The 40,648-nt window shown below is 36.6% G+C and carries 37 protein-coding genes and 3 tRNA genes; 15 read left to right on the top strand and 25 right to left on the bottom strand.

Annotation, left to right across the window (positions count from 1 at the left end; genetic code table 11):
* Nucleotides 1-244: 244 nt before the first annotated feature.
* Nucleotides 245-1,093, top strand: a complete 849-nt coding sequence (gene panC, locus PMI13_RS08720; protein WP_007842798.1) for a pantoate--beta-alanine ligase — start codon at nt 245-247, stop codon at nt 1,091-1,093.
* Nucleotides 1,094-1,190: 97 nt separating this feature from the next.
* On the opposite strand, the gene PMI13_RS08715 is transcribed toward panC, so the two are convergent.
* The 3 genes from PMI13_RS08715 to PMI13_RS08705 all read right to left on the bottom strand — a co-directional run bounded on the left by PMI13_RS08715 (nt 1,191) and on the right by PMI13_RS08705 (nt 1,535).
* Nucleotides 1,191-1,263, bottom strand: a tRNA-Lys gene (locus PMI13_RS08715).
* An 81-nt stretch (nt 1,264-1,344) separates the two neighbouring features.
* Nucleotides 1,345-1,427: transfer RNA gene (locus PMI13_RS08710), tRNA-Leu, on the bottom strand.
* 35 nt (nt 1,428-1,462) lie between these two features.
* Nucleotides 1,463-1,535 (bottom strand) — tRNA-Lys (locus PMI13_RS08705).
* A 116-nt stretch (nt 1,536-1,651) separates the two neighbouring features.
* On the opposite strand from PMI13_RS08705, the gene PMI13_RS08700 reads away from it, so the two are divergent.
* A complete protein-coding gene (locus PMI13_RS08700; protein ID WP_007842797.1) occupies nt 1,652-2,167 on the top strand; it encodes a shikimate kinase in 516 nt (171 codons plus the stop codon).
* Here PMI13_RS08700 and PMI13_RS08695 read toward each other — a convergent pair.
* Nucleotides 2,162-2,611 carry an RNA-binding S4 domain-containing protein gene (locus tag PMI13_RS08695; protein ID WP_007842796.1) on the bottom strand — a complete coding sequence of 150 codons (450 nt, stop codon included), beginning with the start codon at nt 2,609-2,611 and terminating at the stop codon, nt 2,162-2,164. The two genes, PMI13_RS08700 and PMI13_RS08695, sit on opposite strands and share 6 nt — an antisense overlap.
* A gap of 55 nt (nt 2,612-2,666) precedes the next feature.
* Here PMI13_RS08695 and PMI13_RS08690 point away from each other — a divergent pair, with 55 nt between their 5' ends.
* Nucleotides 2,667-3,413 (top strand): hypothetical protein, encoded by a 747-nt coding sequence (locus PMI13_RS08690; protein ID WP_007842795.1) that lies wholly within the window; start codon nt 2,667-2,669, stop codon nt 3,411-3,413.
* Between the two features lie 49 nt (nt 3,414-3,462).
* Here PMI13_RS08690 and PMI13_RS08685 read toward each other — a convergent pair whose 3' ends face one another.
* The 5 genes from PMI13_RS08685 to PMI13_RS08665 all read right to left on the bottom strand — a co-directional run bounded on the left by PMI13_RS08685 (nt 3,463) and on the right by PMI13_RS08665 (nt 10,201).
* A complete protein-coding gene (locus PMI13_RS08685) occupies nt 3,463-4,980 on the bottom strand; it encodes an FMN-binding glutamate synthase family protein (RefSeq protein WP_007842794.1) in 1,518 nt (505 codons plus the stop codon).
* Between the two features lie 52 nt (nt 4,981-5,032).
* Nucleotides 5,033-6,379, bottom strand: coding sequence for a tRNA (N(6)-L-threonylcarbamoyladenosine(37)-C(2))-methylthiotransferase MtaB (mtaB, locus tag PMI13_RS08680; protein WP_007842793.1), 1,347 nt, complete (start codon nt 6,377-6,379; stop codon nt 5,033-5,035).
* Between the two features lie 65 nt (nt 6,380-6,444).
* Nucleotides 6,445-7,035: a DUF1572 family protein gene (locus PMI13_RS08675; protein WP_007842792.1), complete on the bottom strand. Its 591-nt coding sequence runs from the start codon at nt 7,033-7,035 to the stop codon at nt 6,445-6,447.
* Between the two features lie 131 nt (nt 7,036-7,166).
* Nucleotides 7,167-9,248, bottom strand: coding sequence for a T9SS C-terminal target domain-containing protein (locus PMI13_RS08670; protein WP_007842791.1), 2,082 nt, complete (start codon nt 9,246-9,248; stop codon nt 7,167-7,169).
* Between the two features lie 155 nt (nt 9,249-9,403).
* Complete coding sequence (locus PMI13_RS08665) at nt 9,404-10,201, bottom strand: hypothetical protein (protein WP_007842790.1); 798 nt, start codon at nt 10,199-10,201, stop codon at nt 9,404-9,406.
* Nucleotides 10,202-10,401: 200 nt separating this feature from the next.
* Between PMI13_RS08665 and glgP the strand changes: the two genes are divergently transcribed.
* Nucleotides 10,402-12,060 (top strand): alpha-glucan family phosphorylase, encoded by a 1,659-nt coding sequence (glgP, locus tag PMI13_RS08660; RefSeq protein WP_007842789.1) that lies wholly within the window; start codon nt 10,402-10,404, stop codon nt 12,058-12,060.
* Nucleotides 12,061-12,150: 90 nt separating this feature from the next.
* On the opposite strand, the gene PMI13_RS08655 is transcribed toward glgP, so the two are convergent.
* Nucleotides 12,151-12,336, bottom strand: a complete 186-nt coding sequence (locus PMI13_RS08655; protein WP_007842788.1) for a DUF6496 domain-containing protein — start codon at nt 12,334-12,336, stop codon at nt 12,151-12,153.
* 11 nt (nt 12,337-12,347) lie between these two features.
* Complete coding sequence (locus tag PMI13_RS08650; protein ID WP_007842787.1) at nt 12,348-12,821, bottom strand: hypothetical protein; 474 nt, start codon at nt 12,819-12,821, stop codon at nt 12,348-12,350.
* A 122-nt stretch (nt 12,822-12,943) separates the two neighbouring features.
* On the opposite strand from PMI13_RS08650, the gene PMI13_RS08645 reads away from it, so the two are divergent.
* Nucleotides 12,944-15,073, top strand: coding sequence for a S9 family peptidase (locus tag PMI13_RS08645; RefSeq protein ID WP_007842783.1), 2,130 nt, complete (start codon nt 12,944-12,946; stop codon nt 15,071-15,073).
* A gap of 58 nt (nt 15,074-15,131) precedes the next feature.
* On the opposite strand, the gene PMI13_RS08640 is transcribed toward PMI13_RS08645, so the two are convergent.
* Together PMI13_RS08640 and PMI13_RS08635 are read right to left on the bottom strand one after the other, a co-directional pair.
* Nucleotides 15,132-15,437, bottom strand: coding sequence for a type II toxin-antitoxin system RelE/ParE family toxin (locus PMI13_RS08640; protein WP_007842781.1), 306 nt, complete (start codon nt 15,435-15,437; stop codon nt 15,132-15,134).
* Complete coding sequence (locus tag PMI13_RS08635; RefSeq protein ID WP_007842780.1) at nt 15,424-15,669, bottom strand: hypothetical protein; 246 nt, start codon at nt 15,667-15,669, stop codon at nt 15,424-15,426. Before PMI13_RS08635 ends, PMI13_RS08640 begins: the two co-directional genes overlap by 14 nt.
* A gap of 84 nt (nt 15,670-15,753) precedes the next feature.
* On the opposite strand from PMI13_RS08635, the gene PMI13_RS08630 reads away from it, so the two are divergent.
* The 6 genes from PMI13_RS08630 to recG all read left to right on the top strand — a co-directional run bounded on the left by PMI13_RS08630 (nt 15,754) and on the right by recG (nt 24,060).
* Nucleotides 15,754-17,409 carry a peptide MFS transporter gene (locus tag PMI13_RS08630; protein WP_007842779.1) on the top strand — a complete coding sequence of 552 codons (1,656 nt, stop codon included), beginning with the start codon at nt 15,754-15,756 and terminating at the stop codon, nt 17,407-17,409.
* Between the two features lie 135 nt (nt 17,410-17,544).
* Entirely contained in the window at nt 17,545-19,299 is a 1,755-nt protein-coding gene (locus PMI13_RS08625) for a peptide MFS transporter (protein WP_007842778.1), read from the top strand.
* Nucleotides 19,300-19,360: 61 nt separating this feature from the next.
* Nucleotides 19,361-19,696, top strand: a complete 336-nt coding sequence (locus PMI13_RS08620; protein WP_007842777.1) for a DUF1016 N-terminal domain-containing protein — start codon at nt 19,361-19,363, stop codon at nt 19,694-19,696.
* A 32-nt stretch (nt 19,697-19,728) separates the two neighbouring features.
* Nucleotides 19,729-21,240, top strand: a complete 1,512-nt coding sequence (locus PMI13_RS08615) for a peptide MFS transporter (RefSeq protein ID WP_007842776.1) — start codon at nt 19,729-19,731, stop codon at nt 21,238-21,240.
* Between the two features lie 44 nt (nt 21,241-21,284).
* Nucleotides 21,285-21,818, top strand: coding sequence for a thioredoxin family protein (locus PMI13_RS08610; RefSeq protein WP_007842775.1), 534 nt, complete (start codon nt 21,285-21,287; stop codon nt 21,816-21,818).
* A 157-nt stretch (nt 21,819-21,975) separates the two neighbouring features.
* Nucleotides 21,976-24,060: an ATP-dependent DNA helicase RecG gene (gene recG / locus PMI13_RS08605; protein ID WP_007842771.1), complete on the top strand. Its 2,085-nt coding sequence runs from the start codon at nt 21,976-21,978 to the stop codon at nt 24,058-24,060.
* Between the two features lie 606 nt (nt 24,061-24,666).
* Here recG and PMI13_RS08600 read toward each other — a convergent pair.
* The 4 genes from PMI13_RS08600 to dapA all read right to left on the bottom strand — a co-directional run bounded on the left by PMI13_RS08600 (nt 24,667) and on the right by dapA (nt 27,470).
* Complete coding sequence (locus PMI13_RS08600; protein WP_007842769.1) at nt 24,667-25,113, bottom strand: response regulator; 447 nt, start codon at nt 25,111-25,113, stop codon at nt 24,667-24,669.
* Complete coding sequence (locus tag PMI13_RS08595) at nt 25,106-25,687, bottom strand: helix-turn-helix domain-containing protein (protein WP_034670567.1); 582 nt, start codon at nt 25,685-25,687, stop codon at nt 25,106-25,108. The genes PMI13_RS08600 and PMI13_RS08595 overlap by 8 nt, the downstream gene beginning before the upstream one ends.
* 295 nt (nt 25,688-25,982) lie before the next feature.
* Nucleotides 25,983-26,486, bottom strand: a complete 504-nt coding sequence (locus PMI13_RS08590; RefSeq protein ID WP_007842766.1) for a GNAT family N-acetyltransferase — start codon at nt 26,484-26,486, stop codon at nt 25,983-25,985.
* A gap of 111 nt (nt 26,487-26,597) precedes the next feature.
* Complete coding sequence (gene dapA, locus PMI13_RS08585) at nt 26,598-27,470, bottom strand: 4-hydroxy-tetrahydrodipicolinate synthase (protein ID WP_007842765.1); 873 nt, start codon at nt 27,468-27,470, stop codon at nt 26,598-26,600.
* A gap of 193 nt (nt 27,471-27,663) precedes the next feature.
* Between dapA and PMI13_RS08580 the strand changes: the two genes are divergently transcribed.
* From PMI13_RS08580 to recO, 4 genes are read left to right on the top strand one after another with little or no spacing between them, the layout of a single operon-like run.
* Nucleotides 27,664-28,419 (top strand): 5'-nucleotidase C-terminal domain-containing protein, encoded by a 756-nt coding sequence (locus PMI13_RS08580; protein WP_007842764.1) that lies wholly within the window; start codon nt 27,664-27,666, stop codon nt 28,417-28,419.
* Nucleotides 28,419-29,369, top strand: a complete 951-nt coding sequence (locus PMI13_RS08575; RefSeq protein WP_007842762.1) for a bifunctional metallophosphatase/5'-nucleotidase — start codon at nt 28,419-28,421, stop codon at nt 29,367-29,369. Before PMI13_RS08580 ends, PMI13_RS08575 begins: the two co-directional genes overlap by 1 nt.
* A gap of 1 nt (nt 29,370) precedes the next feature.
* Nucleotides 29,371-31,638 carry a type IX secretion system anionic LPS delivery protein PorZ gene (gene porZ, locus PMI13_RS08570; RefSeq protein ID WP_007842760.1) on the top strand — a complete coding sequence of 756 codons (2,268 nt, stop codon included), beginning with the start codon at nt 29,371-29,373 and terminating at the stop codon, nt 31,636-31,638.
* The gene (recO, locus tag PMI13_RS08565) at nt 31,638-32,324 is read left to right on the top strand and encodes a DNA repair protein RecO (RefSeq protein WP_007842758.1); all 687 of its coding nucleotides are present in this window, start codon (nt 31,638-31,640) and stop codon (nt 32,322-32,324) included. The genes porZ and recO overlap by 1 nt, the downstream gene beginning before the upstream one ends.
* A 30-nt stretch (nt 32,325-32,354) precedes the next feature.
* On the opposite strand, the gene PMI13_RS08560 is transcribed toward recO, so the two are convergent.
* From PMI13_RS08560 to PMI13_RS08525, 8 genes are all read right to left on the bottom strand, one after another.
* Nucleotides 32,355-35,036 (bottom strand): MGH1-like glycoside hydrolase domain-containing protein, encoded by a 2,682-nt coding sequence (locus tag PMI13_RS08560; RefSeq protein ID WP_007842757.1) that lies wholly within the window; start codon nt 35,034-35,036, stop codon nt 32,355-32,357.
* A 243-nt stretch (nt 35,037-35,279) separates the two neighbouring features.
* Nucleotides 35,280-36,089, bottom strand: coding sequence for a glucose 1-dehydrogenase (locus PMI13_RS08555; protein ID WP_007842756.1), 810 nt, complete (start codon nt 36,087-36,089; stop codon nt 35,280-35,282).
* A gap of 74 nt (nt 36,090-36,163) precedes the next feature.
* Complete coding sequence (locus PMI13_RS08550; protein ID WP_007842754.1) at nt 36,164-36,637, bottom strand: GNAT family N-acetyltransferase; 474 nt, start codon at nt 36,635-36,637, stop codon at nt 36,164-36,166.
* A gap of 55 nt (nt 36,638-36,692) precedes the next feature.
* Nucleotides 36,693-37,253: a DUF1684 domain-containing protein gene (locus tag PMI13_RS08545; RefSeq protein WP_238536295.1), complete on the bottom strand. Its 561-nt coding sequence runs from the start codon at nt 37,251-37,253 to the stop codon at nt 36,693-36,695.
* A 101-nt stretch (nt 37,254-37,354) separates the two neighbouring features.
* Nucleotides 37,355-38,227, bottom strand: a complete 873-nt coding sequence (locus PMI13_RS08540; RefSeq protein WP_007842749.1) for an AadS family aminoglycoside 6-adenylyltransferase — start codon at nt 38,225-38,227, stop codon at nt 37,355-37,357.
* Nucleotides 38,227-38,628: a hypothetical protein gene (locus tag PMI13_RS08535; protein WP_007842748.1), complete on the bottom strand. Its 402-nt coding sequence runs from the start codon at nt 38,626-38,628 to the stop codon at nt 38,227-38,229. Before PMI13_RS08535 ends, PMI13_RS08540 begins: the two co-directional genes overlap by 1 nt.
* Nucleotides 38,629-39,442: 814 nt before the next feature.
* Nucleotides 39,443-39,883, bottom strand: coding sequence for a hypothetical protein (locus tag PMI13_RS08530; RefSeq protein WP_007842745.1), 441 nt, complete (start codon nt 39,881-39,883; stop codon nt 39,443-39,445).
* A 119-nt stretch (nt 39,884-40,002) separates the two neighbouring features.
* Nucleotides 40,003-40,512, bottom strand: a complete 510-nt coding sequence (locus PMI13_RS08525) for a hypothetical protein (protein ID WP_007842743.1) — start codon at nt 40,510-40,512, stop codon at nt 40,003-40,005.
* Between the last annotated feature and the right edge of the window lie 136 nt (nt 40,513-40,648).

Here is a 40,648-nt window from a genome sequence, read left to right as displayed (position 1 = left end):
ACTGCAGCCATATTAGTGTCTTCTTGATATGGATACATCTCTGTAGTAATGTACAGTATTTTTTGATTCGGCATAAACTTCTATCTAATTTTTATAAAAATGCTTTAATGTGCAAAATTACAAAAAAACATCCAACATTATTTTAATTAACATTTTTTTACGATAATTCCCATTTTCAAAATATCAAAACCACAGCTTATTATATGATATTTTTAGTATTTTTGAATTACTATTAAATTCAACTATGGAAGTTTTAAAAAATAAAAAAACACTTCAGGATTTCATTGAAAGACAGAAAGAAATGGGTAAAAAAATAGGATTTGCCCCTACCATGGGAGCTCTGCATAACGGGCATCTTTCACTGTATGAAGCTGCCAGAAATGAAAATGATCTTGTTATTTCTTCAATTTTTGTTAATCCTACTCAATTCAATAATGCAGAAGATCTGGAAAAATATCCCCGAGACATCAACAGGGACCTTCTTATTTTAGAAAATTCCGGTTTGGTAGATGCTGTTTATATCCCGGAAGTGGCAGATATATATCCTGAAAAGACAGAAAGCCAGCATTATGATTTTGACGGTTTGGAAAATGAAATGGAGGGCAAATCAAGACCCGGCCATTTTGATGGTGTAGGAACTGTAGTAGAAGAGCTTTTCCGGCAGGTACAACCTGACAATGCTTATTTTGGAGAAAAAGACTATCAGCAATTGGCCATTATCAAAAAAATGGTTGAAAAGAAAAAGCTTCCTGTAAAAATATCAGGTGTTTCTATCTACAGGGCAAAAAATGGACTGGCCTTAAGCTCAAGAAACCAAAGGCTTCATGAAGACAGAAGAGAAGCGTCAAAAATCATTTTTGAGACGCTGAGAAAAGTTAAAGACTGGTTTAGGGTAATTACGGTTCCCGAGATCAAGGAAAGAGTTACAGATATTTTTGATCATCAGCAGGGAATGAAACTTGAATATTTCCTTATTGCTGATGAAAATACATTAAAAGAAACCGATTTTTTTTATAAGGATAAATCTTACAGAGCCTTTATTGTAGTTGTGGTAGATGGTGTAAGGTTAATTGACAATATGCATCTGGATTAGCCGGATACATAAAAAATCAAAGGCTTCCTGACGGAAGCCTTTGAACACCAAATCACAAAATATTAATATGAAAAAAATTTACTTTTCAGTAAACTTGTGACCCGGCTGGGATTCGAACCCAGGACCCATACATTAAAAGTGTATTGCTCTACCAGCTGAGCTACCGAGTCGGCCACATTTTTGAGCTATAAATATAAAATATTATTTTTATATTTATATTATGATCAAAAATATTATTTTTTCTTTTGCAGTGCCTGCGACTGGACTCGAACCAGCACATCCTTAGGAAACCACCCCCTCAAGATGGCGTGTCTACCAATTTCACCACGCAGGCAAAAAAATTACATAATTTTGTAATATTTTTGCTAGTGACCCGGCTGGGATTCGAACCCAGGACCCATACATTAAAAGTGTATTGCTCTACCAGCTGAGCTACCGAGTCGGCCACTTATTTCAAACAAATTTCATTTAAATAATGTCCCTTGTTTTAAGTGGTGCAAAGATATAGCTTTTTTTTATTTCTCAAAACTTTTTCGCAAATTTGTTTAAAAAAAATTCATGATAATTTCACTGGTCGGATACATGGGAAGTGGCAAAACACACGTTTCCAAAATTTTAAGCGAAAAAATAAATTTTAAACTAATTGACCTCGATAAAGAGATTTCGAGAAGAAATAAATTAACCATTCCCGAGATCTTCGAGAAAAAGGGCGAAATTTACTTTAGAAAGCTTGAAAGAGAAATTTTAGAAGAGATACTGGCCACCCAGGAAAATCTTATTTTAAGCCTTGGTGGGGGGACTCCGGTTTACTATAACAATATGGAAATTATTAATCATAATTCCAAAAGCGTGTTTTTAAGAGCTTCAGTGGCTACATTATCAGAAAGGCTTTCAAAACAGAAAGAAAAAAGGCCTTTAATAGCCAATGTTCCTGATGAAAACCTCCCTGAGTTTATTGCCAAGCATTTATTCGAAAGAAATGAATTTTACAGCAAAGCACAGTTTATTGTAAGCACAGACTCCAGAGAACCTGAAGATATTGTCAATGAAATTATTGAAAAATTATATTTATAGATCTTTTTCAGTTTCATTTTCCTCATCATCATCGGTTTCACCAAAAAAATCATCCCAATCTGTAAAATCTGCTGTAATGTCATTTCCTACATAATCATCCATGTCTCTTCTGTCTTTTTTGGTAGGCCTTCCTTCACCTCTGTTTCTGTAATAGTCCTGAGACATTTTACGTAGTTTGAGTAATTCGTACTGCTCCTTGTCGGTAATATCTCTTATGTGCAGAGGAACTAATTTAGCTCCAATCCTGCTTTTAGGAATCTGAATCACTTTAATCTTATAGTCAATCTGATTTTTACGGATCTTGATTTCATCCCCTTCTTTTACCTCTTTAGAAGACTTCACAGCGGAGGTTCCAATGGAAACTCTGTTTTTCTTAATTTCCTCTGTTGCAATACTTCTTGTTTTATAAAAGCGAATGCTCCATAAAAATTTATCTATTCTCATAATTTTTTATACTTTTGCCGTTATATTATTTGTAAAGTAATTAAAGTTTTTTGAAATGAAAAAAATATTTTTATATATCCTTGCCGGATCTTTGTGTTTCTCTGCCTGTAAAAAAGATGATGACGTAGAAACATTTGTAGAGCCTGAAGATATTGCGGTAAGAAACACTTATGATGACCAGGCCATTCAGAAATTTTTAGACGAAAATTATCTGGATACACAGGGAAATATAAAAGCCTTCAGCAGTACAGATACAGCTGATGACAATTATAAAAAGTTATCTGAACTTAATCCTGTAAAACTACCTTCAGGTGTTATTTATATTGTAAGAGCCACAGCACAGCCTGATCCGGGAGCAACGATAGGAACTAACACTCTTATCAAAACAATGATGAAAGCAAGTTATTATCTTGCTACGGAAACAGATGGGAAAGGCGTATTTGGCGCTACTTTAAGCGGAACGATTTTAAATACAATTAACGGAACAGGTTCTCCTGTTACTGACCCCCAGTTCTATTATGTGAAAAAACAGACTTTGACTGCTGCAACAACAGATGATGCAAAAAAAAGAACTTATTATGAGATTGAAGGACTCCAGGAGGGCTTACAGCACTTTAAAGGATTCCAGAATATGGCAGACGGAGATCCTTATAACCTTCAGGGGGTAATTATTGTACCTTCAAGAGCTGCTTTCGCAAGAGACTCTCATTTTAACTATACGGGCTATTCTCTTAAAAACGTATCATTTGTCTTTAACTTCCAAATCTACGATGCGAGGACCAGACAAACTGGTGAGGAATAAAAAATAAAGAAAACGCTTCAGATGTCTGAAGCGTTTTTTTATTCTCTATTTAGAATCTTGCTTTCTGCTTTACATTTCCTAAAATATCAGGGAAGTAAAGATCCGCCAGATGATCAAATTCATCTCCCCTCATAAACATAGAGGCATCCACTTCTTCATATGAACTTCTACCCGCTGCAGCGATCAATTCATTACAGGTATGAAGCGTATTTTTATGAAAATGATATACTCTTTCACTTTTATCTGTAACATCCAGTCCTTTGATCAGCATTTTATCCTGGGTGGCAACTCCTGTCGGGCAATTGTTTGTATTGCATCTTAAAGCCTGGATACAACCTAAAGAGAACATAAATCCCCTGGCATTGTTACACATATCGGCTCCCATTGCAACAGCTCTTAAAATATCCAGGCTGGTAAGTACTTTCCCGCTTGCGATGACTCTTAATTTATCTCTTAAGTTGTAGCTGTTCAGAGTTCTGTTCACAAAAATCAAAGCAGGTTCCAACGGCATCCCTACCCCATCTGAAAACTCAGGCGGTGCAGCTCCTGTTCCTCCTTCTGCTCCGTCTACCGTGATAAAATCAGGATAAATTTTTAAAACATTCATCTGAACACAGATATCCTCAAACTCTTTTGTGTCTCCAATACATAATTTAAAGCCAACCGGTTTTCCTCCTGAAAGTTCTCTTAATTGCTGTACAAAGTTCAATAATCCGGCTGCATTTGAAAAAGCAGAATGTGAAGGCGGGGAAATAACGGTCATTCCCGGTGTGACATGGCGGATTTTTGCAATTTCAGGAGTATTTTTCACGCCCGGTAAAACTCCTCCATGTCCGGGTTTTGCACCCTGAGACAATTTGATTTCAACCATTTTCACGTTCGGAAGATTGGAGTATTTTGTAAATAATTCAGGGTTGAATTTACCTTCTTCATCCCTGCAGCCAAAATATCCGGTTCCGATTTGCCAGCATAAATCCCCTCCTTCCAGATGATAGGGAGAAATACCTCCTTCTCCGGTATTATGATAAAAATTCCCTTTTTTAGCTCCTCTGTTCAGCGAAATCTGAGCCCTGTCACTTAAGGCTCCGAAACTCATTGCCGAAATATTGAATAAAGATGCATGATAAGGCTGCGTACACTGCTCTCCTCCTACCCACACTCTTGGCAGTTCTTCTGAAGGCGATTTGGCATAAATGGAATGTTTTATCCCTTCATATTTTCTGTGATTAACTTCTAACTGTGTTCCGAAAGCAACGGTATCACTCAAGTTTTTAGCACGTCTGTATACGGCAGAACGCTGGTTTCTGGGAAACGGCTTTCCGTCTGTTTCTCTTTCGATGAAATACTGCTGCATTTCGGGTGAAATGCTTTCAAAAAAGTACCGTAAGTAGCCCAACACAGGAAAGTTCCTCAAAATAGCGTGTTTAGATTGGTAGGCATTATATACGCCTAATGCATAGATAGCAGATAACAGAATGGGTATCCAGTAATGCGCTCTGATTAGCAATGCTACAACCCATGTAGCAATGACTAATACAATTCCCCAAGATAAAAACTTATCTCTCATGAATGTAGTATTTAAAAGTTAAAATAAATTTAGTGGAAAATTTGCAATAAGACTATGCTTTTGCTAAAAAACTTTCGTAAGAAGATTGCACAGAAACCGTGCCATCTGACAGGATTTTTTCTAAATTCAGAAATTCGATTTGATTGACTGACGCAGGATCAAAGTCTTTCTGGACTCTCACATAATTTTCTGTGAAGCCAAACATTTTCCCGCTTTTATTTTCATGCTCCCAAAGTACAGGAAGCGTTTTCCCAAGCTGGGTCTGATAAAATGCCATTTTTTTCTTTTCGGAAAGAATTCTCAGCATCTTGTTGCGTTTTTTTCTTTCAGAGACAGGAACTACACCTTCCATTCCTGCTGCTTCTGTATTTTCTCTTTCAGAATAGGTGAAAACATGCAGGTAGGTGACAGGAAGCTCATTAAGGAAATTATAGGTTCCCATAAATCTTTCCTCCGTTTCCCCGGGAAAACCAACGATTACATCCACACCAATTGCTGCGTCAGGCATTACCTCACGGATTTTGCTTACCCTTTCTCTGTAAAGCTTGGTGAGATAGCGGCGCTTCATTTTTTTCAGTAAGTCATCGCATCCGGATTGTAGCGGAATATGAAAATGCGGAACAAAGCTTCTGCTTTTAGAAACCAGCTCTATACTTTCATCTTTCAGCAGATTAGGTTCAATGGAAGAAATACGTATTCTTTCAATCCCATCTACCTGATCCAATTCTGTAATCAGATCTAAAAAAGTATGCTCATGTCTTTTATTTCCGAATTCCCCTTTTCCGTAATCCCCTATATTTACTCCGGTAAGAACAATTTCTTTGATATCCCTTGCCGCAATTTCCCGGGCATTTTTAAGAACATTTTCAATAGTATCCGAACGGGAAATTCCTCTTGCCAACGGTATTGTACAATAGGTACATTTGTAATCGCAGCCATCCTGAACTTTCAGAAAAGCCCTGGTTCTGTCACCGATTGAATAACTTCCGATAAAGAAATCGGTTTCTTCAATTTCACATGAATGCACGATCCCTTCATTTTCAGACTTTTCAAGATCATCAAGATAGCTCAGGATATTGAATTTTTCTTTGGCTCCCAAAACCAGATCAACCCCGTCAATCTGTGAAATTTCTTCTGGTTTCAACTGCGCATAGCATCCAACAATAACTACTAATCCTTCAGGATTGGCTTTCATTGCTCTTTTCACATGAAGTTTACATTCACGGTCTGCATTTTCAGTTACCGAACAAGTATTGATCACGTAAACATCTGCTTTATCATCAAAGCTCACTTTATCATAACCTGAATCTGTCAATTGTCGGGCAATAGTAGATGTTTCCGCAAAATTTAATTTGCAGCCGAGGGTATGGAATGCGGCGGTTTTATGAAAAGTAGACATTGGTAGTCCTGAATTTTATGGGTGCAAAGATAGCAATTTTAATAAAAACTCTGAATTGATTCAGTCTATTGTTTATATTCATCTCTTACTTCCGGACTGTTCTGGTAGCAAACCGGGGAGGAATTGGCATTTGAATCATTTCCGGAAAACTTATTTTTCATTTCAGAATTAAATTCCTGTGACTTGTTTCGGGCAATGGAAAGGGTTTTCCAGTCTTCATTCTTTATCATTTTTGCAATGTAAACGATCTGCCCAATATGGTAAGGGTAATGAGCCAACTGACGGAAAACTGCATCAATAACCGGATGTGCTTCTCCTCTTATATAAATAGTGGAATATAAATTTTCATCATTAATCTGCTCCAATGCATCAAAAAAACATTTCCAGCCTTTCTCCCAAAAATCAAGGATGTCCTCTTTATTTGTAAAAGTACTGACAAATTCTTCATCTCGATTTCTCGAGGTCTTTTCTCCGTCCTCCGTTAAGAAATTCGTCCATCTTGAAATCATATTTCCTGCAATATGCTTCACAATAACCGCAATGGAATTACTTTCTTCATTGTACTGCCACAGAAGCTGCTCATCAGAAAGCTGTTCAAAAGCCTTATCTCCAAGAGACTTGTAATATTCAAAACGCTTGATAAAAAGATCTTTCATATTGTTTTAAAATAAAACTCAAGTTAGCATTTTTCCGGTATATGAATTACAATTATAGCTTTTAAAGTCACAGTATCTATACAAAAACTAAAAAGCCATTCTGTTAAAGATAGCTTTTATTTATTATTAATTTATTCCCTGTTTTTTACCAGCACCCAGCTTGAGAATTTGAAAGCAGTATTTTTCTTGTCATTCTCATTCCAGGTTACAGAATACCAGTAAGTTCCTGTTGATACTTTTTTACTTCCATTGGTTGTTCCGTCCCATTTGTAGCCGTTGGTTTTATCAGCTTGGTATACTTTGTTGCCATACCGGTCATAAATGCTGATGATCAGATTTTGTTTGTAACCCAATGCTGAATAATCAATCACATCGTTGATTCCATCACTGTTTGGAGTGATTACATTGATCATGTTAGGAATGGTAACCGTAATATCGATCGGATCACAGTCATAATCATCTTTCACATAAATATGAACATCCCCTCTCGGAAGATCAGAAAATATATTGGAATCCTGCCAGTTGATATTATCGATGGAGTATTTATAAGGAGGTGTTCCCCCGATTACATTTACTGTAATGCTGTTATTGCTAATATCTACATTGGTAATGACAGGCTGTTCAGAAGGATAAACTTTTACGGTTTGAGTGGTGAAACATTCGCCTGTTTTTAATTTTACCCAGTATGTTCCTACCCCCACATTATTGATGGCCTGGGTAGTGGTTCCCGTGCTCCATTCATATCCGTCAAAGCCAGGCCCTGCATCAAGGGTGGTGGTATCTTCCATACAGATGATCTTATCGATAAGAACCGTGGATTTTACCGGTGGTAAAACAATCAGGGTAACTTTTGCAATATTATAACATCCGTTTCCATTGGTCACTCTTACATATACCACGCCGTTTGGAGCAATATGAGTTGTCGGGGTTCCAATTGGATTGGTCATATTGATCGCGTCTGTTAAAGATGGGTAATATGTTTTTGTAATCCCTGGCTGAGTGGTTACTCCTGCAGCGGTAAGGTTGAATGAAGCTGTTGAAGGATTCGATTCGATGAAACATGATCTCAGGGTAGCTTCATTAACTACGACCACCGGATAGAAATTTAATGTAATTTTAGCTGTAGCAACACATCCGAACTCCGAAGTTACCTTTACATACACTACTCCTTCAGCGGAAAGGTATGTGGCAGGATTTGTGATCTCGTTCGTTCCTGCATTAAGGTCATTCATCGAAGGATAGTATTCTTTCACAACTGTAGGATCTGAAATCACATTGGCAGTTGTCAGATCAAATACAGCAGTACCTGCATTGTTATTATTACATTCCGTTAACGTAGCATCATTGGCGGTAATAGATCCGTCTTTGAATTTAAATTTACCCGTTTGCCTGCATTTATTGATGGGATTAGTTGGATTGGCAGGATCTGTATAGCTGATGCTGTAATAGTAAACCGTTGTTGTATTTACCATAATCGGAGCAGTAATAGGGTTGTTACCTGTTAGTGCATCATTTTGGCTTGTATGGTAAGATACATTGAAATTAGGGTTTCCGTTAAGGATCCCTGCCGTTAATGTACTGAAATCAAAAACTACAGAACTCGAACATATAACCACTTCTCTCGGATCTGCAGGATTAGCCGCAGGTATTCCCGGTGGAATAAACGGATGAGGCTGGATCGTAGGATCTGTAAACGGAGAAGCCAGGGTAGCCGTTCCGCCCCAGGTCAAATTAAACGTATATACGGTTGTTGAATAATTATCAACATATAAAAAGTACGTTTCCCCGGGAAGAACATCCAGATATTTTACAAAACCATCTCCGAAACCAGGTCCTTCACTGGTATCCGTGGCCGTCATATTCATCCCTGTAGGGTATCCCGCAATCGTTCCGTCATTGGAAGAACATCTTATCGGAATCCCTTTAGTCGCACAGGTTTTATTAGGCCCATATACGGCCCAATCGTAATCTACCGGACCGGTCGGATTAATCTCAAAGGTAAGAGTACCTCCCGTAGCAATGGTAAATGTATACCAGGCTGAATTGTGCTCTGACTGTAAACAGCCACCCAAACTTTCATTTACAGCGCCTATTCCCGAAGGAGTATAAGTAATATCTGAATTACCACAAACTGCTAATGCAGACGAACAATCTGCCTGGGAAAAGAAAATCTGTGAAACAAATAAAAAAATAAAAAGTAGATTTTTTCTCATAAAATACATGTTTTATTAAAAATTAATCATAAATTAAATCAATATATACCATATATTTCAAAGATAAATATAATTCTATTAAAAATAACAGAAATATCAAATTATTGAATTATTTTAATAAAAAAGGCAGATTTATTGCTGTATTAAAATTTGAATTATTTAATACTCGTTATATTACCACAAAGGTTTTCAAGGTGGAAAATCTTATGAAAAGGGCTTTTCACTTCTTCCAGGTGTTCTTTATCCTGGATAAAGGTATATCGTGATGCAATGGAATTCATATCGGAAACAATCACCAGCCAACATTCATCAACAGAAGTATCGTAATAGGGAAATTTTTCGTTTTTCTTTTCAATCAGTTCTAAAATTTTCTCAGAACAAAGCTCATCAAAAAGATTCATACTGTATTCATGAGTGATGAAAACATTTCTGCGGTGGAAAGATTTTCTGACGCTTTTTACGCAGCCTACCGCTTTATTTTTCTTGATGCTTTTATAAATACTGAGTACGTTTTCCTGTTGCTCTTCAAGATGATCGAACTTAATATTCGGATGGAATTCTAAAAAATAAACACCACGATATTTCGTAGTGTCTTCCTGTTCTAATAATATTTCTGCCTGACGGAACATCTTATTTAAATTGCTTTCAACCTTCTTCATTTCCAGATGATTGATTACTTCCGTAAGCTCGATTCCTATTTTTTTGTCGTTGAATTTCGCGATAAAGTCAGGACTTTCGCAGGTAAGGTTTTCAAATTTCACTTCAGGGAAATGATGCATGAAAGAATTAAGGAGTAAAATCTCAGACTTCTTTTTATATTTTTCCCTGTCATGAAGCGGAGATTCATCTATAGTACGGTGATACTTCTCTATCGGCTTTTTTTTCAAATGTCGATTCAGGTAATATAAGCTCAGATTCTTAATTAAATCTTCGTCGGAAAACACCTTTTTCATGACCGGTTTTTTAGAGTTGACAGATCGTACTTAACATTCAGGACTTCACTATGAAGCTTTTGATTATCAAAAATTTACACTTAAAGGTAAGCAAAAAAACTATTCAACAGATACTTTTAAAAATAATTTATCATATAATTAATGTAGAGTTTATTTTCATAATCAATACCTTTGCCCCTTCAAATATAAAACTGTGATTCATGGATTTTAAAAATTTTAAAATACCTTATAGCATCAACCCTCTATACTCTAAAAGAGTTGCTTATTTTTCAATGGAATTTGCCCTTGAGCAGGTTTTAAAGATATATTCCGGCGGATTGGGATTTCTGGCGGGCTCTCATATGAGAAGTGCCTACAACCTGAAGCAGGACCTGATCGGGATCGGGATTCTTTGGAAATTCGGGTATTATGATCAGGCGAGAAACCACGACCAGACGCTACAGCCTGTCTGGACCAGAAAAATGTACAGCTTCCTTGAGGATACGGGAATAAAATTTCAGATTGAAATTCACAGTGCTCCGGTTTGGGTGAAGGTCTGGTACCTGGATCCTGAAATTTTCAATACGGCACCTATGTTCTTCCTTTCAACGGATGTTCCTGAAAATGATCATATTTCCAAAACAATCTGCCACAAATTATATGATGCCAACGAATCTACAAAACTGGCACAGTATATTTTACTGGGAAAAGGAGGGGCAAAATTATTGGATGAAATGAATTTTGAAAGGGATACTTATCATCTTAACGAAGCTCATGGGCTTCCGGCTGCATTTCATTTATTAAAAAAATACAACGGTGATCTCAATAAGGTAAAAGAAAAACTGGTTTTCACCACCCATACTCCTGAAGAAGCCGGAAATGAAAAACATAACATGAAACTATGCTATGACATGTCCTACTTTTCAGGTTTCAGCATGGAAGAAATAAAAAGCATCGAAGGTGCTGATGATGACCGCTTCAACCACTCACTTTGCGCCTTGAAAATGGCAAGAATTGCCAATGGCGTATCCCGGCTTCATGGCGTTGTTTCAAGAGCAATGTGGAGCAAATATCCGGGAATCTGTGAAATCACTTCTATTACCAATGCCCAGGAATTTAAATACTGGTCTGATAAACCTCTTTATAATTCCAAAGATGAAAACGATGCAACCGTTTTCGACTACCGTAAAAAGCATTTAAAAAAGAGACTTTTCACTATCGTTGCCGATCAGACAGGGAATTTATTCAACCCCAACGTTTTCACTATTGTCTGGGCAAGAAGGTTTGCAGGCTACAAACGTGCAGATTTACTTTTACATGATAAAGAGCGTTTTTATAAATTATTAAATAACCCTAAATATCCGGTACAGGTTATCTGGTCCGGAAAGCCTTATCCAATGGATTATTCCGCAATCTCTACCTTTAATACACTGGTTGAGGAAAGTAAAAACCATAAGAATATGGCGGTTTTAACGGGATATGAACTTTCTTTGAGCAAGTCTTTAAAACAGGGTTCAGATCTGTGGTTGAATAACCCAAGGGTTCCGAGAGAAGCTTCAGGAACTTCCGGAATGACAGCCGCAATGAATGGTTCAGTAAATCTTTCAACAGATGATGGCTGGATTCCGGAATTTGCAAAACATGGGGAAAATTCCTTTGTTGTTCCAAAAGCTGATTATTCAAGCATGAGTATTTATGAACAGGATAATTACGATTTAAATACATTATATGAAATCCTGGAAAATGAAATTCTGCCCACCTATTATGACAACCCGGACAGATGGAGAAAAATCCAGCAGAATGCAATGAATGATGTAAAAGACCAATTCAACAGTGATAGAATGGCTGATGAATATTACAGAGTGCTTTATAATAGCTAGAGATAAAATGGCGAAAAGCTAAATCACAAATTTATTGTGTAAAAAAATAAAGAGCGGATTGAAAATTTTCAACCCGCTCTTTTTTGAGAATTAACCTTTTTTCTTCTTCGGTACTTTCAGCCCTTTTTCTCTGGCTTCGGAAATACCGATAGCTACAGCTTGTTTTTTGCTTGTCACTTTCTTTCCGGAAGAAGATTTTAATTTCCCTTCCTTGAACTCGTGCATTACTTTTCCTACTTTGTCCTGAGCTTTGTCTGAATATTTTGTCTTGCTCATGATGTTATTTTTTAAGATTTTGGTAAGGATACCCCTAATTCATATACTTTAGCATGCTTCAAATATTTTGAACGCTCTCTGGATGTCACCGATTCCAGATGACCATTTTTGATCACAATAATCGGGTCTTCTATATTTTCAATTTCAAAATTGGCAAAATATCTTTCGTCCGGACTCGTTTTATCGTTACTAGCCTTTATTTTCTGCAGCTCATCTGCATATTTTCTGAATCCGGGATCTGATGAATGGATAAATCTGTACTCATCACCTGCATCAACATAATAATGGAGTTTTTTTTCTACAAGTCCTGCATCATCTGTTATCTGAGGATTATCATTCCCATCTTTAAAACCCACTTCCACCAATGTTCCCCCTTTTTTATGGGCACATTCTTCAGCATCTTTAAAACTTGAAAAACCTGTGTAAACGATCCGGTCATTTAAAACATAACGGTTTAGTTTCTGGTTGTAAGCATTTGTTTCCATAATTATTATTTAACTTGATTGTATCTATATCTATTCAATTTTTTTGCCAAAGCGGGTATAAGAAAGCTTTTTTTCATGTATTTTGATAAAATTGTTATCTTTGAAATCCATTAAAATTAGAAATGAAAAAATTCTTATTAACGCTTACCATTGCTGCTACATTTCAAAGCCTATCAGCACAGGAAATTACTTTAGATAAAATATATTCAGGATATTACCGTGGAAAAGGCATCGCCGGAATTACTTCAATGAAAAACGGTGAAAATTATCTCGTGATTGAGCCTACCGGAATCGCCAAATATTCTTACAAGACTTCTCAAAAAGAAGGAAATATTGTAGACGGCCAATATGAAAGCTATGAATTTTCTGATGATGAATCTAAAATTCTTTTGCTGAAAGAAAGTGAGCAGATTTACAGACATTCATTTTTAGGAAAATTTGATGTAAAAGATCTAAAATCAGGAAAAGCAATCAGCCTGAATGACGGAAAAGCTGTTCAGGAGCCCAGATTCTCACCTGATGCAACAAAAGTAGCCTTTGTTTCTGAAAATAATTTATTCTATCAGGATTTAAATTCAGGAAAAATCATCCAAATAACACAAGACGGAGTTAAAAATAAAATTCTGAATGGGTTAGCAGACTGGGTTTATGAAGAAGAATTCGGGCATACCAGATTATATGAATGGACGAAAAATTCCGATGCCATTGTTTTCGTTAAATTAGATGAAAGTGAAGTTCCGGAAATTTACATTCCGATTTACGGAAAATCACTTTACCCTAAAGAAATGCGTTATAAGTACCCGAAAGCCGGAGAAAAAAACTCTGTAGTTTCAGCTTACATTTATCTTTTGGATGGTGGTAAAAAAACAGCAATCAGTTTAGATAATTTTAAACATTATTATATTCCAAACGTTATTCAGACGGCAAAACCGGATGAAATTGTTTTAATTACTTCCGAGAGAATTCAAAATGCTTCCGACATTTTAAAGGTAAATACAAAAACAGGGGCCGTTCAGAAATTATTTACAGAAACTGATGAAAAATGGATCGATACGGATAGTCCGACTTTAGAATTCCTGGAAGATGATTCTTTCCTTTGGGGCTCTGAAAGGGACGGAAACCGTCATTTATACTGGTATGATAAAGACGGCAAACTGAAAAAACAGGTAACAAAAGGAAATTGGGAAGTAACGGATTATTATGGTTACAACCCGAGATCTAAAGAAATCTATGTTCAAACTACTGAAAAAGGAAGCATCAACAAAGTGGTTTCCAAGATCAATATCGAAAACGGAAAATCTCAGCTGATCTCTAACGCAGAAGGAAATAACTCTGCCAATTTCAGTAAAAACTATAATTATTTCATCGAAACCTCTTCTACCGCTGCAAAACCTTACACTTTTATCTTAAAAGACGGTAACGGAAAAACAGTAAAGGAGCTTCAGAATAATAACGAACAACTTCAAAAACTGAAGGCTGATAATTTCGTTGATAAAGAATTCATAACGATTCCAAATTCAGTGGGAGACCAGATGAATGCATGGATCATGAAGCCTAAAAACTTTGATCCCAATAAGAAATACCCATTATTTATGTACCAGTATTCAGGGCCGGGTTCTCAGCAGGTTGCCAACTCATGGGATCAGGGAAATGCGTTATGGTTCAATCATCTGGTTCAGAAAGGCTATATCGTAGCTTGTGTTGACGGACGAGGAACCGGGTATAAAGGAGCTAAATTCAAAAAAGTGACGTATATGAATTTAGGGAAATATGAGATTGAAGACCAGATCACTGCAGCAAAATGGTTCGGAAACCAGTCTTATATCGACAAAAGCAGAATCGGTATGTTCGGATGGAGCTTCGGAGGATACATGACGAGTTTAGCCATGACAAAAGGTGCTGATGTTTTCAAAGCCGGAATCGCAGTTGCCCCGGTAACGAACTGGAGATATTACGATTCGGTCTATACGGAAAGGTTTATGAGAACACCTCAGGAAAATGCTGACGGATATGATAAAAACTCTCCTACTGAATATGCTAATTTATTAAAAGGAAAATTACTTTTAATTCATGGAACTGCTGATGACAACGTACATTTCCAAAATTCCATGGAATTCTCGGAAGCATTGATTCAAAACAAAAAACAGTTTGATTTCATGGCTTACCCGGATAAAAATCACGGAATTTATGGTGGACAGACAAGACCGCAGCTATATCAGAAAATGACTGATTTTATCTTGGAGAATTTGTAAAATCCATTTAAAATTTAATAAATAAAAAATCCGGATCTTCAATGTAAGATTCGGATTTTTATTTTCTTGCTTTCCAATTTTCAGGATCTCTGGAAGTATGAAAGACGGAATATATTTCAATTAAATTTTCCTCTTCGTCGTAAAAATAATGAATTCCAAAAGGAAACTTCTTTAAAAATACTATTCTAAAATTTTCATATCTTATTTCACACGCTAAGGGATTTCCGGAAATATGTTTAACTTTTTCTTTTAAATCTTTTAAAAATATCCAAATTAACTTTTTATTTCTTGCATTATACCAATCAGTAATCTCCTTTAAATCAAAATCTGCATTTTCGGAAATAACCACTTTAACTCTTTTCATCTAACAATTTTCTCTCAAAATTTTCAATGAAATTATCAAAATCCAAAAGAGATTCCGGATTTTCTTTTGCATATTGAGCCCTTCTTTTTACCTCTTCTTTTTGCCAATTAGGAATGGAAAAATCTTCCTCAATTGTTACTGAAATTGGTTTATTTTTAAATGCAGCTTTTATGCTTCTAATTAAATCTTCGTTAATTTCGTCAGCAGAGGATAAGTGGAATACGGTATTCATAATTCGGTTTATTTTATTCAAAGTTAATAAAATTCGATTATTGTTTTTAAAATTTTATATTTGTGAAATTTGAAACTTGAAAATATGAAGACTAAACATCCTAAGGGATTGCCTTTCCTCTTCTTTACGGAAATGTGGGAACGTTTCGGGTATTATCTGATTCTCGGAATTTTTGTTTTGTATGTGATTGAACCAACCGGTTTAAAAGGAGGGCTTGGACTTCCCGACAAAACTGCAGATGACATTTTCGGAACTTACATCGCTTTAACTTATCTTACTCCTTTTATCGGTGGATTTTTAGCTGACAGGATTTTAGGATATATCAAATCGATTTATTTAGGAGGTATTCTGATGGCCGCAGGATATATCGGGATGGGAGTTTTCAAAGAATTACCCCTATTTTACGGCTCTTTAGCATTAATCATCATAGGAAACGGTTTTTTTAAGCCTACTATTTCTACCTTGCTGGGAAATCTTTATTCTGAAGAGCCATATAAAGCCAATAAAGATTCCGGGTACAACATTTTCTACATGGGAATCAATATCGGGGCATTTATATGTAATATCATTGCCGCTTTCATGCGTAATAAATTCGGTTGGGGTGAAGCTTTCATCACTGCCGGAGTGGGAATGCTGATCGGGATGGTGATTTTTACCATCGGAAGAAAACATTACATCCATGCAGCACAGATGAAACCCGTACAGGAAGGTGATACAAAACTTTCAGAAATCTTAATGAAAGTTTTCCTGCCTGCTATTATTGCAGGAGCTATCGGCTGGTTTGTCCCGGGAAATATTTTCGGAAGTGACAGCACTGATGCCTTTATTTTTGCCTGTGTTCCTGTTATCTATTTTTATGCATCCCTTTATTTTAAAGCAAAACCGGAAGAAAAGTCTTCAATCGGAGCTTTGCTTTCCGTATTTTTAATCAGTATGTTCTTCTGGGCAGTTTTCAAACAGAATGGAACAGCATTGACAAGATGGGCTAATTATTATACCGACAGGAGTGTTCCTGCATCCGTAGAAAAACCATTGGAAGAAATTTATATGGTTGACGGAAAAAGCTATGAAAACAAAGAAGTTCCTGTTTATGATGACCAGTTCCAGTCCCAAAAAGATAAAGACGGAAACACAATTAAGGAACAGGGAAAAGATATTTATTTTAAAAATATTTCCTCTAAGCAACGTGCAGAATTAGAAAAAAATCCTGAAAGTAAAGTCTATTTATACAATACGGAATTATTCCAATCCATCAATCCGTTTTGGGTGATTGCCTTAACACCGGTCATCGTGGGATTCTGGGCTATGCTGAGACGAAAAGGAAAAGAACCGCTGACTCCGACAAAAATTGTTTTAGGATTATTCATTTCCGGGTTATCATGCTTAGTAATGGCATTGGCTGTAATGGCCGGAGACAATGGAGCTGTAAAGGTTTCTTCATGGTGGTTAGTAGCCGGTTACGGGGTAATTACTGTAGGTGAGCTTTGTCTTTCCCCAATGGGATTATCTTTTGTTTCCAAACTTTCACCTGTAAGAATTACAGCTTTGATGATGGGTGGATTTTTCCTTGCCAACTCCGTAGGAAACAAGCTTTCAGGAATTCTGGCAAGTACCTGGTACAGCTATGACAATAAAATAAATTATTTTCTTGTCAACTTCGCTTTATTAATGTTTGCTACGTTATTAGGGCTTTCAATGTTAAAAAAATTAAATAAAATCATGAGAGAAAAAGGACATTAATCCTTTATTTTTTATAATGAATGTAAGGCTGTAGATTCGTTCTGCAGCTTTTTTATTTAAATATAAAATTAAAACCTTGCCAAAAACTCAAAAAAAACTATATTTGCTAGTCTTAACAAAAATTAACAATAAAAAATGGATAATACTGAAGCATTAAGTCCGAAACCGGATGAATTTGTAGAGAATAAGGGTTCCAGGCATCCAAAAGGATTATGGGTTCTTTTCGGAACAGAAATGTGGGAGCGTTTCAACTTTTATGGGATGAGAGCACTTTTGACGCTCTTTATGGTAAATTCCCTATTAATAAAAGAAGCTGATGCAGCGATCATCTATGGTGGATTTTTAGCTTTATGTTATCTGACTCCTCTATTAGGAGGTTTTATTGCTGATAAATATATCGGAAACAGGAATGCAATTTTAATCGGTGGATCATTAATGGCGATTGGCCAGTTTTTGCTTTTTATCAGTGCCTCTACATTTTCCGGCAGTATAGGAAGTGCTAAGCTGATCATGTGGCTGGCTTTATTCGTTATCATTTTCGGGAATGGATTTTTCAAACCTAATATTTCCTCAATGGTGGGTAGCCTTTATCCGAAGCAGGAAAAATCAAAATTAGACTCTGCTTTCACTATTTTCTATATGGGAATTAACATCGGGGCATTTTTAGGACAGTTTATCTGCCCGTATTTAGGAGATGTAAAGGATGCTACTACAGGAGTAAGAGATATTTTTGCTTTCAAATGGGGATTCCTGGCTGCTTCTATGGCGATGATCATAGGAACAATAACTTTCTTTTTCCTTAAAAACAAATATGTTGTAACACCGGAAGGAAGACCTATCGGAGGATTACCAAAACACAATACAAGTGCAGACTTTGAAGAGGGAGAAACTCAGACTGCCAAATTCTCAAGCAAATTTTTAGCGTTTACCGGAATCATATTCGTTGGGCTATTTTTTGCTTTCAGATATTTATTGGTAGGAGAATTCGGATTTAACTCTGTAGAAATGGGACAGCTAATCAAAGGGATTATTTATCCTTTCATCTATGCAGCCGGTATTTCTTTAGCTTTCCTGATCATGACTTCTGCAGAAAATAAGGTTGAAAAACAAAGAATCTGGGTGATCTACATTGTATCATTCTTTATCATTTTCTTCTGGGCAGCTTTCGAGCAGGCGGGATCTTCGCTTACCTTTATCGCAGACAACCAAACAGACAGAAATATTTTCGGATGGAATATGCCGCCTTCGATGGTTCAGATCTTCAACGGAATCTTCGTAGTGTTATTGGCAGTTCCGTTTAGTTTATGCTGGGATAAATTAAGAGCAAAAGGAAAAGAGCCGGTATCTCCGCTGAAACAGGCTATTGGTCTGGCTTTAATCGCTTTAAGCTATTTCATTATTGCACACAATGTAAAAGACCTCGGAAATTCAGGACTGTTGGCTATAAAATGGCTTATGCTTCTATATTTCATCCAGACTTGTGGTGAGCTTTGTTTATCCCCGATCGGATTATCATTGGTTGGAAAGTTGGCTCCAAAAAGATTTGCTTCATTATTATATGGTGTTTTCTTTATCTCTAATGCTGCTGGTTATGCACTTGCAGGTTCATTAGGAGCACTTATCCCGGCTACAGGTGATAAGTTTGAAAAAGCAGAAAAAATAGGGGTTAATCTCCAGGATGTGTTAGATAAAAAAGTAACCTTAACCACTGATCAGGTTGCGGCATTTGAAAAAGCTCAGTTACCATTACAAAACCCAACATTTGCAGGATTTGAAATCCATAACTTATTTGAGTTCTTCATGGTATTTGTAGTACTTTGTGGTATTGCTGCCATTATATTAGCAGTGATTTCACCACTCTTAAAGAAAATGATGCATGGTGTAAACTAAGTGTATCAACAAAATACTTAAAAACCTCCGCCAAGTCGGAGGTTTTTTTTATTTTCGTATAATGGAAGCTTCTGAAGATTCTTTGTTCCAGTCCGTAAAGGAAATTATTAAACAGTCGCACGAAAAGGCTTTTCGGATAGCGAATTCTACCTTATTGCTTACCTGCCGGCAGATTGGACAACTGATTGTAGAAGATGAACAGAAAGGAAAAGAGCGGGCTGCTTATGGAAAATATACGTTAAAGAATCTTTCTCAAAAGTTATTCCTGGAATTTGGGAAAGGTTTTGACTACACCAATCTTTCCAATATGCATAAATTTTATCTTGCATTTCCAATTATTGACACATCGTCTCTACAATTGTGCTGGTCCCATTATCATTTAGCCCAATCAGAATAATAAAAACCCTTAATAAACAATCATAAATCATTATGAGCTTAACTTTAGACGAAATACAAAATTTTAAAGGAAAATACCCGAAACAAATCTGGAGCCTTTTCTTTTCTGAAATGTGGGAACGTTTCTGTTTTTATGGAATGCGCGGAATGTTGGTTTTCTTCATGATCTCACAATTAAATTTTCATGAAAAAGAAGCTAACCTTCAATATGGCGCCACACAGGCGTTTGTATACGCTTTTACTTTTGTAGGTGGTCTTTTTGCAGATAAAATACTGGGATTCAGAAAATCTTTGTTCTGGGGTGGCCTTTTAATGATTGTGGGAAGTTTGATTTTAGCAGCAGATCCACATAAGTTTTTCTTTTTAGGAATTGCTTTTACCGTTGTAGGGACCGGTTTTTTTAAGCCGAATATCTCATCAATGGTAGGACAGCTTTACAAACCGAATGACTCAAGAGCCGATGCTGGTTTCTCCCTTTTTTATGCCGGAATTAACCTTGGGGCATTATTGGGTGGATATTTATGTATTGCCATCGGAAAAGGAGAAATTCTCGAAAATTTAATTCCCGAAGGAGCACGATGGAATATCGCCTTCGGATTAGCAGCTATTGTAATGGTTATAAGTTTAATTAATTTCATATTCACTCAGAGAAGCCTGGGAACGATCGGGCTTCAGCCGGGACATCCTTTGGCAGAAGTAAAGTCTGCACCGATCTCGAAATGGAAAGAATACGGCGTGTATGTGCTTTCACTTGTTTTTATACCGGTTATTATGATCATGGTCGCAAAAACAGAATATACAGATTATTTTATGTATACGATCGGGCCTCTCACCCTTCTTTATTTGTTTTATGAAATGACTAAGGTAACACCTTCTGAACGTAAAAAACTTTGGGCAGCATTGGTTTTCATCCTGTTTTCTATCCTGTTCTGGGGAATTTATGAGCAAAGCGGAGGTTCACTAAGTATTTTTGCTGCCAAAAACTTAAACAAAGACCTTTTAGGGTTAGACCCTAATGGAGTGAACAATTCCGGAGGTGCATTTTTCATCATTTTCCTGGCACCGCTTATTGGATTGCTATGGATCTGGCTGAATAAAAGAAAAATAGAACCCAACACGCTTATTAAATTCGGGTTAGGATTTATTTTCCTGGGAATCGGTTATTATGTTCTGTTTGCTACAAAACTTTTTGCCAATTCTGCCGGAATCACTTCTTTAAATTTCTTTACCATTGCTTTATTGGTGATCACTCTTGGGGAACTTTGCCTTTCGCCAATCGGGTTATCGATTATGACAAAGCTTTCCACAAAAAATCTACAGGGAATGATGATGGGAATGTGGTTTCTTGCTTCTGCCTATGGACAGTACGTAGCAGGAATTATCGGGGCCAATATGGCTACCGCAAAAGAAAGCTCAACCAACTATGATGCTTTAATCACTTATACTGATGGATATAAACAATTGGGATTATATGCGGTAATTGCCGGGGTGGTATTAATTTTGATATCCCCGTATGTGAAAAAATTAATGCAAGATGTAAAATAAACTTAAGCTTATTATGCTTATTTTTATTAATAATTAAAATTCTTATGAAAAAATTGATAAGCATAATAGCCCTGTTTTTAATAAGTTTCAGCTTTGCCCAGATCAAATGGATGAGTATTGATGAAGCCCTGAAAGCCCAAAAGCAAAATCCGAAAAAAATCCTTATCGATTTTTATGCAGACTGGTGTGGCCCATGTAAAATAATGGACAAAAAAACTTACGGACATGCAGTTATTGCTCAGATTTTAAATGAAAATTATTATCCCGTGAAGTTTAACGCCGAGGAAAAGAAAAGCATCGAAATTTTCGGAAGAACATTTTCGAACCATAATATCGAGCAGAAAAAAGGAAAAAACTCTCTGCATGAATTTACCCAGTATATGAATGTAGCAGCAGTCCCAAGTACGGTCTTTTTAGATGAAAAGGGCGACCCGATCACCATTCTGCAGGGAGAATTATCAGCTAAAGAGCTTGAGCCCTATCTTGAATTGATTTCAAAAGATACGTATAAGAAAATCCGTAGCCGGGAACAGTGGGAAGATTATCAGAAAAAATTCAAATCTAAAATAGAAGATTAATTGACGGTCCGGGGTCTGAGGTTCCGGGTTGCAAATAATGAATAAATTACTCATCAGACTTTCAATTTTTTTTTGGAAGTCTTTTTTATTTTACCGAAATTCGAACCTTTGTTTTTTTATTCAAAATCAGAATCCCGAAACCAGGGTTCCAGATAAAATGACTTTAGAAACCTCCATAGAATATGTAAAAGGAATCGGTCCGGAGAAAGCCAAACTCATTAAAAATGTATTGGGAATTTCCACCGTGGAAGATTTTCTCAACTTCTATCCTATCCGGTATCTGGATAAAAATAAAGTATATAAAATCTCCCAGCTCCAGGAAAGCAATCTTGAAATTCAGCTGAAGGGAAAAATAACCCAGATCCAGGAAATTCAAACCGGAAAAACCAAACGTCTTACTGCCAAATTCAATGATGAAAGCGGAACTATGGATCTGGTATGGTTTCAGTATTCAAAATGGATGAAAGAGCAGCTTCCCATCAATAAAGAAATTTATATTTTCGGAAAAATAAATGTTTTCAACAAGCAGTTTTCGATGCCGCACCCCGAGATCGAGATTGAAGAGAATAAGGAAAACGATAATCGTCTGAAACCGATTTATCCAAGTTCGGAAAAATTAACCAAGCGTGGTTTAAACCAGAAATTTTTCCAGACCATTCTGAGAAATATCTGTAAAGAAATTCCCAGCCTCATCCAGGAAAACTTACCCGATTACCTGATAAAATCTTTTAAATTCCTTTCCAGGCAACACACCTATCTGAATATTCACTTTCCACAAAACTTAGAATATTTTGAAAGAGCCAATAACCGATTAAAATTTGAAGAGTCTTTCTTTTTTCAATTGGGCTACGTTTTAAAAAAACTTCATCAGAAAAGCCAATCTTTTGGAAATCCGTTTCCTATCGTAGGGGATTATTTCACCGGTTTCTACGAAAACCATCTTCCGTTTGAGCTTACCAATGCGCAGAAAAGGGTTTTAAAGGAGATCCGTCTTGATATGAAAAAACCGGTTCAGATGAATCGGCTTCTGCAGGGTGATGTAGGTTCCGGAAAAACAATGGTAGCCTTACTTACTATGCTTATTGCCATGGATAATGGTTTTCAAAGCTGTATGATGGCTCCGACTGAGATCCTTGCTCAGCAACATTATAACGGAATCAAAGATTTATTACGGGAAACCAATATCAATGTTCGTCTCTTAACAGGCTCTACCAAGGCATCCGAAAGAAAAATCATCCATGCTGAACTCGAAAGCGGCGAGTTATCTATTCTTGTAGGCACACACGCTGTTCTGGAGGATAAAGTAAAATTTAAAAATCTGGGATTGGCAATTATTGATGAGCAGCACAGGTTTGGAGTGGCACAGAGGGCAAAACTCTGGGCTAAAAATAAAATCCCGCCTCATATTCTGGTCATGACCGCCACACCTATTCCGAGAACTTTAGCGATGAGCTTTTATTCTGATCTGGATGTTTCTGTGATTGATGAGATGCCGGTAGGAAGAAAGCCGATTATTACTGCTCACAGACGTGAAAAAGACAGGGTCTTCGTGTATAATTTCTGTAGAGACGAAATTAAGAAAGGAAGACAGGTTTATTTTGTTTATCCGCTGATTGAAGAATCTGAAACTTTAGATTATAAAAACCTGATGGAAGGCCTTGACCAGGTGATGAATTCTTTTTCGGAATATAATGTTACGATGCTTCACGGAAGAATGAAACCGGATGAAAAAGATGCCGCAATGAATTATTTTGCTTCCGGAAAAGCAGAAATCATGGTAGCTACTACTGTGATTGAAGTGGGGGTTAATGTTCCGAATGCTTCTGTAATGGTCATTGAAAGCTCCGAAAGATTCGGCTTATCACAGCTTCATCAGCTAAGGGGACGTGTCGGACGTGGTGCAGAGCAAAGTTATTGCATACTGATGACTTCGGATAAATTATCTACCGAGAGCAGAACCCGTATCAAAACAATGACTGAAACTAATGACGGGTTTAAAATTTCTGAAGTGGATATGCAGCTTCGTGGCCCCGGCGATATCCTGGGAACCCAGCAAAGCGGTGTTGTAGATTTTAAAAGACTGGATCTGGTAAATGATTCTGCTATTATTAAAAGTACAAAAAAAACGGTTGAAAAAATTCTTGAAGCAGATCCTCTGCTGAGCCGTGCCGAAAACCAGGGGATTAAAAATTATTATGTAAGGTATTATAAAGGCAAAAATAAATGGAGCAAAATTTCATAAAAAAACCGCGAAAAGAAATAATCTTTCCGCGGCCCCCTTATAAAACTGTTATTTAGAAGAAATTACTTTTGTTCTGATTAAAAAAATTTATTTAGTAGAACACTTAATACTTTGTGATGTGGTGTTTGAAAATATTTATATATTATTTGAATGACTATTTTTTAAGCTACTACTAAATAAATTATGAAAAACAAAATGAACTATGTTTCCAACTTACTTATTATAAAAACTAACTAGGTCGTCAGAGGATGATTTTTATGAAACGAATATAACTTATTCCCCCAACTATCGAGTTTTCATGATTGTACCGTTTTGTTTAAAGATCTTCTGCGCTTAACATTGGAAATTCATATAATTCATTTTGCTTGACTAACATTGTGATTTATATAATTTAGTTTTCTAAACAGAAATAATTACTTTATCATTTACTGTTTTTTTATATAGATAATTTGTGTTATCATTTATAATACAAATTTGATCATTTATACTCAAAAAATTTTTATATTATTATATTTAATCGTTATAAAATTTTCACCTAATTGTGAATATTATGTAATAAATATAAAATATTAAGTTAACATTGAGCAACAAATTATCCCTTATTCATCATACTTTCATGATAAAATTCTCTCTATTCAATCCTGAAGTATGATACTGCCAGTTGATGGCAATAATTTCTGAAATCACCTTTTTTAAGTCATTATAACTCCCTGGCTTTTTCATATAAATATTGGCTCCTTTCACAAAAGCTTCCTCTACTTCCGCTTCAGACAGCTCATCTGAATAAACAACAATAATCATATTACTGAACCTGAAATCAATTTTAATTTCCTCAAGATATTCTATGCTGCTTTTTCCGGGAAGATTATAATCTATAAACAAAACTTCAGGGATGAGAGCTTCTTTATTATTGAGATACCCCATCAGATCTTCCCCGTTTTGAAAAGACTGAACTTTAACCGGTATTTTTAAATCTTTCAATATGCTTTTAAAAAAAACAAGATTCCCTTCATCATACTCTGCAAGAATAACGTTCAGGTATTCTTTATTCATAAAGCATTTTAGTATTAATAATTATACTTTGTGCATTCCTTCTTTTCGTTATCAGTTTCTGAAACTGGGAAGGGGTAATACCTGTTGTATTCTTAAACTGTGTACTGAGGTGGGCAACACTGGAATAATTAAGCTTATGGGCAATTTCAGTAAGACTAAGTTTATTATTAATGATTAATTCTTTAGCATATTCTATTTTCTGAAGAATTATAAAGTTCTCTATCGAGGTATAGGCTACTTCTGAAAATAGATTTGATAAATAACCATAGCTGTGGTTTAGTTTTTCGGCGATATAGATCGATGCCTTTACAGGAATTACATCATCCGAAAAAACCAGTTCTACAATAGCATCTTTTATTTTCTGTACCAGAGTGGTCTTCTGGCTTTCGATAATTTCAATGCCATAATCTTCAAGGTTTTTCTTGAAAGTAGTATGCTGCTCCTGGGTAAATGATTCATAAAATTCTACCTCACCAAAGTTCAGCAAACGGTATTTCAAGCCCTGTTCTTTAAGTTTCTCATCCAACACCTTCTTACAAAGTGCGTTGAAATCAAATTTTACATACATTTTCATCCTGATATAAGTGTGTCTAAATTTTAAGTAAATATAGTACTTTATTTCATAACAAAGTGAAATAGGATAAAAAAATTATATTTACTTAAAAAATGCAAAAAACTCCTGCATTATTGAATACAGGAATTTAAACACTAAGGATGAAAAAAATATACTGATCAAAGCTTTGTACAGCTTATAACCAAGCATATGAATGTATTGTTATTAAGTGATTTGGTTCTGATACAAATATCAGCCAAAAAAAAACATCACTTGTTATAGAATTATAAGATAATGTTACAGAATTTTAAGTCAATTATTTGTGAATTATAAACTCCATTAAATAGTCGTCCATGAAAAAATTATTTCCAATATCAAAAACCCCTTCATCATAGACTTTGTAGCCTTGCGATTCATAAAACTTCCGGGCTTCATTATATTTATTTACATTCAGAATAATTCTCCCGTCACCATTTTCCGCCACTTTCTCTGCCAGAAAGACAAGTGCTTTTTTACCCAATCCCTTTCCTTTACTTTCAGGAACAAGATAAATGCGGTGAAGCTTTGTGGTCTGGTTTTCATAAGCATGCTCATAGCCGATAAACCCGTCAAATGAGTCTGTAGCTTCATCTAAAATCAAATAATAATGATAATTGGGATTTTGAAGATGGCCTGAAATTTCTTCTGCAGAATACATCGTACTCAACATATACTCCATCTGCCCGTCAGAAAGTATTTCGGCATAAGCTTTCTGCCAGGATCTTCTTGCCAGCTCCTGGATCATTGGAATATCTTTTTCTGTTGCTTTAATTAATTTCATGATTCCTGATTAAAAAAAGTGAAAAGCCGGAACCTTTCACTTTGTTATTTAAAATATTTAGTGTCAATGGTGAATGGTCAATTTAACTGTAAAATTCACGATTCACTTTACTTAAATGTTTGTCATTTCAGCTTTGATTTTAGCATACAATCCTTCTGATGCAGCTACAAGGGGAAGCCTTAAATAGTTTTTAATGATTCCTTTTTCAGCTAAAATAACTTTAATTCCGCAAGGGTTTCCTTCTGCAAAAATCAGGCGGGTAATTTCAACCAGCTTATTATGAATTTCATAGGCCTCTTTTACTTTTCCTTCAAGAGCCAGCCGTACCATTGTGGAAAACTCTTTTGGATATCCCTGCCCGATCACGGAAATCACACCGTTTCCACCTGCTAAAGTAACAGGTAATGTATATTCATCATCTCCCGAAACAAGAGAAAATCCTTCCGGTTTTTTTCTTAAGATATCAAAATACTGAAGAATGTTTGGTGCTGCTTCCTTAATCATAAATAAATTAGGGAATTCTTTTGCCAGGCGAATGGTGGTATCAGCTTCAACATTCTGCCCTGTTCTGGAAGGTACATTATAGATAATAATATTCTTCCCGGTGGAAGCCAAAGCCTTATAATGCTGATAAAGCCCTTCCTGATTAGGCTTATTATAATACGGAGATACAGAAAGTACAGCTTCAAAAGCTGAAAGATCTGCCTCTTCAATTTGTTCTTTTACTTCAAGGGTATTGTTTCCTCCAATTCCCAACACTAAAGGAAGGCGTTTATTATTTACCTTTATGATATGATCTGTTACCTGTTTCTTCTCTTCAGCAGAAAGGGTTGCAGCTTCCGCTGTCGTTCCTAATACCACTAAATAATTGGTTCCGTTCTCGATATTATATTCAACAAGTTTGGTTAAACTGTCAAAATCAACGGATAAATCTTCATTAAAGGGTGTTACCAAAGCTACACCTACTCCTTTTAAAATGCTCATCTGTTAGAATTATTTTCCCCAAATTTAATAATTTAGACCAAGAATTTGTAATAAAAAATAATGTTTTATTATACATATAATTATATTTGCATATACTAAAAGAAATTATGACATCGCCACGACTGAAGTTGTTTATAAAAGTACTATAAGAACCGGCGATTACATATGACCTTAAAAAAATAATTTGCAACATATGAAAGATAAATTCTTATTATTAGGAATTGCCCTGGTTTCACTTACCTCTTGTAAAACAACATCTTTACAAGTGGCCAATGTGCAGCCTCAGAAAAATATTTCTATTAATAAAGAGCTGAAAAATGATGAGGAGTTTGTAAAAATTATTGAACCCTACAAGCAAAAACTGGATAAAGAGATGAACCAAAAAATCTCACATACCAGCGTAGATCTTACCAAGCAGGGTGATAACAGCAATCTGGGAAATCTTTTAGCAGATTATACCTTCGATGGAGCTGATGAATGGGCAAAAAGCCATCTTCAAAAAAATGTAGACGCCGCCTTAATTAATATCGGAGGAATCCGTACTACGATCGGGAAAGGTGATATTTTCCTGAAAAGTGTATTTGAAGTAATGCCTTTCGAAAATGAAGTGATCATTGTAAAAATGAAAGGAGCAGATTTGCAGGGACTTTTTGATTATTATGCAAAAAACCAGGTGAATAATCCGGTTTCCCATTTGTATATTGAAACCAATAATGGGCAGCTGTCTAAAACACTGATCAATGGGAAAGCAGTAAATCCTGAGCAGGATTATTATATCGCAACTTCAGATTATTTGGCATTGGGAGGTGATAATATGAAATTCTTTTCAAAAGGGAAAGCCATTCCAACCGGAATTAAATTAAGAGATTTATTCATTAATTATTTTAAGAAAAATTCTGAAGTGGTTCCGAACACAGATATTCGTTTAAATTTTACCGGTAAGAAATAATGGATAGAAAAAGTTTTTTAAAAGCAATAAGTGGCGGAACCCTGGCAATGGCTTTGGCTCCGAATATGATGATGGCAGAAGATTTATCATTCAATGGTTTAAAATCTGCAAATAAACTTACCTTACTTCATACCAACGATCAGCATAGCAGGATAGAACCTTTTGATGAGAGCTACACCAAAAACCCTAACCAGGGTGGCTTTGCAAGAAGGGCAAACCTGATTCAACAGATCAGAAACCAGGAAAGTAATGTTCTGTTGCTGGATTCCGGTGATATTTTCCAGGGAACTCCTTATTTTAATTTTTTCGGAGGTGAGCTGGAATTTAAATTAATGTCGATGATGAAGTATGATGCCTCTACCATGGGGAATCATGATTTTGACAACGGACTTGACGGGTTTTTAAAAGTGTTACCCAATGCTAAATTTCCGTTTATCTGCTCCAATTATGATTTCAAAAACACCATTCTCGATGGCCAGACTTCGCCTTATAAAATTTTCAACAAAAACGGGATTAAAGTGGGAATTTTCGGAGTAGGAATCCAACTGGACGGGCTTGTCGGGAAAAAACAATATGCTGAAACAGTATATTCAGACCCTGTAGAAGTTGCCCAGCATTATTCCAATTTTTTGAAAAATGAACAAAAATGCGATCTTGTCATCTGTTTATCTCACATAGGATATGATTATAAAGACGAACCGAATAAGGTAAGTGATAAAATATTAGCAGCCAGCACAGAAAATATTGATATTATCCTGGGCGGGCATACCCACACTTTCTTACCGGAGCCCCAGGCCTTTAAAAACCGGCAGAATAAAAATGTCCTGGTTAATCAGGTAGGTTGGGCAGGGCTTCTTTTAGGCAGAATAGATTTCTATTTTGATGCCCATAAAAACATACAACACATTTCGTGGAACAATCAGGTTATAGACAGCAGTATAATAGCGTAATATGAAAAAACTCTCCATAATTTCCCTTGGTATTTTAGCATCCCTTCAGTGGGCAAATGCACAGACGATTTCTTCAAAAAAATGGTCCGATTTATTTTCTTACAACAACGTTATGGCGATGAAAGAAGATAATGGAAAAATAGTGGCCGCAGCAGAAAACGGGATCTTTTATTATACTATTTCAACAGGTGAAATTACGAAACTGTCTAAGGCAAACGGCTTACATGAAATACAAATAACTGCTTTTGACTATAATCCTCAGACTAAAATAGGCCTTATAGGCTATCAGAACGGTTCTATGGATGTTGTTTCCCCGGATGGAGTTACTTATATTGTTGATATTCCGATTGCAACAGGATATAACGGAAGTAAAAAAATCAACCACATTTCTATAACAGGCGATAAAGCTGTGGTATCAGTAGGATATGGGGTTTCAATCTTTGACCTGAAGAAAAAGGAATTCGGGGATTCTGCTTTCTTTCTGACGGCTGGGGTTTATGAAGCGAGTAATGAAGCGACCATTGTAGGCAACCGAGTATATTCGGTAACGAATACAGGACTTAAAAGCCATGAAATGAATACCACTTTCCCTGTATTCACCACCTGGTCAACCGATATGCCGGGAGCATTTACCCATATAGATTCGGAATCGGTACTCTCTTTCTCTTCTGCCAATACTGCTTATCTTTTCAACAACGGGGTTTCCACTCCTCTTTCACAGACTTTCGGAAGTGTAAAGGACGTGGTAGTGACTGCCGGTAATATTATTGTAACCGATCAAAACAGGATCTATACCTTCAATACCAATGGAAACTACAGTGGTACGGTAAGTTTCGGTGAAGAGTGTAACACCGCAACCTCTGCCGGAGGAAAAGTCTATGGTGGAACAGTACTTTCAGGAATTAAGGATGAAGCTAATAACAGTTATAAACCCGATGGCCCTTACTTCAATTATGCCTATAAAATAAGCCTGTATGGTGAAAATCAATTCTTAGTTTCCAGTGGAGGCCGTGAGGCAAGATATAACACTGTTTTGTCAAATCCAAAAAATCCGGGCTTTTATTTTTTCAACGGACTTGAATGGATCTATCCTTCAATGTTTGTAGGAAGTACAACCGTATTCAACGTTTTAGATGCCATTGCCAATCCCAGCAATACAGATGAAGTTTTCTTCAATAATTATAACAACAATGCAGGTCATGGGATTTATAAAATGAAATACAATTCGGGAAGTAAAGATTTTGACCTGGTCAAATATTATGATCTCGGTTCTCCGAATAATTTTGCACGCCGCCCTGTAGGTTTTACATATGATGATCAGAATAACCTCTTTGCAACCATGTCATTTATGGATGGCGGATCAATGGGTATTGCTGCCTACGACAAGGCAACAGATGAATTTCTTATCAAAAATGTCGGTATTTCGAGTGATGCCGTACAGAAGCCTGTTTCTTATGAAAAGTTACTCTGGATTCCTCTGGCAAGGACCAATAATTTCCTGGTTTACGATTATAAGGGAACCGTTAATATTTCCGATGATTCCCAATATCTTTTAAGCCAGTCCAATGGTTTTTCAGCTAATTCAGTAGGGACAATTTCTGTAGCTATTGATAAATCCGGGGATGCTTGGATTGGTACGGATGCCGGATTAAGAATATTAAGCAATGCAGCATCAGCCATCAAGGATCCGGACCCGAAGGTGAATCCTGTTATTATAGAACAGAATGGCCTCGGAGAAGAGCTTTTCAGGGATTCTTCCATTTTACAGGTGGAAGTAGATGCCGGAAATCATAAATGGGTTTCTGTAGAAGGTGGTGGTGTATATTATCTTTCTGCAGACGGACAGCAGACGATCAAACATTTTACGAAAGAAAACTCTCCGTTGCCTACCAACAGTATCACTGATATTAAAGTGGACCGCAAAACCGGAAAAGTATATTTTGTAACTTATAGTGGTATCGTAACTTATCAGGGAGATGTAGCTGATGTAACCTCCGATTTCGGAAATGTGCTGGTATACCCGAATCCGGTTGTTTATTCCAATTTTAAAGGGAAAGTGACCATCAAAGGCTTAGCAGAAACAACGAATATCAGAATTACCGACACTGCAGGAAACGTAATCCATTCTGCGGTAGCAAGAGGCGGTTATTACGAATGGGACCTTAATAATCAAAGAGGAGCAAGAGTGGCTTCAGGGATTTATTTTGTTCTGATGACCAATGAAGACGGCTCCGATAAAGCTACTGCGAAAATAGCTGTGGTTAATTAATGAATTCACAAAAAGGATTTTTACTTTCATTTATAAAATATGGTGAAAATGATGCGGTCCTGCATTGTTTTACGGAGGAAGACGGCTTTCAGACTTATTTTCTTAAGGGCATTTATGCTAAAAGGAATAAGAAGAAAGCGCTGCTGCTACCTTTAAGCCAACTCAGCTTTTCCGTTAACCCCGGAAAAGGAAATGGCATTCAGTCTGTTTCAAGGTTTGAACTGGTCAGAAACAATGATATTTACACCGATGTTAAAATGAATACGGTGATTTTTTTTGTTTCGGATTTTTTAAATCAGATTCTGAGGAATGAAAATAAAAATACAGTTGTTTTTTTCAGTATTGATGAGTTTATCAATGAGCTGGCCCTGGAAAATTACCAGTCTCATCTTGTTTTCTTAATTAAGATCCTAAAAATTCAGGGAGTTGCCCCTTTGGTCAGTACCGGAAGCTATCTCGATCCGGAAACCGGGGTTTTTACTACAGGATTGACCCATCAACTATTCAGTGAAGAGACTTCCTCGATCTGGAAAACTATTCTGTCATCAGAAAATCCATATCAGATCAGGATTCATTCTTCCCGGAGAAAAGATTTTCTGGATAGTTTATTAGTCTATTACCATTATCATATTACAGATTTTAAGATCCCAGCTTCTCTGGAAGTTATTCAGCAGATATTTGAGTAAGCTAAATGGCAAAAAAGCAATTTTGCAGTTTTACAGTTTCGCTTTTTCGCCATCCGGTTTCTCAGTCTCCTCAGGCATTTCCGTTTCAGATCTGGCAATTTCTTTCTTAGAAAATCTTGGCTGGAGGATTTTTGCTATAAGCCCTGTCCAACCGGTCTGATGTGAAGATCCTACTCCACGTCCGCTGTCCCCGTGAAAATATTCATAAAACAGAATATAATCTTTAAAATCCGGGTCAGACTGGAATCTAGGATATTGTCCGTTGAATGGGCGGTTTCCGTTTTTATCTTTCAAAAATATTGCAGATAACCTTTTGCTCAATGCATCTGCAATCTGATCCAAATTGAGATAGTTTCCGCTTCCTGTGGGATATTCGACCATAAAATCCGGGCTATAGTAAAAGAAAAACCTCTGAAGGCTTTCTATAATTAAAAAATTAACCGGGAACCAGATCGGACCACGCCAATTGCTGTTTCCCCCGAAAAGGCCGCTGTCACTTTCAGCCGGAGTATATTTTACAGTAAAATCTGCTTCGTTCAGCCTGATCGTGTAAGGATTATTTTCATATTCCTTAGACAGGGCACGCACGCCATAATCACTTAAAAATTCTTCCGGATTAAGCATTCTGTTTAATAATCTTTTCAAACGGTGTCCCCGTAAAAGCGATAATAAATGTTTTGAATCCTGTCCTTTTACTTCCCAACGGGAAACCAGGGCAGCTAGCTCAGGCTTATTTTCCAGCACCCAATTCATTCTTTTTTTAAAATTGGGAAGGTTTTCAATCATCTCATCATCAATTACTTCTACCGCAAATATTGGAATCAAGCCTACAATGGTTCTCAGCTTCAGATACATATGGCTCCCGTCGCCTGAAGAGATGGCATCATAGAAGAATTCATCTTCTTCATCCCAAAGGCTGAAATTTTCGTCGCCCATATTATCCAGAGAATGGGCAATGGAAAGGAAATGCTCAAAAAACTTCATCGCCATTTCTTCATATACGTTGTTGTACAGAGCCAGTTCCAGGGCAATCCGCATCATATTGAGGGCAAACATCGCCATCCAGCTCGTCCCGTCCGACTGTTCCAGATGTTCACCATTGGGCAACGGCATATTCCGGTCAAAGATTCCTATATTATCCAGTCCTAAGAACCCGCCTTCAAAAATATTGTTTCCATTATTATCTTTTTTATTCACCCACCAGGTAAAATTCATCAGTAATTTTTGAAAAGCACTTTCCAGGAACTGTACATCAGGTTTGTCATTCAGATATTCATCAATTTTAAAAACCCTGAAAACAGCCCATGCATGTACGGGTGGATTCACATCACTTAAATTCCATTCATAAGCCGGAAGCTGCCCGTTGGGATGCATATACCATTCAAAGAGGAAAAGCTTCAGCTGATGTTTGGCAAATTCCGGGTCAATAAGTGAAAAGCTTATGGTATGGAATGCCAGGTCCCAGGTTGCATACCACGGATATTCCCACTTGTCGGGCATCGAAACGATATGCTCATTGTTGAGATGCTTCCAGTCATAATTCCTGATCTTTTCCCGGGATTTCGGAGGTGCTACTTCTGCCGGGTCACCTTTCAGCCACTTCTCTACGTTGTAATGGTAAAACATTTTGTTCCAGAGCATTCCGGCAAAGGCTTGTCTCTGAACCATTTTTTCATCATCTGATGTAATCCCGGACTGAATATCTGCATAGAATTCATCTGATTCTTTTTCCCGTTGGTTAAAAATTTCATCAAACCCGTCAAAAGGTTGTGCCAGGTCTTTATCAGAAATCCTGAACTCCAGTATTTTAGTTTCCTGTGCTTTAAAATATTCATCAATAAAGAAGGAAGCCTTTGTTCCGATATCTTTTGCATTAACCGCCGATGAATTTCCATTGATCACAAAATCATTGATCCCGTCTTTACAATACCTTGATGGATTCGGAGACTGGTATAGTTTTTCACAATTGGTTTCATTATCACAAAACAATGTTTTCAAAGATTGCCTTGCGTATACATTTTTGATTTCAAGGTCTTTGTGGTCTACTTCAATACGGGTTGCTTCTTCTGAACCCAGTTGTGGTTTGTAGGTGTCATATCCCCAGCTCCATGTATTCCTGAACCAAACAGTGGGCAATATTATAAGTGGGGCTTCTTTTTCGGATTTATTAATGATGGTAAGCTTCACTAAAATATCATTCTGACTTTCTTTTGCATATTCAATAAAAATATCAAAGTATTCATTCTCATCAAAGATCCCGGTATCAATCAGCTCATATTCAGGCTCGTTTTTATTTCTTTCCGCATTTGTTTTCACTAAATCATCATAAGGAAAGGCATTTTGAGGATATTTGTACAACATCTTCATATAAGAATGGGTAGGTGTGGAATCGAGATAATAAAAATACTCCTTTACGTCTTCACCATGATTTCCCTGTCCGTTGGTAAGGCCAAAGAAACGCTCTTTGATCATTTTATCTTTCTTATTCCAGAACCCTACGGAAAACACGAATTTCTGAAGATCGTCACAGATACCGCAAATTCCTTCTTCACCCCACCTGTAGGTTTTGGATTCGGCAATATCATGATTGGTATAATTCCATGCATCTCCATTGGCGCTGTAATCTTCCCGCACCAATCCCCATTCCCTGTTGCTCACGTAAGGGCCCCATTTTTTCCATGAGAGGTCTGAGAGTCTGTTTTTTTCAAACATGCTTTTTGAGTTATGAATTATAAGTGATGAGTTATGAGTTGAAGGTTTATAATTGAGAGAGGTGTTATGATTCAATATTGGTTTGAAAGCATATTTTACCCATTGGGTTTTGAGTTTAAAAGTTAAGATATTAAATTTAAACTGTTTTCAATAATCAGCAATCAAAGTTGAGCTAAAGTCTGATATTACTCTTAACTTATAACTTATAACTTATAACTTATAACTCATCACTCTACACTAATATCATCCTCCCGTTGAGAAGCTTTCAAAGGTGGTCATTCCGCCGTCTACGAATATGCTCGTTCCGGTAATATAATCGGCTAAATCACTGGCGAGAAATGCAGCCAGATTCCCGATATCCTGTGGTTGTCCGATTCTATTGTAAGGGATAAGGCTAAGGAGTGAATTCAGGGCTTCCGGGGTTTCCCACGCACTTTTATTGATTGGAGTCTGAATAGCTCCGGGACAAATGGAATTGACACGGATCTTATCTGCCCCATATTCCTGGGCGAGGGTCTGCATCAGCATTCTTATGGCTCCTTTACTCGATGCATAATTGGCATGGCCGGCCCATGGAATAATCTCATGAACGGAACTGATGTGAATGATTTTTCCGCAGGCGACGGAACGTGAGGGATCTATTCCGCGGCGGAGAAATTCTTTGATGGCTTCTCTTGCACATAGGAACTGACCGGTTAAATTCACTCCGATCACAGCATTCCATTGGTCAATGGTCATTTCCGTGAACTTTGAATCTTTCTGAATTCCGGCATTGTTGATCAGGATATCTACAGTTCCGAATTCTGAAATGACATCCTGAAACATTTTTACTACCTGGTCTTCTTTAGAGACATCACACTGATAGGTGATCCCTTTTCCCCCCGCGTCCGTAATCTCTTTTAAAACAGCTTTCGCTTCATCTGTTGATCTTTCTGAAGAATGATTGACAACGACTGCTGCCCCTGCCGAAGCTATGGATTTTGCGATTCCGGTTCCTATTCCGCTGGAGGCTCCTGTAATGACAGCCACCTGATTATGAAGCGATATTTCCATACGTTTATGATTTGAGCTTACTCAAAGTTAGTGGAAAGAATCACGCCAAGCAGAGAATTCTGTTTAAAATTTTCTTAAAGTTTTTTATACATCAGATACTGCGGGCCGTTTCTGCCCATTCTTGTTTTACCATCGCACTGATATCCTGTTTTGATATAAAGATGGTAGGCTGAACTGTTATTCTGATTGACTGCCAAAACGATTTCGTCACAATTTTTGAAATGTTCCCTGATGAAATCATCTATTTTGAGCATGGCCGCCTTACCGATCCCTTTTCCCTGAAATCGCGGATTTACCGATAAGGATCTCAACAGGACGGAGTTTCCATTATCAGTAAGGTCCAATTTATCATCACCAAAATCCAGCACAAAAAATCCGGCAGGTTTTTCCTCATCAAAGATCGTGAGCGGAAACGCTTTGCCGTCACTACGGTCTCTTATTCTCTGTAATGCCTGCTCTGCTGTAGAGGTATACTGTGCCTGGTTTTCATCCAGTGTATAGCTGACTCCGGAAAAATCTTCCCGCTTGAAAAATTGTAAACTGATCATATTTTGTGAAATCTCTTATTTCTTGAATTTTTAAATCTTTTTAATCCTTTAATCATCAGTGATGATACACATCTTCATACATTACACCGGCACGGATTTCTACCGGTAATTTATTTTCTTCAGGAACGATAGGGCAATTGTAATCGTAGGCATTATATGCACAGTAAGGCTGATAAGATTTATTGAAATCGAGGATAATGGTATTTCCGGCCGGGATAGTAAGATCCATATATTTTCCACCGCCATAGGTTTCTTTTCCGTTGGTGGCATCCAGGAATGGTAAGAAAAGATAGTTTTTATATTTTTCCTGCTTTATCAGATCCAGGCTCTGGTACAAGGTTAAAGTATAGGATTTCCCATTCAGCACAAAGTTTGTTTTTCCGTATTCCCGGTAGGTTTTGGTTTTTCCTGAAGAGGTAGGAATTTCAAAGGGTGTTGCATTTTCTGTTTTCACCATCTTCGCGGTAACCCGGTATTTTAAATCTATGGGAAAGAAAGGATGCTTTTTAAAATTGATTAGATTATCTCCACGCAGGGGTGTTTCTTTGGGATTCAGATATTCTGCATTTAATTCTTTCTGGAATTTCTTAATCTCTCTGATTTCTTTTGAAGCCATTTTTTGCGAAAAGGCAAGCCACGGAAAAAGGAAAAATATCAATACATATTTGCTCATAGCTTAAAATAATTAATGAGATGTAAAGCTATTAAATTATAAGCTTAAAAAATTGATCTGCCTGATTTTATCTCGTTAAGATATTTTCTTACTTTGTTTTCATGCTCTGTGGGATATGTTGTGTTGAGCTTTACTGAAAGATCAAGGCCTATTTCATGAACCAGGTCTGCATAGGCAAATAAAGCATCCCAGTTGTCTTCAATAGAGCTTCCGGAAAAAGTGGCTTCAATTTTTGTCCAAAGATCCGGTGACAAATATTTTTTGAAAAGCCTGCCATGTTTACTGGTTGTGATATCCCAACTGTTTTCACTGGCGATAAACCATTCCAGAAGAGGAACCAGATAATCTGTCCTTATAACATCTTCGCTCATAAATTTGGCATAGAAAATATCTTCGCGCTTAAGGCATTTTGCCACATAGGTGGTATCCCACCAGAAATCATTGAGCAATTGCCGGAATCTCTCTTCTGAAGGTTTCTGAATCATGACAGACCGATAGGTCGGAGGTTTTAAGTCTTTCGTCAGACTATCTTTATCTATTAAAACTTTATACCCCACATCCCAATCTTCGGGAAGATTTTCTTCTTGCATTTCTTTGATGAATTCTGATTTTTGGTACAGCTTAAAATCTACTTTTACGTGGTCTTCATAGAGTACCATTTTCATGGCGTGTTTATATTCAAAAAAAGTTTCATCTTCTTCTACCATAGAAATAGGAACACCAAAGAGCTCAATCCACTTTTCATCTTCTTCATAAGTTTTCATATTCTCAAAAACCAGCTCAATATCAAGGTCACTGAAATCGTCTACGGGAGCATAAGGGTTTACCAGTGAACTGGTGAGTAAAACCGCCCGGATATCAGGGTTTTCCTGTGCCCAGCTAATAATTTGCGCCAGCTTTTCATCTCTTGCTTTCATCAGTAAGATTCTGAGATTTTCACCCGGTAAACATCCATCGAATTCCTTTTGATCGATTCTACAAAGAAACCACCTTCTTCGGCGATTACCTCTCGCAGGTCAAAGCTTTTACAGTCTTTCGGAAGACCGGAAAATATCAAAGTAAACCAGAAATCTTTCATAAAGGGAACGGGCGTCCAGTTGGGAACCAGTGAAATATTTTCAGCATGAATGAGCCTGCTCTGATGCTCAGACTGGTTATCAAAAAGATAGGTGGTATGCCATATCCTGATGAGGTTTCCAAAAAACGGTGATGCCGGGAAGCAGCAATGCACAATAACCTGCTTCTCCTCTTCTGCTTTTGTCTGAAGGGATTCAAGAATTTCTTTAGCAATAATAGGCTTTACAACTGTTTCTTCCACAATCTTTTTTATGAATAATAAGTACCTGACGATGAATATGATGTTACAAATTTATTCAAATTTAAGTTAATAAAATAAATTTCAGCGGGTCATAAAAGCTATTTTCTATTGGTAAGAAGTATTGCAGGACCGGGGTTTCTGCAAACTTATATGTCATTCGTTTATGTAGGTGAAGACTTTCCATTCATATAATTATCAATCAAAAAGTGACCTTCTCCCAAAAGAGGTCACTTGGTATTTGTAGTTTTTATAACTGCTCCGAGCAAAATATGCATTACCCGTTTTCAAATGGTTCATCCCGGAAGGATAGTAATCATTACTGTCTACAATTTCAAGATCTCCTGTACCGTTCTTAGTGAAGCGGTAGACTTCCCAAAACAGGGAAGTCTACCTAATTGTTTAAAATGGACTAGGTATTATATTCCCATTAAAATAAAATGTAGTTCGTTCTAATGCTGCTGGGTTTGAATATAATTGAAACAATTCCCAACTAGTTGCTCTACTAGTTCCTAATCCTTTTGATCCCTCCATTACAGCTTTCCAGGGATGGATCATATCTCCACTGGGTCCCATCATATACAACAAGATTATAAACCCAACTCTCTAAATTTATATTTGTAGTTTAATTGGATAACTGTAATAAGTACAGTCGGAGTTTTTTTGTTAATTTATAAATAAAACCACTACAAATTGCAATGGTTTTTGCTATTTTATTCTCATTAAAACTAGAAGATTGATTTCAATCTCTAATTCTAATTAAATTTCTCAACTTTAAAAATAGAAAAGTATAGCTTTTCTCTCAAAAAATGAAGTTTTAATTTTCCTTACTTATTATTTGAGCTTTTTTTTCAAAATAACGTACTATTTCATCTTCATCTTTTTCAATAATTAAATTTTCATATGCTTTTTTATTGATACATAGCTCAGAATAACCTATAATCGCCTGAATATATGGATAAATCTCTTCTCCTTTTTCTATTAATCGAAATTCCCAGTTATTTTCCAATTTATTTTCCAATATCTCAAACAATTGACATGGACAAGCAAAAACAAATTCATTATCATCTAATAAATAGGCTTGGTATGTTTGAAAAATAATTATTCCCATTACTATATATTCATTACCTATTACCAAATCATTATACTCACTATTAGCAGAAGCTCCAAATCTACCAAATTCTTGTCTATCGAACATATTTTTATATTCATATTCTCTTAAGAATTCTCCCTTATTGCTTATACAGCGTACTTTCATATATTATTGGTTATTTAAATTTAAAATCATCAACAGCTTTTATCATTCCATTATCCCACTCTGCAACATAATGTACAACAGCATTTACCCCATTTGAAGTTTTAACTTTGTATTTCATCTTACTCCAGCTGGGGTTGAAGACTTACCCTTCTTGCCACTGCTCTCTTGATAAGTTCGTCATGTATAAATCCATTTTTACTCATATAGTCACTCCAACCTTTATCGTACGCAAAATTTAAATTTTTTCCCGATCCTCCAAGCCAGTGATTAAGCAATTCTTTACCTTTTTTATCAAAATACCAGGGAGCTACTGGATTTTCTTGGTTTGGATCATAAAAATCATTATAATTTGGATTAATGAAATATCTATACCCAGCATCAGTTATATCTGTAGAGGTGAACTTATTACCCGATATATCAAAATTATAATTTACTGCTGAGAATCCTGTTAATGCACTTTTAAAAATATTTTGACCATTGGCCAGTCCGTTAAATATGCTTCCAACAGCACCAACTACGGAATTTTGAATCATTTTTGTTCCGGTTACACTATACTTATCCCCTGGCCAAGAGCCGCCCCGGCGAATGCTCCTCCAACGACGGCTCCCCAGGTGCTTTTCCTGTCCCATTTTACAGGATTCCAATTTTCAACTTCCTTGTTTTGCCTCAGTTATTTAGTACTTAAAATAATCATAGAAACCCTCTTGAAATGGTAGACTTCCCTGTTTTTCAGACAAATTAAAATTATTAAATTTAGTTTGTTAA

This window comes from Chryseobacterium populi, from assembly GCF_000282115.1.
GTDB lineage: Bacteria > Bacteroidota > Bacteroidia > Flavobacteriales > Weeksellaceae > Chryseobacterium > Chryseobacterium populi.
The sequence above is the reverse complement of the archived record's forward strand: the minus strand, read 5'-3'. Positions and strand labels throughout refer to the sequence as shown.

Coding starts and splice junctions, on each gene's coding strand:
- panC (WP_007842798.1), top strand. CDS start 245: ATGGAAGTTTTAAAAAATAAAAAAACACTTCAGGATTTCATTGAAAGA.
- PMI13_RS08700 (WP_007842797.1), top strand. CDS start 1,652: ATGATAATTTCACTGGTCGGATACATGGGAAGTGGCAAAACACACGTT.
- PMI13_RS08695 (WP_007842796.1), bottom strand. CDS start 2,611: ATGAGAATAGATAAATTTTTATGGAGCATTCGCTTTTATAAAACAAGA.
- PMI13_RS08690 (WP_007842795.1), top strand. CDS start 2,667: ATGAAAAAAATATTTTTATATATCCTTGCCGGATCTTTGTGTTTCTCT.
- PMI13_RS08685 (WP_007842794.1), bottom strand. CDS start 4,980: ATGAGAGATAAGTTTTTATCTTGGGGAATTGTATTAGTCATTGCTACA.
- mtaB (WP_007842793.1), bottom strand. CDS start 6,379: ATGTCTACTTTTCATAAAACCGCCGCATTCCATACCCTCGGCTGCAAA.
- PMI13_RS08675 (WP_007842792.1), bottom strand. CDS start 7,035: ATGAAAGATCTTTTTATCAAGCGTTTTGAATATTACAAGTCTCTTGGA.
- PMI13_RS08670 (WP_007842791.1), bottom strand. CDS start 9,248: ATGAGAAAAAATCTACTTTTTATTTTTTTATTTGTTTCACAGATTTTC.
- PMI13_RS08665 (WP_007842790.1), bottom strand. CDS start 10,201: ATGAAAAAGGTGTTTTCCGACGAAGATTTAATTAAGAATCTGAGCTTA.
- glgP (WP_007842789.1), top strand. CDS start 10,402: ATGGATTTTAAAAATTTTAAAATACCTTATAGCATCAACCCTCTATAC.
- PMI13_RS08655 (WP_007842788.1), bottom strand. CDS start 12,336: ATGAGCAAGACAAAATATTCAGACAAAGCTCAGGACAAAGTAGGAAAA.
- PMI13_RS08650 (WP_007842787.1), bottom strand. CDS start 12,821: ATGGAAACAAATGCTTACAACCAGAAACTAAACCGTTATGTTTTAAAT.
- PMI13_RS08645 (WP_007842783.1), top strand. CDS start 12,944: ATGAAAAAATTCTTATTAACGCTTACCATTGCTGCTACATTTCAAAGC.
- PMI13_RS08640 (WP_007842781.1), bottom strand. CDS start 15,437: ATGAAAAGAGTTAAAGTGGTTATTTCCGAAAATGCAGATTTTGATTTA.
- PMI13_RS08635 (WP_007842780.1), bottom strand. CDS start 15,669: ATGAATACCGTATTCCACTTATCCTCTGCTGACGAAATTAACGAAGAT.
- PMI13_RS08630 (WP_007842779.1), top strand. CDS start 15,754: ATGAAGACTAAACATCCTAAGGGATTGCCTTTCCTCTTCTTTACGGAA.
- PMI13_RS08625 (WP_007842778.1), top strand. CDS start 17,545: ATGGATAATACTGAAGCATTAAGTCCGAAACCGGATGAATTTGTAGAG.
- PMI13_RS08620 (WP_007842777.1), top strand. CDS start 19,361: ATGGAAGCTTCTGAAGATTCTTTGTTCCAGTCCGTAAAGGAAATTATT.
- PMI13_RS08615 (WP_007842776.1), top strand. CDS start 19,729: ATGAGCTTAACTTTAGACGAAATACAAAATTTTAAAGGAAAATACCCG.
- PMI13_RS08610 (WP_007842775.1), top strand. CDS start 21,285: ATGAAAAAATTGATAAGCATAATAGCCCTGTTTTTAATAAGTTTCAGC.
- recG (WP_007842771.1), top strand. CDS start 21,976: ATGACTTTAGAAACCTCCATAGAATATGTAAAAGGAATCGGTCCGGAG.
- PMI13_RS08600 (WP_007842769.1), bottom strand. CDS start 25,113: ATGAATAAAGAATACCTGAACGTTATTCTTGCAGAGTATGATGAAGGG.
- PMI13_RS08595 (WP_034670567.1), bottom strand. CDS start 25,687: ATGAAAATGTATGTAAAATTTGATTTCAACGCACTTTGTAAGAAGGTG.
- PMI13_RS08590 (WP_007842766.1), bottom strand. CDS start 26,486: ATGAAATTAATTAAAGCAACAGAAAAAGATATTCCAATGATCCAGGAG.
- dapA (WP_007842765.1), bottom strand. CDS start 27,470: ATGAGCATTTTAAAAGGAGTAGGTGTAGCTTTGGTAACACCCTTTAAT.
- PMI13_RS08580 (WP_007842764.1), top strand. CDS start 27,664: ATGAAAGATAAATTCTTATTATTAGGAATTGCCCTGGTTTCACTTACC.
- PMI13_RS08575 (WP_007842762.1), top strand. CDS start 28,419: ATGGATAGAAAAAGTTTTTTAAAAGCAATAAGTGGCGGAACCCTGGCA.
- porZ (WP_007842760.1), top strand. CDS start 29,371: ATGAAAAAACTCTCCATAATTTCCCTTGGTATTTTAGCATCCCTTCAG.
- recO (WP_007842758.1), top strand. CDS start 31,638: ATGAATTCACAAAAAGGATTTTTACTTTCATTTATAAAATATGGTGAA.
- PMI13_RS08560 (WP_007842757.1), bottom strand. CDS start 35,036: ATGTTTGAAAAAAACAGACTCTCAGACCTCTCATGGAAAAAATGGGGC.
- PMI13_RS08555 (WP_007842756.1), bottom strand. CDS start 36,089: ATGGAAATATCGCTTCATAATCAGGTGGCTGTCATTACAGGAGCCTCC.
- PMI13_RS08550 (WP_007842754.1), bottom strand. CDS start 36,637: ATGATCAGTTTACAATTTTTCAAGCGGGAAGATTTTTCCGGAGTCAGC.
- PMI13_RS08545 (WP_238536295.1), bottom strand. CDS start 37,253: ATGGCTTCAAAAGAAATCAGAGAGATTAAGAAATTCCAGAAAGAATTA.
- PMI13_RS08540 (WP_007842749.1), bottom strand. CDS start 38,227: ATGAAAGCAAGAGATGAAAAGCTGGCGCAAATTATTAGCTGGGCACAG.
- PMI13_RS08530 (WP_007842745.1), bottom strand. CDS start 39,883: ATGAAAGTACGCTGTATAAGCAATAAGGGAGAATTCTTAAGAGAATAT.
- PMI13_RS08525 (WP_007842743.1), bottom strand. CDS start 40,512: ATGGGACAGGAAAAGCACCTGGGGAGCCGTCGTTGGAGGAGCATTCGC.